The 56,238-nt window shown below is 73.0% G+C and carries 50 protein-coding genes and 1 pseudogene (1 of these 51 only partly in view); 32 read left to right on the top strand and 19 right to left on the bottom strand.

Translation table 11 applies throughout. From position 1 onward, the window contains the following. Window positions 1-570: the 5' portion of a TetR family transcriptional regulator gene (locus tag ACZ5VD_RS15890; RefSeq protein ID WP_468547906.1), read on the bottom strand. It extends 240 nt beyond the left edge of the window; 570 of the gene's 810 nt are visible here — the first part of the coding sequence; the start codon lies at window positions 568-570; its stop codon lies beyond the left edge, outside the window. A gap of 268 nt (window positions 571-838) precedes the next feature. Then, window positions 839-2,644: a 3-hydroxyacyl-CoA dehydrogenase family protein gene (locus ACZ5VD_RS15885; protein ID WP_468682526.1), complete on the bottom strand. Its 1,806-nt coding sequence runs from the start codon at window positions 2,642-2,644 to the stop codon at window positions 839-841. A 397-nt stretch (window positions 2,645-3,041) separates the two neighbouring features. Here ACZ5VD_RS15885 and ACZ5VD_RS15880 point away from each other — a divergent pair, with 397 nt between their 5' ends. Further along, on the top strand, window positions 3,042-3,617 hold the full coding sequence (locus ACZ5VD_RS15880; RefSeq protein WP_468547904.1) for an adenylosuccinate lyase: 576 nt from the start codon (window positions 3,042-3,044) through the stop codon (window positions 3,615-3,617). 4 nt (window positions 3,618-3,621) lie between these two features. Here ACZ5VD_RS15880 and ACZ5VD_RS15875 read toward each other — a convergent pair whose 3' ends face one another. From ACZ5VD_RS15875 to ACZ5VD_RS15860, 4 genes are all read right to left on the bottom strand, one after another. Beyond that, window positions 3,622-4,119: a GNAT family N-acetyltransferase gene (locus ACZ5VD_RS15875; protein WP_468682678.1), complete on the bottom strand. Its 498-nt coding sequence runs from the start codon at window positions 4,117-4,119 to the stop codon at window positions 3,622-3,624. A gap of 53 nt (window positions 4,120-4,172) precedes the next feature. Further along, on the bottom strand, window positions 4,173-4,571 hold the full coding sequence (locus ACZ5VD_RS15870; RefSeq protein WP_468682525.1) for a RidA family protein: 399 nt from the start codon (window positions 4,569-4,571) through the stop codon (window positions 4,173-4,175). Window positions 4,572-4,642: 71 nt separating this feature from the next. Next, the gene (locus ACZ5VD_RS15865; RefSeq protein ID WP_468682524.1) at window positions 4,643-6,220 is read right to left on the bottom strand and encodes an alpha/beta hydrolase; all 1,578 of its coding nucleotides are present in this window, start codon (window positions 6,218-6,220) and stop codon (window positions 4,643-4,645) included. A 135-nt stretch (window positions 6,221-6,355) separates the two neighbouring features. Beyond that, window positions 6,356-7,393, bottom strand: coding sequence for an Rv2578c family radical SAM protein (locus ACZ5VD_RS15860; RefSeq protein ID WP_468547901.1), 1,038 nt, complete (start codon window positions 7,391-7,393; stop codon window positions 6,356-6,358). Window positions 7,394-7,529: 136 nt separating this feature from the next. Between ACZ5VD_RS15860 and ACZ5VD_RS15855 the strand changes: the two genes are divergently transcribed. The 5 genes from ACZ5VD_RS15855 (at window position 7,530) to ACZ5VD_RS15835 (ending at window position 15,275) form a co-directional block, all read left to right on the top strand. Continuing rightward, window positions 7,530-7,973: an SRPBCC family protein gene (locus ACZ5VD_RS15855; RefSeq protein WP_468547900.1), complete on the top strand. Its 444-nt coding sequence runs from the start codon at window positions 7,530-7,532 to the stop codon at window positions 7,971-7,973. Between the two features lie 164 nt (window positions 7,974-8,137). Beyond that, window positions 8,138-10,513 (top strand): MFS transporter, encoded by a 2,376-nt coding sequence (locus tag ACZ5VD_RS15850; protein ID WP_468682523.1) that lies wholly within the window; start codon window positions 8,138-8,140, stop codon window positions 10,511-10,513. A 186-nt stretch (window positions 10,514-10,699) separates the two neighbouring features. Further along, a complete protein-coding gene (locus ACZ5VD_RS15845) occupies window positions 10,700-13,204 on the top strand; it encodes a SpoIIE family protein phosphatase (RefSeq protein WP_468682522.1) in 2,505 nt (834 codons plus the stop codon). A 277-nt stretch (window positions 13,205-13,481) separates the two neighbouring features. Next, entirely contained in the window at window positions 13,482-14,207 is a 726-nt protein-coding gene (locus ACZ5VD_RS15840; RefSeq protein WP_468547897.1) for a methyltransferase domain-containing protein, read from the top strand. 123 nt (window positions 14,208-14,330) lie between these two features. Next, window positions 14,331-15,275, top strand: coding sequence for an SMP-30/gluconolactonase/LRE family protein (locus tag ACZ5VD_RS15835; protein ID WP_468682521.1), 945 nt, complete (start codon window positions 14,331-14,333; stop codon window positions 15,273-15,275). A 73-nt stretch (window positions 15,276-15,348) separates the two neighbouring features. Here the strand turns inward: ACZ5VD_RS15835 and ACZ5VD_RS15830 are convergent, their stop codons facing one another. The 4 genes from ACZ5VD_RS15830 to ACZ5VD_RS15815 form a co-directional block, all read right to left on the bottom strand. After that, on the bottom strand, window positions 15,349-17,970 hold the full coding sequence (locus ACZ5VD_RS15830; RefSeq protein ID WP_468682520.1) for an immunoglobulin I-set domain protein: 2,622 nt from the start codon (window positions 17,968-17,970) through the stop codon (window positions 15,349-15,351). 88 nt (window positions 17,971-18,058) lie between these two features. Beyond that, entirely contained in the window at window positions 18,059-18,598 is a 540-nt protein-coding gene (locus ACZ5VD_RS15825; protein WP_468547894.1) for a hypothetical protein, read from the bottom strand. A gap of 197 nt (window positions 18,599-18,795) precedes the next feature. Then, complete coding sequence (locus tag ACZ5VD_RS15820) at window positions 18,796-19,752, bottom strand: HtaA domain-containing protein (RefSeq protein ID WP_468547893.1); 957 nt, start codon at window positions 19,750-19,752, stop codon at window positions 18,796-18,798. A 39-nt stretch (window positions 19,753-19,791) separates the two neighbouring features. After that, window positions 19,792-20,487, bottom strand: a complete 696-nt coding sequence (locus ACZ5VD_RS15815; protein ID WP_468547892.1) for a hypothetical protein — start codon at window positions 20,485-20,487, stop codon at window positions 19,792-19,794. Window positions 20,488-20,660: 173 nt separating this feature from the next. Between ACZ5VD_RS15815 and ACZ5VD_RS15810 the strand changes: the two genes are divergently transcribed. From ACZ5VD_RS15810 to ACZ5VD_RS15775, 8 genes are all read left to right on the top strand, one after another. Next, window positions 20,661-21,737: a heme/hemin ABC transporter substrate-binding protein gene (locus tag ACZ5VD_RS15810; protein WP_468547891.1), complete on the top strand. Its 1,077-nt coding sequence runs from the start codon at window positions 20,661-20,663 to the stop codon at window positions 21,735-21,737. 74 nt (window positions 21,738-21,811) lie between these two features. After that, the gene (locus tag ACZ5VD_RS15805; protein ID WP_468547890.1) at window positions 21,812-22,645 is read left to right on the top strand and encodes a M55 family metallopeptidase; all 834 of its coding nucleotides are present in this window, start codon (window positions 21,812-21,814) and stop codon (window positions 22,643-22,645) included. Continuing rightward, the gene (locus ACZ5VD_RS15800) at window positions 22,638-23,942 is read left to right on the top strand and encodes a M20/M25/M40 family metallo-hydrolase (protein WP_468547889.1); all 1,305 of its coding nucleotides are present in this window, start codon (window positions 22,638-22,640) and stop codon (window positions 23,940-23,942) included. The genes ACZ5VD_RS15805 and ACZ5VD_RS15800 overlap by 8 nt, the downstream gene beginning before the upstream one ends. Window positions 23,943-23,973: 31 nt before the next feature. Beyond that, the gene (locus tag ACZ5VD_RS15795) at window positions 23,974-25,971 is read left to right on the top strand and encodes a prolyl oligopeptidase family serine peptidase (RefSeq protein ID WP_468547888.1); all 1,998 of its coding nucleotides are present in this window, start codon (window positions 23,974-23,976) and stop codon (window positions 25,969-25,971) included. Beyond that, the gene (locus ACZ5VD_RS15790; protein WP_468547887.1) at window positions 25,968-26,897 is read left to right on the top strand and encodes a S66 peptidase family protein; all 930 of its coding nucleotides are present in this window, start codon (window positions 25,968-25,970) and stop codon (window positions 26,895-26,897) included. Before ACZ5VD_RS15795 ends, ACZ5VD_RS15790 begins: the two co-directional genes overlap by 4 nt. A gap of 85 nt (window positions 26,898-26,982) precedes the next feature. After that, the gene (locus tag ACZ5VD_RS15785) at window positions 26,983-27,225 is read left to right on the top strand and encodes a LapA family protein (RefSeq protein ID WP_468682519.1); all 243 of its coding nucleotides are present in this window, start codon (window positions 26,983-26,985) and stop codon (window positions 27,223-27,225) included. Window positions 27,226-27,244: 19 nt separating this feature from the next. Next, window positions 27,245-27,844: a GNAT family N-acetyltransferase gene (locus tag ACZ5VD_RS15780; protein WP_468682518.1), complete on the top strand. Its 600-nt coding sequence runs from the start codon at window positions 27,245-27,247 to the stop codon at window positions 27,842-27,844. A 5-nt stretch (window positions 27,845-27,849) separates the two neighbouring features. Continuing rightward, entirely contained in the window at window positions 27,850-28,767 is a 918-nt protein-coding gene (locus tag ACZ5VD_RS15775) for an arginase family protein (RefSeq protein WP_468547884.1), read from the top strand. A gap of 24 nt (window positions 28,768-28,791) precedes the next feature. Here ACZ5VD_RS15775 and ACZ5VD_RS15770 read toward each other — a convergent pair whose 3' ends face one another. After that, the gene (locus ACZ5VD_RS15770) at window positions 28,792-29,142 is read right to left on the bottom strand and encodes a VOC family protein (RefSeq protein ID WP_468547883.1); all 351 of its coding nucleotides are present in this window, start codon (window positions 29,140-29,142) and stop codon (window positions 28,792-28,794) included. Between the two features lie 422 nt (window positions 29,143-29,564). Between ACZ5VD_RS15770 and ACZ5VD_RS15765 the strand changes: the two are divergent. The 4 genes and pseudogenes from ACZ5VD_RS15765 to ACZ5VD_RS15750 all read left to right on the top strand — a co-directional run. Continuing rightward, a pseudogene (locus ACZ5VD_RS15765) lies at window positions 29,565-29,832 on the top strand (hypothetical protein); the annotation flags it as partial. A 299-nt stretch (window positions 29,833-30,131) separates the two neighbouring features. Continuing rightward, window positions 30,132-31,982 carry a transketolase gene (locus ACZ5VD_RS15760; protein ID WP_468682517.1) on the top strand — a complete coding sequence of 617 codons (1,851 nt, stop codon included), beginning with the start codon at window positions 30,132-30,134 and terminating at the stop codon, window positions 31,980-31,982. After that, a complete protein-coding gene (gene ligD, locus ACZ5VD_RS15755) occupies window positions 31,979-32,914 on the top strand; it encodes a non-homologous end-joining DNA ligase (protein ID WP_468547881.1) in 936 nt (311 codons plus the stop codon). Before ACZ5VD_RS15760 ends, ligD begins: the two co-directional genes overlap by 4 nt. 162 nt (window positions 32,915-33,076) lie before the next feature. Beyond that, window positions 33,077-33,751 carry a GvpL/GvpF family gas vesicle protein gene (locus ACZ5VD_RS15750; RefSeq protein WP_468547880.1) on the top strand — a complete coding sequence of 225 codons (675 nt, stop codon included), beginning with the start codon at window positions 33,077-33,079 and terminating at the stop codon, window positions 33,749-33,751. 129 nt (window positions 33,752-33,880) lie between these two features. Here the strand turns inward: ACZ5VD_RS15750 and ACZ5VD_RS15745 are convergent, their stop codons facing one another. The 3 genes from ACZ5VD_RS15745 to ACZ5VD_RS15735 form a co-directional block, all read right to left on the bottom strand. After that, window positions 33,881-34,051, bottom strand: a complete 171-nt coding sequence (locus tag ACZ5VD_RS15745; RefSeq protein ID WP_468547879.1) for a hydrophobic protein — start codon at window positions 34,049-34,051, stop codon at window positions 33,881-33,883. A 42-nt stretch (window positions 34,052-34,093) separates the two neighbouring features. Next, window positions 34,094-34,915 carry a class I SAM-dependent methyltransferase gene (locus ACZ5VD_RS15740; protein ID WP_468682516.1) on the bottom strand — a complete coding sequence of 274 codons (822 nt, stop codon included), beginning with the start codon at window positions 34,913-34,915 and terminating at the stop codon, window positions 34,094-34,096. A gap of 127 nt (window positions 34,916-35,042) precedes the next feature. Then, window positions 35,043-36,536 (bottom strand): phosphatase PAP2 family protein, encoded by a 1,494-nt coding sequence (locus ACZ5VD_RS15735; RefSeq protein WP_468547877.1) that lies wholly within the window; start codon window positions 36,534-36,536, stop codon window positions 35,043-35,045. Window positions 36,537-36,630: 94 nt separating this feature from the next. Between ACZ5VD_RS15735 and ACZ5VD_RS15730 the strand changes: the two genes are divergently transcribed. Together ACZ5VD_RS15730 and ACZ5VD_RS15725 are read left to right on the top strand one after the other, a co-directional pair. After that, on the top strand, window positions 36,631-37,284 hold the full coding sequence (locus tag ACZ5VD_RS15730; protein WP_468682515.1) for a histidine phosphatase family protein: 654 nt from the start codon (window positions 36,631-36,633) through the stop codon (window positions 37,282-37,284). 61 nt (window positions 37,285-37,345) lie between these two features. Further along, window positions 37,346-38,965 (top strand): ABC-F family ATP-binding cassette domain-containing protein, encoded by a 1,620-nt coding sequence (locus ACZ5VD_RS15725; RefSeq protein WP_468547875.1) that lies wholly within the window; start codon window positions 37,346-37,348, stop codon window positions 38,963-38,965. Window positions 38,966-39,004: 39 nt separating this feature from the next. Here the strand turns inward: ACZ5VD_RS15725 and ACZ5VD_RS15720 are convergent, their stop codons facing one another. The 3 genes from ACZ5VD_RS15720 to ACZ5VD_RS15710 are packed head-to-tail and all read right to left on the bottom strand — an operon-like array spanning window position 39,005 to window position 40,370. After that, window positions 39,005-39,547 (bottom strand): type 1 glutamine amidotransferase domain-containing protein, encoded by a 543-nt coding sequence (locus ACZ5VD_RS15720; RefSeq protein WP_468682514.1) that lies wholly within the window; start codon window positions 39,545-39,547, stop codon window positions 39,005-39,007. An 8-nt stretch (window positions 39,548-39,555) separates the two neighbouring features. Then, window positions 39,556-39,987 (bottom strand): CBS domain-containing protein, encoded by a 432-nt coding sequence (locus tag ACZ5VD_RS15715; RefSeq protein ID WP_468547874.1) that lies wholly within the window; start codon window positions 39,985-39,987, stop codon window positions 39,556-39,558. Further along, on the bottom strand, window positions 39,987-40,370 hold the full coding sequence (locus ACZ5VD_RS15710) for a DUF2795 domain-containing protein (RefSeq protein ID WP_468682513.1): 384 nt from the start codon (window positions 40,368-40,370) through the stop codon (window positions 39,987-39,989). Before ACZ5VD_RS15710 ends, ACZ5VD_RS15715 begins: the two co-directional genes overlap by 1 nt. Window positions 40,371-40,536: 166 nt before the next feature. Between ACZ5VD_RS15710 and ACZ5VD_RS15705 the strand changes: the two genes are divergently transcribed. From ACZ5VD_RS15705 to ACZ5VD_RS15675, 7 genes are all read left to right on the top strand, one after another. Next, on the top strand, window positions 40,537-40,677 hold the full coding sequence (locus ACZ5VD_RS15705) for a hypothetical protein (RefSeq protein WP_468547872.1): 141 nt from the start codon (window positions 40,537-40,539) through the stop codon (window positions 40,675-40,677). 144 nt (window positions 40,678-40,821) lie between these two features. Then, window positions 40,822-41,232, top strand: a complete 411-nt coding sequence (locus tag ACZ5VD_RS15700; protein WP_468682512.1) for a VOC family protein — start codon at window positions 40,822-40,824, stop codon at window positions 41,230-41,232. A gap of 110 nt (window positions 41,233-41,342) precedes the next feature. Further along, window positions 41,343-43,739, top strand: a complete 2,397-nt coding sequence (locus ACZ5VD_RS15695) for an ATP-binding cassette domain-containing protein (protein ID WP_468682511.1) — start codon at window positions 41,343-41,345, stop codon at window positions 43,737-43,739. 186 nt (window positions 43,740-43,925) lie between these two features. Beyond that, on the top strand, window positions 43,926-44,756 hold the full coding sequence (locus tag ACZ5VD_RS15690) for an RNA polymerase sigma factor SigF (RefSeq protein ID WP_468547869.1): 831 nt from the start codon (window positions 43,926-43,928) through the stop codon (window positions 44,754-44,756). 349 nt (window positions 44,757-45,105) lie between these two features. Next, a complete protein-coding gene (locus ACZ5VD_RS15685) occupies window positions 45,106-45,765 on the top strand; it encodes a hypothetical protein (RefSeq protein ID WP_468682510.1) in 660 nt (219 codons plus the stop codon). A gap of 183 nt (window positions 45,766-45,948) precedes the next feature. Next, entirely contained in the window at window positions 45,949-47,196 is a 1,248-nt protein-coding gene (locus ACZ5VD_RS15680) for an aminotransferase class I/II-fold pyridoxal phosphate-dependent enzyme (RefSeq protein ID WP_468682509.1), read from the top strand. Then, window positions 47,193-48,266 carry an MBL fold metallo-hydrolase gene (locus ACZ5VD_RS15675; protein ID WP_468682508.1) on the top strand — a complete coding sequence of 358 codons (1,074 nt, stop codon included), beginning with the start codon at window positions 47,193-47,195 and terminating at the stop codon, window positions 48,264-48,266. Before ACZ5VD_RS15680 ends, ACZ5VD_RS15675 begins: the two co-directional genes overlap by 4 nt. Window positions 48,267-48,292: 26 nt before the next feature. Here the strand turns inward: ACZ5VD_RS15675 and ACZ5VD_RS15670 are convergent, their stop codons facing one another. Together ACZ5VD_RS15670 and ACZ5VD_RS15665 are read right to left on the bottom strand one after the other, a co-directional pair. Then, window positions 48,293-48,919, bottom strand: coding sequence for a DedA family protein (locus ACZ5VD_RS15670; protein WP_468547865.1), 627 nt, complete (start codon window positions 48,917-48,919; stop codon window positions 48,293-48,295). Beyond that, the gene (locus ACZ5VD_RS15665; RefSeq protein ID WP_468682507.1) at window positions 48,916-49,689 is read right to left on the bottom strand and encodes an MBL fold metallo-hydrolase; all 774 of its coding nucleotides are present in this window, start codon (window positions 49,687-49,689) and stop codon (window positions 48,916-48,918) included. The genes ACZ5VD_RS15670 and ACZ5VD_RS15665 overlap by 4 nt, the downstream gene beginning before the upstream one ends. Before the next feature lie 83 nt (window positions 49,690-49,772). On the opposite strand from ACZ5VD_RS15665, the gene ACZ5VD_RS15660 reads away from it, so the two are divergent. The 5 genes from ACZ5VD_RS15660 to ACZ5VD_RS15640 all read left to right on the top strand — a co-directional run bounded on the left by ACZ5VD_RS15660 (window position 49,773) and on the right by ACZ5VD_RS15640 (window position 56,091). After that, window positions 49,773-50,204: a hypothetical protein gene (locus ACZ5VD_RS15660; RefSeq protein WP_468547863.1), complete on the top strand. Its 432-nt coding sequence runs from the start codon at window positions 49,773-49,775 to the stop codon at window positions 50,202-50,204. 126 nt (window positions 50,205-50,330) lie between these two features. Beyond that, window positions 50,331-52,424 carry a phage holin family protein gene (locus tag ACZ5VD_RS15655; RefSeq protein WP_468682506.1) on the top strand — a complete coding sequence of 698 codons (2,094 nt, stop codon included), beginning with the start codon at window positions 50,331-50,333 and terminating at the stop codon, window positions 52,422-52,424. Window positions 52,425-52,695: 271 nt separating this feature from the next. Beyond that, window positions 52,696-53,757, top strand: a complete 1,062-nt coding sequence (locus tag ACZ5VD_RS15650) for an ATP-binding protein (protein WP_468682505.1) — start codon at window positions 52,696-52,698, stop codon at window positions 53,755-53,757. A gap of 34 nt (window positions 53,758-53,791) precedes the next feature. Then, the gene (locus tag ACZ5VD_RS15645; protein WP_468547860.1) at window positions 53,792-55,591 is read left to right on the top strand and encodes a vWA domain-containing protein; all 1,800 of its coding nucleotides are present in this window, start codon (window positions 53,792-53,794) and stop codon (window positions 55,589-55,591) included. Between the two features lie 74 nt (window positions 55,592-55,665). Then, entirely contained in the window at window positions 55,666-56,091 is a 426-nt protein-coding gene (locus ACZ5VD_RS15640) for an OsmC family protein (RefSeq protein WP_468547859.1), read from the top strand. Window positions 56,092-56,238 lie beyond the last annotated feature (147 nt).

Below are 56,238 nucleotides of genomic sequence, written 5' to 3'. Positions count from 1 at the left end.
GTGGTTGTGGGCGGTGACCACGGCGGACGCGGCGACCTCGGCGAGCAGCGGGTCGTCGTTGGCGTCGTCGTCGTGCGCGTGCTCGTCGAAGTGGCCGAGCAGATAGCGGGTGAAGAGCCGCTCGTAGCGGGCCACCGACGCGATCTCCGCCTCGCGCAGGGTGGGCACCTCGCGCGTGAGCTTGTAGCGGGCGACCGAGATCTCCGGCCGGGCCGCGTACATCCGCATGACTTCCTTGATGCCGCGGCACACCGTGTCGAGCGGGTGCTCGTGCGCGGGGGCGGCGTTCAGGACCGCCTCCGCCCGGATCAGGGTGTCGTCGTGATCGGGGAAGATCGCCTCTTCCTTGGACCGGAAGTGCCGGAAGAAGGTGCGACGCGCGACCCCGGCCGCGGCCGCGATCTCGTCGACGGTGGTCGCCTCGTACCCCTTGGTCGCGAACAGCTCCATCGCCGCTGCCGCCAGTTCCCGGCGCATCTTGAGCCGCTGGGCGGCGGCGCGGCTGCCCGCGGCGCTCTCCGGCGCGTCGGGCGTGGCAGGGGTACGTGAGGACTTGGCGGGCTGGGACATGCCCTGAACGTACTGCATGTGCCCAGCTCGGTGCGCATGTCCCCGGCTTCCCCCGCCCGGTGCGGGCGGGGGTGTACCGGGCGCGGGCGAAGGGTGCCGGACGGCCGTCGGCGCGGGGCTCCGGCCCGGCGGGGGAGAGGGGTGCCGGGAGGACGGCGGCGCGGGGTGCGGGGCGGACAGGGGCGGGAAGCCGCCCGGGTTGAGCAGCCCGCCCCAGTCCGGTTCCCTCGGTTCCCCCGCTTCCCCCGCGAGCCGGTCGCCGGACCGCTCAGCGGCGGGCATATTCGCGGAAGCCGCGGCCCGTCTTGCGGCCGAGGCAGCCGGCGGCCACCAGGTGCTCCAGGAGCGGCGCCGGGGCCAGCCCCGGGTCGCGGAACTCGCGGTGCAGGACCTTCTCGATGGCCAGGGAGACATCGAGTCCGACGACGTCCAGGAGCTCGAAGGGCCCCATGGGGTAGCCGCCGCCCAGCTTCATCGCCGCGTCGATGTCGTCGAGGGTCGCGTAGTGCTCCTGGACCATCTTGATCGCGTTGTTGAGGTACGGGAACAGCAGGGCGTTCACGATGAAGCCCGCCCGGTCGCCGCAGTCCACCGCGTGCTTCCTGATCCTGACCGAGACCTCGCGGACCGTCGCGTGGACGTCCTCGGCCGTCAGCACCGTACGGACGACCTCGACCAGCTTCATCGCCGGCGCCGGGTTGAAGAAGTGCATGCCGATCACGTCCTCGGGACGCGAGGTGGCACGGGCGCAGGCGACGACCGGCAGCGACGAGGTCGTGGTGGCCAGGACCGCGCCCGGCTTGCAGACCTTGTCCAGCGTCGCGAACAACTGCTGCTTGATCTCCAGGTCCTCGGCGACGGCCTCCACGGCCAGGTCGACGTCGGCGAAGGCGTCGTACGAACCTGCCGGGGTGATCCGCCCCAGGGTCTCGGCGGCGGCCTCGGCGGTCATCCGCCCCTTGTCGACGGAGCGGGCGAGCGACTTGCCGATCCTGGCCTTGGCGGTCTGCGCCTTCTCCTCGCTGCGGGCGGCGAGGACGATGTCGTAGCCCGCCTTGGCGAAGACCTCGGCGATGCCGGAGGCCATGGTGCCCGAGCCCGCGACGCCGACGGAACGGACCGGACGGCCGGACACCTCCGAGCCGCCGGGGAGCGGGGTCAGTGCGTCCGGCACGACCGTCGCGCTGCCCGGCGCCTCGTACGTGTAGAAGCCGCGGCCCGTCTTGCGGCCGGTCAGGCCCGCCTCGCTGAGCTGCTTGAGGATCGGGGCGGGGGCGTGCAGCCGGTCGCGGGACTCGGTGTACATGGCCTCCAGGACGGTGCGCGCGGTGTCGACGCCGATCAGGTCGAGCAGGGCGAGGGGGCCCATCGGCAGTCCGCAGCCGAGCCGCATCGCGGCGTCGATGTCCTCGCGGGAGGCGTACTTCGCCTCGTACATCGCGGCGGCCTGGTTGAGGTAGCCGAACAGGAGGCCGTCGGCGACGAATCCGGGCCGGTCGCCGACCGCGACGGGCTCCTTGCCCAGCTCGATCGCCAGGTCCGTGACGGCGGCGACCGCCTGGGGCGCGGTCAGCACCGAGGAGACGACCTCGACCAGCTTCATCGCCGGCGCCGGGTTGAAGAAGTGCAGTCCGAGCACGCGCTCGGGGCGGGCCGAGTCGGCGGCGAGCCGGGTGACGGACAGGGCGTTGGTGCCGGTCGCCAGGATCGTCTCCGGCCGCACCACGCCGTCGAGTTCACGGAAGATCTGCTGCTTGATCTCGTACGACTCCGGGGCCACCTCGATGACCAGGTCGGCGTCGGCCGCGGCCCGCAGGTCGGTGGAGGTGCTGATGCGGGCGAGCAGATCGGTGCGCTCCCGTGCGGTCAGCCGGCCGCGTTCCACGGCGTGGGCGGTGGCGGACTCCAGGGCGGCGACCGCCTGGGTGGTGGCGGCCTCGCTGATGTCGATGCCGACGACCTCGCGGCCGGCCCTGGCGAGCACCTCGGCGATGCCGGTGCCCATGGTGCCGAGGCCGACGACGGCGACGGTCCGGAACGGGGACAGAGGGGTTTGGGACTGGGGTGCGGCCATCGCGGACTCCAGGAATGAGGGTGACGACTGGAAGCGCGCCCGGGTGCGCCGGGGAGGGCTCGAACCGAGCCCGACCACGGGCGCACCGGGTGCGAAGAAGGAGTGCGGGTGTTGCCGGGCTGCGATGCGCACACGCCCGGAGCGCGCCGTCGGATCGGGCGTGCACACGCCCTGGACGGCTGAACCGACCGGCCCTGTCCCGAGGCCGGGTCGTCACTCGGTACACGAGGTACCGAACCGACTGCTCTCGCGGCGGCTGCGTCACCAGGCCACCACGAGCAGATCCACGAGTGGGTAACTCGCTCGTCTGAGCTTAACCCGTGGGTAACGAGCGCGCCAGCCCCCGAGTTTGTGATGTAGGTCCCGGCCCGTGGGTCGCCCGCCTAATCTCTGCGTCATGGACGAAGAGTTGCGAACGGTCACGGAGCGCTTACGGCGGGAGGCGGGTGGGTCGGTCGCGTACGACCGACTCGTCACGACCGAGGACCTCGACGAGCTGGCCGGGGTGCTGATCGAGCCCGCGCAGCCGCTGTGGGCCAGGGAACTCGCCGCGTTCCGGCTCGGCGTCGCGGGCGACCGGCGGGCCTTCGAGGCGCTCGTCCTGCTCCTCAACCACCGTGACCCGCCCCGCTGCGCCGCCGCGGCCCACGCCCTGTCCCGCCTCGGCGATCCCCGAACCGCCCGCGCGGCCGCCGCCCTGGCCACCAACGAACTGCGCGTCGCCTACGCCTTCCACCCGGTCCGGCTCCTGGTGGACCTGCGCGCGCCCGAGGCCGTCCCGGCGCTGATCACCACGCTGCAGCGGCGGTTGCGTCCGCACGATCCGCACCGCCGGGTGGCCCTCGCGTGTGTGGAGGGGCTCGGCGCGCTGGGCGACGCCCGGGCCAGACCCGTCCTGGACGAGGCCCTCGCCCATCCCTCGCTCGCGGAGGCGGCGGTGCACGCGCTGGCGCGGATCCCCCGACAGAGATGACCTGTCAGCCCAGGGCCCGCCTCACGTACCGCACCTCGGGCACGGTGACGCCGTCCACCTCGAAGGGCTCCTCGGCGCCGTCGGGGTGGAAGCCCGCCCGTTCGTAGAAGCGCCGCGCACGGGTGTTCTCCTTCAGCACCCACAGGAACATGCGTGGGTGCGCGGAGCGCTGCCGGACGGACCGCTCCAGCAACTCCCTGCCGACCCCGCTGCCGAGGTGCGCGGTGTCGACGTACAGCGCGTACAACTCGGCGTCCGTGGTGCGGGTTTCGCCGTCGCGGTACGGGCCGTGGGCCGCCCAGCCGACGATCCGGCCGTCCCGCTCGGCGACCAGGTTCACCACCCCGTCCCGCGCGTGCGGTGAGAAGCGGGCGCGTCTGTGCCCGGCGTCCGCCGACACGCTGAGGGTGTCGAGATACGGCTGCGGCACGAGTCCCCGATACGCGCTCTGCCAGCCCCGCACCCGGATCTCGGCGACGCGGTCGCAGTCGGCGATCGTCATGAGCCGGATCCGTACGTCTGAGTCCGTCACGTCCGTCACGTCCGTCAGGTCCCTCACGTGCCGACCACCGCGAACGCCTCGATCTCCATCAGGAACTCGGGCCGGACCAGCGCGGCGACCTGGACCGCCGAGGCGGCCGGCAGGCGGTCGTCGGGGATGTGGGCGGCGCGGGCCGCGCGGATCGCGGGCAGATGGGCCATGTCCGTGACGAAGAAGGTGAGTTTGACGACGTCGTCGAAGCTCGCGCCGGCCGCGGCCAGACAGCGGCGCAGGTTCTCGAAGACCTGGCGGGCCTGGGCGGCGGGGTCGCCCTCGCCGACCAGAGCGCCCCCTTCGTCCAGAGGGAGTTGGCCGGAGACCGCGACGAAACGGCCGGTGCCCGTCACCACGTGGGTGTACGCGGCGGCGGGGGCGACTCCGTCGGGGGCGGGAATCCTCGTCAGCTCACTCATGCGTCCATGGTGGACCATGGGTCTGACAACGCCCCCGACGGAGTCGCCCCCGCCGGATGATCAGGCCGTGCTCAGCCGCGGAAGCCCAGCAGGCCGTGCAGTGTCGAGCCGCGGGACGACGTCGACGCCGCCTTCGAACTCAACGGCTCGGGATCGGGCAGGGTCTGGCACACCGCGTCCGCCGCACCGTGACCGCGCGGCACCGTGCCGTCGGTCAGATACGCCGTCAGGTACTTGTCCAGGCAGGCGTTCCCGCTCAGCGAGATGCCGTGGTTCCCGCCACCCTGCTCGACCACCAGACTGGAGTGGGCCAGCAGCCGGTGGACCGTGACACCGCCCTCGTAGGGCGTGGCCGCGTCGTCCGTGGCCTGGAAGAGCAGCACCGGCGGCAGCTTGCCGTTGGCGACGTTCACCGGCTTGAGGGAGTCCGTCGGCCAGAACGCGCACGGCGCGTTGTACCAGGCGTTGTTCCAGGTCATGAACGGCGCCTTCTCGTACACCGCCCAGTTGTCCTTGCGCCACTGCTTCCAGTCGCGCGGCCAGGACGCGTCACGGCACTGCACCGAGGTGTAGACGCTGTAGCCGTTGTCGCCCGCGGAGTCCACCGCGGCGAAGTTCCCGTACGCCTCGACCAGCGGATCGGCGTTCTTGTCGTTCACGTACGCCGCGAACGCCTCGGCGAGGTAGGGCCAGTAGCCGTTGTAGTAGCCGCCGGGCAGGAAGGTGTCCTCCAGTTCGGAGGCGCCCACCGTGCCGCCGGCCGGCTTCTTGGCCAGCGCCGCCCGCATCGCGTACCACTTGGCCTCGATCCTGCCGGGATCGGTGCCGAGCTTGTACGTGGAGTCGTACTTGGCGACCCAGGCCATGAAGGCGCGGTGGCGGTCGTTGAAGGCGTGGTCCTGGGCGAGGTTGTCGTCGTACCACACACCCGTGGGGTCGACGATGGAGTCCAGGACCAGGCGCCGCACGCGCTCCGGGTAGAGCTTGCCGTAGACCGCGCCGAGGTAGGTGCCGTACGAGTACCCGAAGTAGTTGATCTTCTTGGCGCCCAGGGCCGCGCGGATCGAGTCCATGTCCCGCACGGCGCTGATCGTGTCGATGTACGGCAGCACGCTCGCGTACTTCTTGCCGCAGGCGGCGGCGAAGGACTTGGCGCGGGCGAGGTTGGCCTTCTCGATCTTGGGTGTGCTCGGCACCGAGTTCGGGCGCACCGGGGCGAAGTGGCCCGGCTTGCAGTCCAGCGCGGGCTTGCTCGCGCCGACCCCGCGCGGGTCGAAGCCGATGACGTCGTACTGGGCCGCGACCGCCTTGGGCAGCGAGGAGGCGACGAATCCGGCGAGCGTCAGACCGCTGCCGCCGGGGCCGCCCGGGTTGACCAGCAGCGGGCCCTGGTACTTCTTGGCGGTGTGCGGGACGCGGGACAGCGCGAGCGTGATCTGCTTGCCCTGCGGCCTCGCGTGGTCGAGCGGCACCTTCAGGGACGCGCACTGGAGCGTCGGATAGTCGGTGGTGGCGCACGCCTTCCAGGCGAGCTTCGCGGCGGGAGCGGCTTGCGCGGTCTGCGGAGTGCTCGCGCCGGCGGGGACGGCCGTGAAGCTCCCCGCCACGACGACGGCGGCACCGCACAGCGCGGCTGCGCGTTTTCTCATGAAGTCCTCCCAGGACGGAGGGATGCGGACCGCGAAGGTCACGGTCCACGCGGCATCGTCCCGGAAAGCACGACCGGAAGAACGCGTTCTGCCAATACTTGACCCAATTGGATCGCGGGATGCGCTCGAACGCTCTCAGATCAAGGTGAGTTGGGTCGGCTCGGGCACTTCGGGCCGGTCGGGCTCCGGTTCGGGCCTCCGCCGCGGCATCCCCCCGCGCGCGGGACCGATGCCGTACTCCTGGGCCAGCTCGTGGACCTGACGGGTGATCCGGCGCTGGTACCACTTGGGGGCGTAGGCGCCGTCCGCGTACAGCCGCTCGTAGCGGCCGACCAGATGCGGGTGGTGGTGGGCCAGCCAGGCCATGAACCACTCCCGGGCGCCGGGCCGCAGATGCAGCACCAGCGGGGTGACCGAGGTGGCCCCGGACGCGGCGACGGCCCGCACGGTGTCCCGGAGCCGGGCCGGGTGGTCGCTCAGGAACGGCAGGACCGGCGCCATCAGCACCCCGCACCCGATGCCGCGCTCGCTCAGCGCCCGTACGACCTCCAGGCGCCGCTCCGGCGCGGGTGTGCCCGGCTCGACGGTCCGCCACAGCTCGGAGTCGGTGAAGCCGACCGAGACCGAGATGCCGACGTCCGTCACCTCGGCCGCCTGCGTCAGCAGGTCGAGGTCGCGCAGGATCAGCGTGCCCTTCGTCAGGATCGAGAAGGGGTTCGCGTGATCGCGCAGGGCGGCGATGATGCCGGGCATCAGGCGGTAGCGGCCCTCGGCGCGCTGGTAGCAGTCGACGTTGGTGCCCATCGCGATGTGCTCGCCCGTCCAGCGGCGTGAGCCGAGCTGGCGGCGCAGCAGCTCCGGCGCGTTCGTCTTGACCACGATCTGGGAGTCGAAGTCGAGGCCCGTGTCGAGGTCCAGGTAGCTGTGCGTCTTGCGGGCGAAGCAGTACACGCAGGCGTGCGAGCACCCCCGGTAGGGGTTGACCGTCCACTGGAAGGACATCCGCGAGACCGCGGGGACGCGGTTGATGATCGACCGGGCGCGGACCTCGTGAAAGGTGATCCCGCGGAACTCGGGCGTGTCGAAGGTGCGGGTGGTCACCGCGTCCGCGTCGAACAGGGCGGCGCCGGCCCGGCTGTGTTCGCCGGACTCGGTGAGGTTCTCCCAGCGCATGAGGCCTCCTCGGTAGCACTGACCCCAAGAATAGAACACATGTTCCCTTGATCGTGCGACCCCCGATTTGGGCGCCCGGGACCCGGGGTGGTTGGCTTGCCCTCATCCCCGAGAACCCAGGTGCTGGAGGAAGTCAATGGCGCAGGTCGAGGCCACTACGGAGCGGATCGTCGCGGCGGACGCGGAGACGGTGTTCGACGCCCTCGCCGACTACAGCGGCACGCGCGCGAAGCTGCTGCCCGAGCACTACAGCGAGTACGAGGTGCGCGAGGGCGGCGACGGCGAGGGCACGCTCGTCCACTGGCGGCTGCAGGCCACCAGCAAGCGCGTCCGCGACTGCCTCCTGGAGGTCAGCGAGCCCACCGACGGCGAACTCGTCGAGAAGGACCGCAACTCCTCCATGGTCACCACCTGGCGGGTCACCCCGGCCGGCGAGGGCAAGTCCCGGGTCGTCGTGACCACCACCTGGCAGGGTGCCGGCGGTATCGGCGGCTTCTTCGAGAAGACCTTCGCGCCCAAGGGCCTCGGCCGGATCTACGACGCCGTGCTCGACAAGCTCGCCGCCGAGGTCGAGAAGTAGGGCCCGCGCCGAGCCCAACCGGCCACCCGTGACGGGCCGTTGGCCCTCTCACCGGTTCGAGTGGATCTCCGCACACACCGGCGATACGCCGTAACTCGTCATGCTTGCTCTCAGTTGTCGCTTTACGCGGCAATTGTGTGGCGGTGCGACGAGGGGAGCGGCAGGTGGGCGGGATCACTCTGGTACAGGACGAACCGCCCGCGGCGCCTCCCACCGAGGACCCGCCGCGGGCGACCGCCACCGCTCCTCCACTCGGTCCGCGCCAGGTGCGGTTGGTCTTCACCGGGCTGATGCTCGCGCTGCTGCTGGCCGCGCTGGAGCAGATGATCGTCGCCACCGCGCTGCCGAAGATCGTCGGTGAACTGCACGGCCTGGACAAGATGTCCTGGGCGATCACCGCCTACCTGCTCACGGCCACCATCGGACTGCCGATCTACGGCAAGCTCGGCGACCTCCTCGGCCGCAAGGGCGTCTTCCAGTTCGCGATCGTCGTCTTCGTCATCGGCTCCGCACTCGCCGGCCGCGCGCAGACCATGGACCAGCTGATCGCCTTCCGCGCGGTCCAGGGCGTCGGCGCCGGCGGCCTCCTGATCGGCGTCCAGGCGATCATCGCGGACATCGTGCCCGCCCGGGACCGCGCCCGCTTCATGGGCCTCATCGGCGCCGCCTTCGGCCTCGCCTCCGTCGCCGGCCCCCTGCTGGGCGGTTACTTCACCGACCACCTCTCCTGGCGCTGGTGCTTCTACTTCAACGTCCCCTTCGGCCTGGTCACCCTCGCCGTCATCGCCGTCGTACTGAAACTCCCCAAGCCCACGGCCCGGCCCCGGTTCGACGTCCTGGGCGCCCTGCTGCTCGCCGCCTCCTCCACCTGCCTGGTCCTGCTGACCAGTTGGGGCGGCACCGAGTACGCGTGGGACTCGCGGGTCGTCCTCGGACTCGCCGCCGGCGCGGTGGCCGCGAGCCTCCTCTTCCTCGTCGCCGAGCACTTCGCGGCCGAACCCCTCATCCCGCTGCGCCTGTTCAGGGACCCGGTCTTCAACGTCACCGGACTGATCGGGCTGGTGGTCGGCGTCGCCCTGTTCGGCGCCGCCAGCTATCTGCCGACGTACCTGCAGATGGTCGACGGGGTCTCCGCCACCGAGTCGGGCCTCCTGATGCTGCCGATGATGGCCGGCATCGTCGGCGCCTCGATCATCTCCGGCCAACTCATCAGCCGTACCGGGCACTACAGGATCCACCCGATCGTCGGCGGGGCGCTCTCCGTGGCCGGTATGTGGCTGCTCTCCCGTCTGGAGGCCGACACACCCCGCCTGCACTACAGCATCTGGATGGCCGTCCTCGGCGCCGGTATCGGCATGGTGATGCCGGTCCTGGTCCTCGCCGTGCAGAACTCCGTACGCCCCGCCGACCTCGGCACCGCCACCAGCGCCAGCAACTACTTCCGGCAGATCGGCGGCAGCGTCGGCGCCGCGGTCTTCGGCACCCTGTTCGCCGACCGGCTCGCGGACGCGCTGCGCGAACGCCTGCCCGCGCGCGGGGGTGCCGCCCTGCCCGACCCCGAGTCCCTCACCCCGCAGCTCGTCCGCACGCTGCCCCCGGCGCTGCGCGACGGCTACATCCAGGCGTACGCCGACGCCATGCCGCGGATCTTCCTCTATCTGGTGCCGGTGCTCGTGCTCGGCCTGCTCCTCGCCTTCTTCCTCAAGGAGACCCCCTTGTCGAACAGCGCAGCGTCCCCCCACGCGCCCGCCCCGGTTCCGCAGGCTCGCTCGGCGTACACCGCCGGGATCCCGGTGTGCGGCAGCGTCCGGCACCCCGACGGGACGGTCGTGCCCCGGGCGGCCCTCACCCTGATCGACGTCACAGGACAGCAGGTCGGGCGGGGCGCGAGCGGTGAGGAAGGCCGGTACGCGCTGTCGGCGCCGGGCCCGGGCGCGTACGTCCTGATCGCCGCGGCGGGCGGCCACCGGCCGCAGGCGGTCTCCGTGACGGTCGGCGAGCGCCCCGTCGAACTGGACGTCGTCCTCGGCGGCGCGGGACGCCTCGCCGGGAACGTGGTCACCGCGGACGGCGGCCCCGTACGGGACGCCGTCGTCACCCTCACCGACGTGCACGGCGAGGTCGTCGCCACCACCCGCAGCGGACGCGAGGGCGGCTATGTCGTCACCGAACTGGTCGCCGGCGAGTACACCCTCGCCGCCAGTGCGCCCGCCTTCCGCCCGGCCGCCCTCCCCGTCACCGTCCAGGCCTCCCGGGAGACCCGCCAGGACGTCGAACTCGGCGGCGGGGCCGTGCTGCGCGGCACGGTGCGGGCGGGTGGGGGCCGGCCCGTCGAGGACGCGCGGGTGACGCTGCTGGACGCGGCCGGCAACGTCGTCGACACCCTCACCACCGGCCCGGACGGGACGTTCCGGTTCATCGACCTGTCGTCCGGCGAGTACACCGTCATCGCCACCGGGTATCCGCCGGTCGCCACCGTGCTCCGGGTGGCGGGCGGCGGGCGCACCGAACGGGATCTCCAGCTCGGGCACGAGGACTGAAAACCTGTCAGTAACCTCGCGCCTCCGGACCTGTTGTCCCAGCTCAGCGTGGGGGCGCGGGGGCGTGCGCCGGTGCGATCCCGCGAGACCAATTCCCTGATTGCCGCACATCGTGACCGACCGGCGCCCTACGGTGGTGAAGGCGGCACAGATCTCGCGGAGCCGTGGGGAGAGAGGGCCTGGGCCATGGACCGTGGCACCGACAGGGACGCGTTCCCGAGCCCCGGAGCCGGGAGCGGCGCGGCGGAACACGCCGAGGCCGGACGCATCCCGCTGGCGGTCGTCGCGGTGGACCGCGACGGCCTGGTGTCCCACTGGAGCACGGGCGCACGCCGCCTGTTCGGCGCCACCAAGGACGAGGCGATCGGCCGGACCGCGGTCGACCTGCTCCCCGTCTCCGGCGCGCTGCCCGACGAGGACGAGGTCGCCCCCTACGGGGCGTACGCCACCTACGAGGGACTCGGCCCCGACCTCGAAACCTCCCTCGACGGCAGGCTGTCCTACCCGGCCGCGGGCCGCGCCCGCCTCACCGTCGCCGACCAGGGCCAAGGCCGTGTCGACGTCCTGTGGTGGGCCTACCCGCTGATCGGCCCCGGGCCCGAACGCCTGCTCGTCCTCGCCGCCGACGCGGCCGGACTGCGGCCCGAGGACGCCGAAGAAGGCGCCCAGGACATGGCGTTCGAGCGGATCGCCCCCGGCTTCGCGCTGCACACCGACTTCCCCGGCGCCGAGGAACTGGCCCGCGGGCTCCCCGAGATCATGCCCAGCATGAGCGTCGAGGAGAGCGCCCGCATCGTCGCGCAGATCCTCGAACTGGGCTATCCCGTCCTGGAGTTCAGCCAGAACGACCGGGTGCCCGTCGCCCCCGACTGGGGGGTGCCCCGGCGCGTCGAGCGCAAGGCGCGCCGGGCCCGCGCGGCCCGTGCCCTGGCAGCGGGCCACGCCCTCCCGCAGGACGTCGCCGACGAGGTCGAGGACCTCGAATACGCCGCCGTCCGCGAGCGTCTGGAGTTCCTGAACGAGGTCAGCGGCCGGATCGGCACCTCCCTCGACCTGGCGAAGACCATCGTCGAGGTCAGCAAGGCCATCGTGCCCCGCTTCACCGACGTAGCCGGTACCTATCTGCGCGAACAGGTCGTCGCCGGCGAAGAGTTCTCCGAGGGGGTGCCGGACACCACGACCATGTGGCACCGGGTCGCCCTGGAACACACCGACGAACCCGGCCGCTGGGACGACGTCGTGCCGGTCGGCGAGGCCATGCCGTTCCCGGCGCACACGCCGTTCTTCCAGTGCATGACCAGCGGTCAGCCCGTCCTCGTGCCGCGCATCAGCGAACAGATGGGGCACATGATCGCCTCGCAGTTCGAGAAGCGCGACATCCGGCCGCTGATCACGGGCCGCTCCATGCTGGTCGTCCCGCTGAAGGCCCGCAACGTCGTCCTCGGCTTCATGATCCTGCTGCGCCACCCGGAGCGCGTCGAGTTCAACGACATGGACCGCGTCACCGGCGCCGAACTCGCCGCCCGCGCGGGCCTCGTGCTCGACAACGCGCGCATGTACACCTATCAGGAGAGCGTCGCCGAGACCCTCCAGGACAGCATGCTCCCGCACATCCCGCCGCGCATGGCGGGCTGCGACATCGCCACCCGCTATCTGCCCGGCACGCTGCTGGGCCGGGTCGGCGGCGACTGGTTCGACTCGGTGAAACTGCCGGGCGCCCGCACCGCCCTGGTCGTCGGCGACGTCATGGGCCACGGCCTCAACTCGGCCGCCATGATGGGCCAGTTGCGGACGGCCGTGCAGACCATGGCCGCCCTCGACCTGCCGCCCGCACAGCTCCTGCGCAACCTCGACGACCTCGCCCAACGCCTCGGCGACACCTACCTCGCGACCTGTCTGTACGCCGTCTACGACCCGATCGCGAGCGAACTCCACCTCGCCAACGCCGGTCACATCCCGCCCGTCCTGGTCCGCGCCCGGGACGGCGGCAGTGAACTGCTCGACCTGCCGACGGGCGCACCGATCGGGGTCGGCGGGGTGCCGTTCGAGGCGGTCCGCGTGCGCGTGGAGCCCGGCGACCGGCTGGTGATGTGCACCGACGGCCTGGTGGAGGTGCGCGGCGAGGACATCGGCGTCGGCCTCGCCACCCTGTGCGAGTCCGCGGCGCACCCGGCCGCCTCCATGGACGACGCCTGCGACACGATCATCCGCGCCCTCGCCGCGACGTTCTCGGAAGCGGCCAGTGGGGGCCGCAAGGACGACGTGGCCCTGCTGATGACCCGCCTGAACGGCATCGAACCCGACGACGTCGCCGAATGGCGGCTCCCCCTCGACCCGGCCGAGGTCGGCCGGGCCCGCGCCGTGGTCCGCGAACAGCTCCACGACTGGGGGCTCGCGAAGCTCGCCGACCCCGCCGAGCTCATGGTCAGCGAACTCGTCACCAACGCCGTACGGCACTCCCACCACCGCCCCCTCGACCTGCGCCTGATCCGAGGCGACACCCTGCTGTGCGAGGTGGACGACGACGACCACGAACTGCCGACGCTGCTGAGCGCCGGCCCCGACGACGACTCCGGGCGCGGACTGCGGGTGGTCAGCACCCTCGCGCGCGAGTGGGGGACCAGCCGGACGAAGACCGGCAAGACCGTGTGGTTCGAACTGACGCTGCCGAGGCGCTCCGCCGAGAGGTGACAGCCGGGCGAGGGCGGTGGTCGTCGGCCGCGAACTCGCCGTGGCGGGCCGCGCCGACGCGGCGGAGCAGCATGTCGACACAGCCCCGCGCCTCTTGGGGTGTTGCCCGGCCGCGGGTGAGGTGATCCGGTCGGCTTCGGGGGGCGCGCGACCGCGTGTGCGGGTCGAAGGCGTGGTGAAGGTATGCGCGATGTGCTTGTCGCCGCGACCTGGGCGCGATACACCGTACTGGCCCGTCACTCGGGGCGGGCGGTCGTCGCACCCTGGGGAGTTGGTCATGAGCGTGACGAATCGGTACCGGGACGCCTGGGAGGGTTTCTGGGGCGAGGTTCCCGAGGAACCGGGGGCCGTGTTCTGGGACGCGGAGCCGATCCTGACGGCCGGCGCCCATCTCGCCCTGTTCGAGCCCCACCTGGTCGACCCCGGTCTGCCGCTGGTGGATCTGGGCTGCGGCAACGGCACCCAGACCCGGTTCCTCGCCGACCGGTTCCCGCACGTCCTGGGCGCCGACCTGTCCGCCGCCGCCCTCGACCGGGCCCGGCGCGCCGACCCGGCGGGACAGGCGTCGTACCGGCTGCTGGACGCCTCCGGGAAGGGCGAGGCGGAGACCCTGCACGCCGAACTCGGCGACGCCAACGTCTATCTGCGGGGCGTCCTCCACCAGGCCGACCCCGACGACCGGCAGCCGCTGGTGGACGGGCTCGCCGCGCTCGTCGGAGAGCGCGGCCGGGCGCTCCTGGTCGAGCTGTCCGAGGCCGCCAAGCCCGTCCTGATGGGCCTGGCACAGAGCCCCGACGGCCCGCCGCCCAAGCTGGCGCCCGTCCTGCGGCACGGCATCGCGCCGGGCGAGGTCGCCGACGACGCGATCCCCGTCTATCTGGGCGCGGCCGGACTGACCGTGCTGGCGAGCGGTGAACTGCCGCTCGTCACCACGGAGTACCGGCCCGACGGCACCCGGATCGAACTGCCGTCGCAGTGGCTGGTGGTGGGGCGCACCGTGTGACGCCGGTGGCGGGCCGGGTCGAAGGGAACTCCGAGCCACGCAAAATCGTTGCCAACTCAGTTCATTGTCAACGCAGTTGTTGTCGCTGTTGTCAACGAAACCGACTTCATGGAGGCCTCACCCATGACCTCGACCCACCCCCGCCCGACCCGGCGAGCCGTGCTCGGCGGCGCCGCTCTGACCGCCCTGGCGGTCACGGCCGGCACCGCTCCGGCGAGCGCGACCCGGAACGCCACCTGGCCCACGGAGTTCCCCCTTCCCAACGGCTGGCTCCCCGAGGGCATCGCCATCGGCCGCAAGCCGTACGCGTACCTGGGGTCGCGTGCCAACGGCGCGATCTACCGCACGGACCTGCGCACCGGAGAGGGCGGGATCCTCTTCGCGGGCGGCACCGGCCTGGTCTCCGTCGGCCTGAAGATCGACCACGACGGACTGCTGTACGTCGCCGGGAACACCGGCGTCGCCCGGGTCCACGACTCCCGCACCGGTGAACTCCTCACCACCCACCGGCTGTCCGAGGCCACCGGCCACTTCATCAACGACGTCACGCTCCTCGGCGACCGCGCGTGGTTCACCGACTCGCGCGCCGCGTTCCTCTACGGCGTCCCGCGCGGCGGCAAGGGCGGCGCGATCCGCACCCTGCCGCTGACCGGCGACTGGGTGCAGCTGCCCGACGTCAACAACGCCAACGGCATCGTCGACACCCCCGACGGCCGCGGTCTGATCGTCGTCAAGAGCACACCGGGCGAGCTGTACCAGGTGCACGTCAGGACCGGGGTCGCCACGAGGATCACGCTGGTCGGGCAGGCCGACGTCGTCAACGGCGACGGCCTGTGGCGCATCGGCCGCACACTGTACGTCGTCCAGAACCGCCTGAACCTGGTCAGCGTCTGGGACCTCGACGCCAAGGCCACCACGGCCACCCTGCGCGGGACGATCACCGACCCGCGCTTCGACGTGCCGACCACGGCCGCCCGCTTCGGGAACCGCCTCTACCTGGTCAACGCCCGGTTCAGTACGCCGCCGACACCCGAGACCACGTACAACGCGGTCGCGGTCCCGCTCTGACCCGTCGGGGCGACGAGACGCCCTCCGGACCCGGATCGATCGGGTGCGGAGGGCGTCTCGTCGCGGCGGAGCGTCAGTCGGTGGTCGCGTCGGCCGTGGTGCGGGCCCGGCGGTAGGCCACCCAGCCCGCGGCCACCAGGGCGGCGGCGAGCGCGGCGGCGGAGACCACGGTGACACCCGTGGAGGCGAGGCTGCCGCCCGCGGTGGACGTGCCCGTGCCGCCGGTGGCGGAGCCGGTCGTCGAGCCGGAGGCGCTGCCGCCCGTGGTGCCGGAACCGCCCGTCGTGCCCGAGCCGCCCGTGTTCCCCGTGCCGCCGGTGTCACCGGTGCCGGGGTCGGTGTCCACCGGGTCCTGGCCGGCGAACGCGACCGGGACCTTCACGTCCTGGGAGCGGTCGCCGGAGAGGGTGTGGTCGGCACGGGTGGCCAGCACGCACTTCGCCTCGAAGCAATCGGTGAACTCGTCCTCGGCGTCCACGGTGAGCTCGACCTCGAAGGCGCCCCCGTTCTGGTAAGGGATCGCCAACTCCTCGCCGTAGTCCGGCGGGTTGGAGGAGATCCACGCCGAGGAGTGGGACTCGCCGGACATGTCGACGCCGCCGATGCACGGTGTGGGCAGCTCGCCCGCGCCGTTGTCGACGCACAGGGCGACGTAGACGCCCTTGTCGACGTCGTAGCCGGAGCCGGTGACCTTCACCTGCTGGCCCTCGGTCGCCAGGTTGTTGACCGGGGTGACGGTGAGCTTCTGACCCTCGGGGCCGGTGACCGTCTTCGAGCCGGACGGGTCGGTGTCCTCGCCGCCGCCACCGGTGGTGCCGCCGTCGCCGCCCGACGCGGTGACGGTCAGGGTGATCGGTGAAGTGCGGGTCGTGCCCACGGAGTTGGTGAACTCGGCCCGGTACGCGTAGCCGTTCTGCGCCGCCTTCGCGGTGAAGGAGTACGCGTTCTTCGTCGCGCCCTCGACGGCGGACCAGGTCTGGCCGCCGTCCGGGCTGACCTGCCAGCGCACGGTCGGCGCCGGGGTGCCGTCGGCGGCGGCCACGAAGGTCACCTCGTCGCCGGGGGCGACGGACTGGTCGGTGGGGGACTGGGTGACCTTGGGGGACATCCGGACGTCGAGCTTGACGACCTTGCTCTCCGCCTGCCTGGTGAGGTAGACGGAGGTGGCGCCGGGGGTCACGGCGAGGCCCGCGAAGGCGCCCGCGAGGCTGCCCGGCAGGGCGACCGGTTCCGCGGCAGGTGTGAAGGTCGCGCTGTCGAGGATCTGCAGGGAGCCGGTCTGGTCCGAGGCGCTGTCGGCGAGATCCTCACGCAGCACGAAGGCCCGGCCGGTGGTCTTGTCGAAGGCCGCCGCGGTGGGCCGGTCCGTACCCGTCAGGGTGGTGAGGATCTTGCCGTCCTTGTCGAAGACGAGCACCGAAGTCCCGCTCGCCACCCAGACGTTGCCGGTGACCGGGTCCGGCTCGACGAAGAAGACGGAGTCGGCGGGGAGTTCGGCCGTGGCGGTCACCTCGAAGGTGCCGGTGTCGACGCGGCGCAGCACCGGTCCGCCCTCGGCGGTGCCGACGGACCAGGCGGCGCGGCGGGTGGCGTCCACGCCGAGCTGGCTGCCGCCCTCCAGCGTCATGGTGTCCTTGACGGCGCCGGTGGCGGTCTCGACCCGGCGGAGTTCGGGGCCCGCCGCGACGAGGACGGTGGAGGTGTCGGCATCCTGACCGATGCCGGTGAACGTCGCTCCCGTGAACCAGACTCCCCGCGCGACGCCGTCACCGTCCTTGGCGGTGCCGATGCCGCGCAGCGGGTAGTGGAAGACCACACCGTCGCCGGGCAGCGGGGCGGCGATCCGGCGGACCACCCGGGCGGCCATGGCGCCGTTCAGGCCGGGGGCCTGCGCGATGTGGCTGAGGACCTTGCCGTCCCGCGGGTCCAGCACGTACAGGCCCTGCTCGGCCACGTCGGAGGTGTCGGGGATGCTGTCCGAACCGACGTACAGCTTCCCGGAGTCGGGGTGCAGCAGGAGGTCCAGCGGACGGCCGGCGGTGGTGAACTCCGCGGACCGGACATAGCCGACCGTGCCCGGCGGGACGTCCACCCCGTCGCCGCCGTCGCCCGGGTCCTGGCCCGTGAAGGTGATCGGGATGCGGACGTCCTGGGAGCGGTCGCCGGAGGCGTTGTGGTCGACGCGGGTGACGACCGAGCAGGCGACCTCCAGGCAGTCGAGCCCGCCGTCCTTGGCCTTGACGCCGAGTTCGAGGTCGAAGGTGCCGCCCTCGCCCCATCGTTCGGCGACCGTGCCGGCGCCCTCGTCGGAGGCGTCCCTCGGGATGATCCACACCGAGGCACCGCTGCTGCCGCTCTGGTCGGCGCCGCCCAGGCACGGGGTGGGGATGCGGTTGTCGCCGTTGTCCTTGCACACGGCGAGGTAGACACCCTTGGTGTCGTCGTAGCCCTCGCCGGTGACGTGGAGGGTCTCGCCGGCCGGGTCGATGCCGGCTGAGGCGGAGATCGTGAGCTTCTGGCCGTCCTTGCCCAGCGCCGTCTTCGGGGTGTCGGAGGCCTGTGCGGGGGAACCGACGGTCACGGCCGTGACCCCGGCGGCTACCAGGGCGACGGCGCCCAGGAGTGCCGCGGGGCGTCTGAGCCGGGCTCTGGCCGGGCCCCGAGGCTGCTGCCGCTCGGTTGTCTCGTCTGTCATGGCGGTTCCTACGGGAAGGTGATCGTGGATACGGCGTGACGGGCCGGCCGGTCGGGCCGGCCCGTGGACCAGGAGGAGCTGCCAGGGCTTACTGGAAGGTGATCGGGACGTGGACGTCGTAGTTGCGGTCGTTGGTGTCGAAGTGGTCGGCGCGGGTGACGACGGCGCAGTCGACGTCCTGGCCGCAGACGCTGCCGTCGTCGAGGGTGGCCTTGACGTAGATGTTCACGTTGAACGTGCCGCCCGTGCCGAACTTGGAGCTGTTGGCGAACATGCCGCCGAAGACGTTGTTGACCCAGTGCGAGGCACCGGTGGAGCCGGACTCGTCCTGGCCGCCGAGGCACGGGGTGGGCTTGTTCGCGCCCTGGGCGCCGTCGACCACACACACGCCGACGTAGATGCCCTGACCGGTGTTGAAGCCGGAGCCGGTGACGTTGATGACCTGGCCCGTCGCGGTGGCCGTGTTCGGGGCGGTCACCGACAGGTTGTAGGCGGTGCCGGCGTCGACGACCGTGCGGGTCGCGGTGGCGGCGGAGGCCGAGGTCGCCAGGCCCAGGGTGAGGGCGGCGGAGGCGACGACGGCGAGGCCCGTGCGGGCGGCGGTGCGGGCGGGGAGGACGGCTCTCATGGTGAGTTCTTCACCTTTCTGGGTGCGACAACTCCGGGGGAGTTAGGTAAGGCAAACCTAAATACCAATCCGGGCGGCTTGTCAACGGAAGGCAAAAAGTTTCCAACTTCGGTAAATGGCAAGGGAATTGGGCATGCCGAGGAGCGGACCGTGCGGTCCGCTCCTCGAAGGGAATTCACTGTCGTCAGCACGCCGGATCAGTCCGAGGCGGCGTGGACCTCGAACCGCGTGACGGCCCGGCGCTCGCCGGAGACCGTGGAGAGTTCGACGCCGTGTGCGCCCTCGGTGGCCGTCGCGTACACCGGGAACACCCGGGCGACACGGCCCTGTTCGTCCGCCACCGCCTGGTACCGGGTGTCCTCGTCGATCGCGACGAGCACCACCTCGCCGGGCTCGAAGCCCGCGCCGGTGACTTCCTGTTCGCCGCCCGCGGCCAGCGCGGTGTGGGTGAGCGCCGCCGAGGGTTCCCCCTCCGGTCGCGGCGCCGGCGGCTGTTTCTCCGGCGCGGTGGCGCTCGGGGACGGCTGTGGTGTGCCGTCGGGCCGCTGCTCGGGCACCTCGGGGGCCGCGCCGGTACCGGTGCCCACGGTCACGTCGAGGAGGCCGAGGCCGTCGCCCCGCGCGAACCGCCCTCCGCTCCACTCCGAGAGCAGCCGCGCGCCCTCGTCCGTGAGGGACGCCCGCAGTCCGGTCCAGGTCACACCGCCCGCACGGACGGTCGGCGCGGTGTCGCCGGGTTCCACCGCGGCCAGGGCCACGTCACGGGCCGTGCCGTCCAGGGCCGTCCGCGCGTGCAGCGCGCCCGTGCCGTCCCGCAGCTCCAGTCGCAGACCGCCGAGGGCCAGGGGCCGGTCGGCGCCGGTCAGCCGTGCCGTCCCGGCCAGCTCCACCTCCGCGTCGCCGGTCCCGGGGTTCGCGCCGCCGCCGGTGGCCGGGAACCACACGCGGCCCGCGGACCCCTGTACGGCGGGTTCGGTGACGTCCAACGACACGCCCTGGTCGGCGAGTTCGGCATCCGCCGTGGACCAGCTCGCGTACCCGCCGGACACCTCGCGGGGGAACGTCTCCCCGTCCTGCGCGGCCGCCGGGTCCGAGCAGAGCAGTGCGAACAGGGCGCCGCCCGCCAGAGCGGCGGCGCCGGGTCTCTTCACCATCGTCAATTCTCCCTCGTGGTGTGCGGTGGGGAGTCGCCGTCAGCCGGCGTCGGCCGGGCCGGTGCGGCGACGGCGGGCCCAGAACCAGGTGCCGGTGCCGGCCGCGACCAGCGCGGCCGCGGTGAGCCCGACCGTCAGGGCGGTGGAACCGGTGGTGGCCAGCGGGCCGGACGACGTCGTGTCGTCGTCGGTCCCGGCCGCCCCGGCGGTCGTCGTGCCGCCGGTGGTGCTCGCGCCGGCCGTCGCGGTCGGGGTCGCCGAGGCGTCCCCGCTCGACCCGCCGCCGCTGAAGGTGACCGGGACGCGGACCGTCTGGGTCTGGTCGCCGCCGCGCGTGTGGTCGTTGCGGGTGATCACCGCGCAGGTCACGCCGGACTTGGTGCAGTCGGTGTTCGCGTCCTTCGCGCGCACCTTGAGTTTCACGCTGAACGTGCCCTTGTGCCCGCTGCCGCCGTACGGCTTGGCCAGACCCTCGCCGTAGGAGGGCGGGTTGGAGGAGACCCAGACGGACGCCCCCGACTCGCCGGACATGTCGACGCCGCCGACGCAGGGCGTGGGTGTCTTGCCGGCCCCGTTGTCCACGCAGAAGGCGACGTAGATGCCCTTCTCGGTGTTGTAGCCGGTGCCGGAGACCGTCACGGTCTCGCCCGCCGCGTCGAGGCCGGAGGCCCGGGAGACGGTGAGTTTCTGTCCCTCGGGTCCCGTCGCCGACGTGCCCGCGGCAACCGCGGGCACGGTCGTCGAAAGCGTCAGAGCGATCGCCGCCAGCACGGCCGACCCCGCAACGCGCCTGCCATACAGGCCACTTGCCCCATTCACGGCAACACCCCCGCCAAGAGTTATTAAGGTAAACCTAACCTAAGCTACTGATCAACTGAATGTGTCCGCGAGAATCGAGAGGCCGAGCGATGCGTATGTCCGGTAGATCCCAACCGTCCCCGCGACGCCGGGGCTTCGCCCCGCTCGCCGCCCTCGCTCTGGCGCTCACCCTGCTGACGGCGGCCTGCGGCGGCGGCACCTCCGGCACGTCCGCGGGGGGATCGGAGGCGTCGGAGGCCTCCCCGGCGTCCGCGAGTCTTCGGGCCGCCGCGGCCGAGAAGCAGCTCGCGAAGAACACCCTCGTGCCGCTGGCGGGCAAGGCGCCCACGCCCGAACTCCCGGTCACCGTCGACTCCTCCGACGACCGCGAGGTGACCGTGAAGGACGCCTCGCGCATCCTGCCGCTCAACGGAGGCGTGGCGGAGATCGTCTTCACGCTGGGGCTCGGCGACCGCGTCGTCGGCCGTGACATCACCGCCACCTTCGCCGAGGCCAAGAAGCTCCCGCAGGTCACCAAGGCACACGACGTCAGCGCGGAGAGCGTGCTCTCGCTCCGGCCGACCGTCGTGCTGGCCGACACCGACACCGGGCCGCAGGAGGCCATCGAGCAGATCCGCGACGCCGGCATCCCCGTCGTCGTCCTCGACCCCGCGACCAAGTTGGCCGACGTCGCCACCCGCACCACGCGCATCGCCGAGGCCCTCGGCGTGCCGGCCGCCGGCCAGGCCCTCAACGCCCGTATCGCCGAGGACCTCGCCGCTGCCAGGGCGGCCGTGCCCGACGGCAGCAGGCCCAAGGTGGCCTTCCTCTACATGCGCGGCAGCGCGGCCGTCTACCTCATGGGCGGCAGGGGATCGGGCGCCGACTCGCTGATCGACGCGGCCGGAGCGGTCGACGCGGGCGTCGAGACCGGCCTGGACCGGCCCTTCACCCCCCTCACCAGCGAGGCCCTGGTCGCGGCCCAGCCCGACGTCATCCTCATGATGGACAAGGGCCTCGCCTCGGTCGGCGGTGTGGACGGACTGGTCGACATCCCGGGCATCCGCGAGACCCCGGCCGGAGCGGACCGGCGGGTCGTGACCCTGGAGGACGGGGTGCTGCTGAGCTTCGGACCTCGCACACCACTGGTCATCGACATCCTCGTGGACCGCATCCATCAGGACTGAGCGCCCGGGCCCCTCCCGCGGACGCGCCGACGCTTCCTGGCCGGTCGGCCGCCGCGCGCGTAACGTGACGGAGCATGAAGATCCTGATCAGCGCCGACATGGAGGGCGCCACCGGGGTGACCTGGCCGGCCGACGTACTGCCGGGGACCCCGCAGTGGGAGCGGTGCCGCTCGATGTTCACCTCGGACGTCAACGCCGCCGTGCTCGGGTTCTTCGACGGCGGCGCGGACGAGGTGCTCGTCAACGAGGCCCACTGGACGATGCGCAACCTCCTCCTCGAACAGCTCGACGAGCGGACCGAGATGCTCACCGGGCGGCACAAGTCGCTGTCCATGGTGGAGGGCGTCCAGCACGGCGACGTCGACGGCATCGCCTTCGTCGGCTACCACGCGGGCGCCGGCATGGAGGGTGTCCTCGCCCACACCTACCTCGCCAACTCCATCACCGGGGTCTGGCTGAACGACGTACGGGCCAGCGAGGGCCTCCTCAACGCGCACGTCGTCGCCGAGTACGGCGTGCCCGTCGTCCTCGTCACCGGCGACGACGTGGCCTGCGAGGACGCGCTCGGCTACGCCCCCGAGGCGCTGAAGGTCGCCGTCAAGGACCACGTCTCGCGGTACGCCGCGGTGTGCCGCACCCCGGCCAGGACCGCCGTCGACATCCGCGCCGCCGCGAAAGAGGCCGCCGCGCTGGCGGGGCGACGGGATCCGGCCGCCGGTGGACCATATACCGTGGCCCTCGAATTCGACGCCGAGCACCTCGCGATGGCAGCCACCGTCGTACCGGGTGTCTCGCGTGTCGGGGAGCGGAAGGTGGCGTACACCAGCGGCACCATGTACGACGGGATCCGTGCCTTCAAGGCGGTCACCACGATCGTCTCGGCCGCGGTGGAGGAACAGTATGGCTGACCAGCAGGCACTGGACGAGGTGGTCGGGTTCACCTCCGACCTCATCCGGATCGACACGACCAACCGGGGCGGCGGCGACTGCCGGGAGCGGCCCGCCGCCGAGTACGCGGCCGCGCGGCTCGCCGAGGCGGGGCTGGAGCCCACGCTGCTGGAGCGCACGAAGGGCCGGACGAACGTGGTGGCCCGGATCGAGGGCACCGACCCGTCCGCCGACGCGCTGCTCGTCCACGGTCACCTGGACGTGGTGCCCGCCGAGGCCGCGGACTGGAGCGTGCACCCCTTCTCCGGGGAGATCCGCGACGGGGTCGTCTGGGGGCGCGGCGCGGTCGACATGAAGAACATGGACGCGATGATCCTCGCCGTCGTCCGGGACTGGGCCCGGCACGGGGTACGGCCCCGGCGGGACATCGTCGTCGCGTTCACCGCCGACGAGGAGGCCAGCGCCCGGGACGGCTCCGGATTCCTCGCCGCCGAGCACCGCGGGCTGTTCGAGGGCTGCACGGAGGCCGTCGGCGAGTCGGGGGCGTTCACCTTCCACGACGGCGGCGGCCGGGAGCTCTACCCGATCGCCGCGGGCGAGCGCGGCACCGCCTGGCTGAAGCTCACCGCACGCGGACGCGCCGGACACGGCTCCAAGGTGAACCGGGAGAACGCCGTCACCCGCCTCGCCGCCGCGATCACCCGGATCGGCGAGCACGAGTGGCCGACCCGCCTGACCCCGACCGTACGCGCCGCGCTCACCGAACTCGCCGTGCTGTACGGCATCGACACCGACCCCACCGAGGTGGACGTCCTCCTGGACAAGCTCGGCCCGGCCGCCGCGCTGGTCGAGGCCACCGTCCGCAACAGCGCCAACCCGACCATGCTGGACGCCGGTTACAAGGTCAACGTCATTCCGGGAGAGGCCGTCGCCCACGTCGACGGACGGTTCCTCTTCGGCGCCGAGGACGAGTTCCGCACCACCCTGGACCTGCTCACCGGGCCGGACGTGGACTGGGAGTTCGAGCATCGCGAGGTGGCCCTCCAGGCGCCGGTGGACTCGGTGACGTACGCGAAGATGCGGGCCGCCGTCGAGGAGTTCGCACCCGAGGGGCATGTGGTGCCCTACTGCATGTCCGGCGGCACGGACGCCAAGCAGTTCTCGCGCCTGGGGATCACCGGCTACGGCTTCGCCCCGCTCAAGCTCCCGGAGGGCCTCGACTACCAGGCGCTCTTCCACGGGGTCGACGAGCGGGTCCCCGTCGAGGCACTCCACTTCGGCGTCCGGGTACTCGACCGCTTCCTGCGCACGGCCTAGCCAGGACAGGTCCTATCGACTGGGGGACGAAGTGCGGACGTTGGCGTACGGATCGTGGCCCTCGTCCATCGATGCGGCGCTCGCCGCCGCGCACGACGGGCATCCCGAATACGTCGGCCTCGTCGGCGACGAGACCTGGTGGACCGCACCACGGCCCACCGAGGGCGGCCGGCGCACCCTGGTGCGGCGCGCCCCCGACGGCACGGAGGAGCCGGTGCTGCCCGCGCCGTGGAACGTGCGCAGCCGGGTCATCGAGTACGGCGGACAGCCCTGGGCCGGGGCGAGCGTCGACGGCGAACCCCTCGTCGTGTTCGTGCACTTCGCCGACCAGCGGATGTACCGGTTCCGGCCGGGCACCGCACCACAGCCGCTGACGCCCCTGTCCCCGGTCGGCGCCGGGCTGCGCTGGGCCGACCCGCTGCTGCTGCCCGACCGCGGCGAAGTCTGGTGCGTGCTGGAGGAGTTCACCGGCGAGGGGCCCACCGACGTGCGCCGGGTGCTCGCCGCCGTGCCGTTGGACGGCTCCGCGGCCCAGGACCGGGACGGCGTCCGCGAACTCACCGACGACCGGCACCGGTTCGTCACCGGGCCCCGCCTCTCGCCCGACGGACGGCGCGCGGCCTGGCTCGCCTGGGACCATCCGCGGATGCCGTGGGACGGGACGGAACTCGTCACCGCCGAGGTCCACGAGGACGGCACCTTCCGCGGGGCCCGGACGGTGGCCGGCGGGCCGGAGGAGTCCGTCGCCCAGGTCGAGTGGTCGGCGGACGGCCGTCTGCTGTACGCGGCCGACGGCACGGGCTGGTGGAACCTGTACGCGGAGCACGGACCGCCGAACGCCGTCGTCGGTGTCCCGCGAACGGACGGCGGTGTCCCGCTCTGCCCGCGCGAGGAGGAGTTCGGCGGGCCCCTCTGGAAGCTGGGCCACCGCTGGTTCGCCCCGCTGGAGTGCGGTCTGATCGCCGTCGTACACGGCCGCGGTGCCACCACCCTCGGGATCCTCGACCCGGAGACCGGGGAGGTCGTCGACGCGGCGGGCCCCTGGACCGAGTTCGCGCCCACCCTCGCGGTGCACGGCGACCGGATCATCGCCGTCGGAGCCAGCCCGCGCAGCGCCTACGAGGTCGTCGAACTGGACGCCCGCACCGGCCGCGCCCGGGTGATCGGCGCCGCCCACGACGACGCCGTGGACCCCGCCCACTACCCCGAGCCGCAGATCCGCACCTTCACCGGACCCGCCGGGCGCGACATCCACGCCCACATCTACCCGCCCCACAACCCCGGCTGCGTGGCCCCCGGCGGCGAACTGCCGCCGTACGTCGTGTGGGCGCACGGCGGGCCCACCGGCCGGGCGCCGCTCGTACTGGACCTGGAGATCGCCTACTTCACCTCGCGGGGCATCGGTGTCGCCGAGGTCAACTACGGCGGCTCGGCCGGGTACGGCCGCGCCTACCGCGAACGGCTGCGCGAGCAATGGGGGGTGGTCGACGTCGAGGACTGCGCGGCCGTCGCGCTCGCCCTCGCCGACGAGGGCACCGCCGACCGCGCCCGGCTCGCCGTACGCGGCGGCAGCGCCGGCGGCTGGACCGCGGCGGCCTCCCTCGCCGCCACCGACGTCTACGCCTGCGGCACGATCATCTACCCCATCCTCGACCTGGCGGGCTGGGCGACGGGGGAGACCCACGACTTCGAGTCGCGGTACCTGGAGAGCCTGGTCGGACCGTACGCCGAGGTTCCCGGCCGGTACGCGGAGCGCTCGCCCACCGAACAGGCCGACCGGATCACCGCGCCCTTCCTGCTCCTCCAGGGGCTCGACGACGTGATCTGCCCGCCCGCGCAGTGCGAACGCCTCCTGGACCGCATGGCGGGCCGCCGGGTGCCGCACGCCTACATCGCCTTCGAGGGGGAGGGGCACGGCTTCCGCCGCGCGGAGACCATGGTCCGCGTCCTGGAGTCCGAACTCTCGCTGTACGCCCAGGTCCTCGGGCTGAACCCGCCCGCCGTCCCCACCTTGGAGCTCACCGAGTGACCGAACTCGTCCGGCCGTCCAGACTCGCCCCCGGCGCGCGGGTGGCCGTGGTCGCACCCAGCGGGCCCGTCGCGGAGGAGCGGCTGCAGGCCGGGCTCGACGTGCTGCGCGGCTGGGACCTCGACCCCGTGGTCGCCCCTCATGTGCTGGACGTGCACGGCGAGTTGGGCTACCTCGCGGGCTCCGACGCCGACCGCGCCGCCGATCTGCAGCAGGCCTGGTGCGACCCGTCCGTGGACGCGGTGCTGTGCGCGCGGGGCGGGTACGGGGCGCAGCGCATGGTCGACCTGCTCGACTGGACGGCGATGCGGGCGGCCGGGCCGAAGGTGTTCGTCGGCTTCAGCGACGTCACGGTGCTGCACGAGGCGTTCGCCACCCGGCTCGGCCTGGTCACCCTGTACGGACCGGCCGCCGCGGGCGTCGACTTCGTCAAGAACGCCCGGGCGCAGGACCATCTGAAGGCCACGCTGTTCGCACCGGAGACGGTCCGCACCCTCACCAGCCGCGCCTCCGGGGGTGCCCTCGCCCCCGGACGGGCCCGGGGTGTCACGCTCGGCGGCTGCCTGAGCATGCTCACCTCCGACCTCGGCACCCCGCACGCCCGCACCACGGCACGCGGCGGCCTGCTGCTGATCGAGGACGTGGGCGAACCGGCGTACCGCGTCGACCGGATGCTGACCCAACTCCTGCGCGGCGGCCGGCTCGACGGCGTCGCCGGCATCGCGCTCGGTTCCTGGAACCGGTGCGGTCCGTACGACGCCCTGCGCGCGGTCCTCGCCGACCGGCTCGGCGGCCTCAGGGTGCCGGTGGTCGAGGAGCTCGGATTCGGGCACTGCGAGGGGGCGTTGACCGTGCCCTTCGGTGTGACCGCCGAACTCGACGCCGACGCGGGCACGTTGACACTCGACGCACCGGCTCTTCGCTGACCGGGGCCACCCGCACGGCCCGCCCGTCACCCTGTGTCACGCTGTTCGGCGCGCGGACCGGGTGCCGGCGGACCATGCTGGTCCTATGAACGCGAAGACCTCCGAGGGTGGCGCGGGGCCCGGCGGGAAGAGGCGGGTGATGACACCGGCCCGGATCATCGTGCTGCTGCTCGCCCTCCTCACCCTGATCTTCATCTTCGAGAACACCCGCGCCACCAGGATCCGGCTGCTGATCCCGGAGGTGACGATGCCTCTGTGGACGGCGCTCCTGGCGACGGCGGCCATCGGCGCCCTGTGCGGGGTGTATGCCATGAAACGCCGCAGCTAGCGGGCCTTAGGCTGACGGGATGCCACACACCACCATGTCCCCCTACCTCGCCGAGGGCCCCCGCGTGGGGATACGCCACTTCACCTACGAGGACGGCGCCGAGTTCACCGCCCGGGTCCGGGAGAGCGCGGAGCTGCACCGGCCGTGGCTCGCCCCGCCGGACAGCGCCAGTGCCTACACCGCGTACGCCGGGCGGCTGATCGAGGATCCGGCCAAGGCCGGGTTCCTGGTCTGCGAGAAGGAGCGGGAGGGGGCCGTCGCGGGATTCATCAACATCAACAACATCGTCGAGGGCGGCTTCCGGTGCGGGGCCCTCGGATACGGCGCCTTCGCGCACGCCGTCGGGCGCGGGCTGATGGGGGAGGGGCTGGACCTCGTGGTGGGGCACGCCTTCGGGGCGATGCGGCTGCACCGGCTGGAGATCAACGTGCAGCCCGGCAACGCGGCGTCCATCGCGCTGGCCCGCCGGTGCGGATTCCGGCTGGAGGGCTTCTCGCCGGACATGATCTTCATCGACGGGGCCTGGCGGGATCATGAGCGGTGGGCGATCACCGCCGAGATGCGGGCGGGCGCCGCCGGGCCGCGGGGTTCCGGCAATTCCTCCCGTCGGCGAGGATGACCCGCATGCGGACCATCGTGGTGCTCGACGCCCCTTCCAACCTCGGCCTGCGCCCGCCCGCGCCCGGCACCGTCCCCGGCTGCCACAAGCTCGCCGGCGCCCTGCGCGAGCAGCGGATCGTGCAGCGGCTGCGCGCCCTGGAGGGCGGTGTGGTCGTGCCGCCGCGCTACGACCTCGGGGACTGGCAGGAGGGCGACGGCGTCTTCAACGCGGTCGCCCTCGCCGCGTACACCCGCAGGCTCGCCGACCGCATCGAGCGGCATGTGCGCGCCGGTGAGTTTCCCCTCGTCCTCGGGGGCGACTGCTCCATCCAGCTCGGCGCCTCCCTCGCGCTGCGCCGCGTCGGCCGCTACGGGCTGGCCGCCGTGGACGCCTCCCCGGACTTCCGTCACCCCGGGAACTCCGACCGGATCGGGGCGGCGGGCGGCGAGGAGGTCGCCCTGGCCACCGGGCGCGGGCAGGACGACCTGACGAACCTGGAGGGACTCCGGCCGTATCTGCGGGACGAGGACGTCCGGCTGTTCGGCATCCGCGACTGCTTCGACGAGGACCGGGCCGAACTCGCCGACCTGAAGATCCCCGTCGTCACCGTCGGTGACCTCCGGGAGTGGGGCGCGGACACCCTCGCCCGCGCCACCGCGCAGGCCTTCGAGGTGCCCGAACTCGACGGCTTCTGGGTGCACCTGGACGCCGACGTGCTCGACCCGAGCGTCATGCCGGCCGTCGACAGCCCCGACCCCGACGGCCTGATGCCCGACGAACTCGTCGCCCTGCTGCGGCCGTTGCTCGCGTCCCCGCACTGCGTCGGCCTCAACGTCACGATCTACGACCCCGACCTGGACCCGGAGGGCACGGCGGGCGCCCTGCTCACCGACGTCGTCGTGTCCGCGGTCGCCGGGGCGACCGGAGCCGAGCGGGGCTGACGGGTACCGGCCCGCGCCGAGAGGTCACGCGCCGCCGCGGTCGACGTACTCGTAGACCATCCCGTCGGGATGCATCGCGATCAGGTTGCGGCCCGCCGGTGTCGACAGCGGGCCCGCGACGACGTGGGCACCCAGCTCCGTCAGCACCCGGTGGGCCTCGTCGACGTCCTTGACGGCGATCGTCGCGGCGACCTTGCGCAGCACCTCCAGCTCGGCCTGCGGCCCGCTCATCAGCAGGAAGCAGCCGACCGCGGCGACCTGCACACCGCCGCGCTCGAAACGCAGGGCGGTGCCGCCCGCCAGTCGCTCGTAGAAGGGGACCGCGGTCTCCAGGTCGTCGACGCATACGCGCAGCGTGGCTCCCAGAATGTCCATGCGGACGAGCCTAGTTGGGGCGGCCGGGAATGCGAGATCGTTTCACACGATCCGCCCGCGCCGACCAGAACATCGGCCGTCGCCGTGCGGGCCGACGCGTAGGTGGCCGCCCGGCCGGGCCGCCGCGGCGACCCCGCGCGTCCTGGCGGGTGTGCCGCCAGGCCCCACGCGTTGCGGCCCGCGCGGCGCGAAACCGCCGGCCTCTCCACGGACGGGCCCGGCCCTGTCACCGGCGGGCAGCGTCACCGGAGCCTCGCCGAGCGGCCCCGGCACGCTGGTCCCGCCGACGCGGCCCACCGCGCCGGTCCGCGCCGATATATCCGGAGGAATCCGGCCACCGGGAGGCCCCGCGGACGTTTGGGGGTCCTGGCCAGGGGGACGCGGAAGGCTCCCGAGGTACGCGACAGCCCCGGAGGCGCACTGTGAGCCGACCCCGCATCGTGATCGTCGGTGCCGGATTCGCCGGGTACCGGACGGCCCGAGAGCCGGCCCGGACGGCCCGCGGCAAGGCCGGCATCACCCTGCGTAACCCGACCGACCGCTTCCTGTACCTGCCCCTGCTGCCCCAGGTCGCCGCCGGGATCCTGGAGCCGCGCCGGGCCACCGTCTCCCTGGCGGCCACCCTGCCCCGGGTACGGCTGGTCCTCGGCGAGGCCGACGGTGCCGACCTCGACGGGCGGACCGGAACGACGGCAGGCCGGGCGGGACGCGCGGGACACACAGAGCGCGCAGGCGACACCAGGCGCGCAGGCCCGGTCCGGGCCCGACGCCGCCACGGCCGTGGACACGGCGTCCGACAGCGGCGAGCGGCCCGCACCCGAGCCGGCGAAGAACCAGCCGGGCGGCGAACCGGCGAGGAACCGGCCTGTCGCCGCCGCGCCCGCCGGGAACCGTCCGGGCCCCGGGTCGGCGAAGAACCGACCCGCCCCCGCCGGCGAGCCCGCCGAGCCCTCGGCACCCCCGATGGATCCCACCACTGAAGGAGACTCATGAACACCCGTGAACTCGTCGAACTGGCCCAGCAGTTGCGCGTCGACAGCGTACGTGCCTCGGCCGCCGCGGGCTCCGGGCACCCGACCTCGTCGATGTCCGCCGCGGACCTGATGGCCGTTCTCTTCGCCCACCACCTCCGCTACGACTTCGACCGCCCCACCCACCCGGGCAACGACCGCTTCGTGCTGTCCAAGGGGCACGCCTCGCCCCTCCTGTACTCGGCGTACAAGGCGGCCGGTGCCGTCGACGACGAGGAGCTGCTGACCTTCCGCAAGCTGGGCAGCCGGCTCGAAGGGCATCCGACGCCCCGACGGCTGCCGTGGGTGGAGACCGCCACCGGCTCGCTCGGTCAGGGACTGCCCGTCGGTGTCGGAATCGCCCTGTCCGGCAAGCGACTTGAGCGCACCGGCTACCGGGTGTGGGTGCTGTGCGGCGACAGCGAGATGGCCGAGGGCTCGGTGTGGGAGGCGGCCGAGCACGCCGGGCACGAGCACCTCGACAACCTCACCGCGATCGTCGACGTCAACCGGCTCGGCCAGCGCGGCCCGACCCGGCACGGCCACGACCTCGACGCCTACGCCCGCCGCTTCCAGGCCTTCGGCTGGCACACCGTCGAGGTGGACGGCCACGACGTGGACGCCGTGGACCGGGCGTACGGCGAGGCCGAGTCCACCAAGGGGCAGCCGACCGTGATCCTCGCCCGCACCCTGAAGGGCAAGGGCGTCGCCTCCGTCGAGGACCGTGAGGGCCTGCACGGCAAGCCGCTGCCGGACGCCGACGAGGCGATCGCCGAACTCGGCGGGGTCCGGGACCTCCGCGTCGAGGTGCAGGAGCCGCCGGCCGCCCGCCTGCTGCACTCCGTGCGCGCCGGACAGCTGGAACTGCCGCGCTGGGACAAGGGCGGCGAGGACGTGGCCACCCGGGACGCCTTCGGACAGGCCCTCGCCGCGCTCGGCACCGCGCGCGGGGACGTCGTCGCCCTGGACGGCGAGGTCGGCGACTCCACCCGCGCCGAGGCCTTCGCCAAGGAGCACCCCGACCGCTACGTCGAGTGCTACATCGCCGAGCAGCAGCTGGTCGCGGCGGCGGTCGGGCTCGCGGCCCGCGGCTGGGTGCCGTACGTCTCCACCTTCGCGGCGTTCCTCACACGCGCCTACGACTTCATCCGGATGGCGTCGATCAGTGGTTCCGGCGTCAACCTCGTCGGCTCGCACGCGGGCGCCGCGATCGGCCAGGACGGGCCCAGCCAGATGGGGCTGGAGGACCTGGCGATGATGCGGGCGGTGCACGGCTCGACCGTGCTGTACCCGTGCGACGCCAACCAGACCGCGCGGCTCGTCGCCGAGATGGCCGGCCTGGAGGGCGTGCGCTATCTGCGGACCTCGCGCGGCGACAGCCCGGTGATCTACGGGGCCGACGAGGAGTTCCCGGTCGGCGGCAGCAAGGTGCTGCGCGCCTCCGGGCACGACCGGCTGACGATCGTCGCGGCCGGGGTGACCGTGCACGAGGCGCTCGCCGCCGCCGACGCGCTGGACCGGGACGGCATCCCGGTCCGGGTGATCGACCTGTACTCGGTCAAGCCCGTCGACCGGCCCACCCTGCGCCGGGCCGCCGAGGAGACCGGCTGTCTGCTCACCGTGGAGGACCACCACGAGGAGGGCGGCATCGGCGACGCCGTCCTCGACGCCTTCACCGACGGGCGGCCGGTACCGCGTCTGGTGCGCCTGGCCGTCCGTACGATGCCCGGCTCGGGGTCGCCCGACGAGCAGCTGCACGCCGCGGGCATCGACGCCGAGTCGATCGCGGCGGCCGGGAAACTGCTGGTGGAGGAGGCGGTCGTGCGGTGAGCGGCGGCGACGGCCGGACCGTCCGGGCGGGGCGGCACACCGTGCGGGTGCACCGCCCGGACAAGGTGCTCTTCCCCGGGGACGGCGGCGCGAAGGAGTACACCAAGGGCGACCTGGTCGACTACTACCGGTCCGTCGCCCCGTTCATGCTGCCGCACCTGCGGGGCCGCCCCCTGATGCTGGAGCGGCACCCGGACGGCATCACCGGCCCCCGGTTCATGCAGAAGAACACCCCGGAGCACTACCCGGAGTGGATCACCCGGGTCGAGCTGGCCAAGGAGGGCGGTACCGTCCGGCACACCGTGTGCGACGACACCGCCACCCTGCTCCACCTCGCCGACCAGGCGGCCCTCACCCTGCACCGCTGGCTGTCCCGCGCGCGTCGCGCCGAGTGGCCCGACCGGATGGTCTTCGACCTGGATCCCCCCGGGGACTCCCGCGCGGACTTCGAGGCGGTGCGGGAGGCGGCCCGGCTGCTGGGGGAACTGCTCGACGAGCTGAAACTGCCCTCGGCCCTGATGACCACCGGCTCACGCGGACTGCACGTGGTCGTGCCGCTCGACGGGCGCCACGATTTCGACGAGGTCCGCGCCTTCGCCCGGGACACCGCCGACACCCTCGTCGCCGGCCATCCCGACCGGCTGACCACCGCCGCCCGCAAGAAGGAGCGCGGCGACCGGCTCTACCTCGACGTGCAGCGCAACGCCTACGCGCAGACCGTCGTCGCGCCCTACACCGTCCGGGCCAGGCCCGGCGCGCCCGTGGCGACCCCCATCGCGTGGAGCCAGCTCGACGAGCCGGGGCTCGACGCCCGCCGGTGGACCGTCGCCGACGCCGTCGAACAGGCCCGTTCCGACCCGTGGGCCGGGCTGCTGACGCGGGGACGTGCCCTCGGCCCCGCCCGGCGTCGCCTCAACGCACTGCGTGGCTGACACACGCACTGCCTCTGAGCAGGCACAACGTACCTCCTCCCGGACGCGTGCCCGCGTGCGGGTTTGGCCGGCGGCCGAGCGGCCACCCGGGCTGGCATATGCGACGGGCCGCAGGACGACCCTGACGGAACCGGATCCCGTCGGTGGTCAGGAGGAGGCACCATGACCGGACTGCGGTACGTCTACGCCGTCTGTCACCCCTTCGGCACCCCGCTGCAGGCCCAGCTGACGGGCGTGGCCGGGGATCCGCCCCGGCTGCTCCAGCACCGCGGTCTGGTCGCCGTGGTCAGCCATGTCCCGGAGCGGGAGTTCGGTGAGGAACCGCTCCGCGGCCGGCTGGAGGACCCGGAGTGGCTCACCGCCACCGCCCGAGCCCACGAGGGCGTGATCGACGCGCTCACCGTCGTCACCACGCCCTTGCCGTTGTCGCCGGGCACCGTGTTCCGGGACGACAGTGCCGTGCGCGTGATGATCGAGAAGGGGGAGGACGACTTCCGCCGCACCCTCGACCGTCTGCACGGGCGGGTGGAATGGAGCGTCAAAGCCTACGCGCGGACGGAAGCGGAAACGGAAGGGAAAACAGAACCGGTGGAAGGTGCGAAGGGGCTGCACGAAACACTGTCCGCGCATGCCGAGGATTTCCGGCTGCACGCCTCACGGGACGCCGTCCGTTCCGGCGCGTACGGGCAGAACGTGTTCGACGCCGCCTATCTCGTGCCGCGTGCCGAATGCGAGGAATTCGTCGAACTCGTCGAACGAACGAAGGGCGAGGTGCCGGGAATACGGGTGGAACTCACCGGGCCCTGGGCCGCCTATTCCTTCGCGGTCGACCGCTAGCGGACGCCCGCCGGAGGCGGCGGGTCTTCGGGACCAGCGGCGAGCGGCCCGAAATCGGGTTTCCCGATTTCGGGCCGCTCGGACCGCCGGATCCCGGATTCACTCCGGGATCACTTCACCGCTGGTGCGTCACCACCTGTACCAGCGGCCCCTGCCTCCGCCCGCGGTCGTACCCCGCATCAGGAAGCCCAGAAGCCATAGCACCAGAACGACCAGTGCGATCCACCAGAGCAGTTTCACCGCAAAACCGGCACCGAAAAGAATCAGTACCAGAAGCAGCACGAGCAGAATCGGAACCATAGTGTGAACCTCCTGTGTTCCGGGTTTCCCGGAAACGGAGATTCAGACATCTTTTCGGCACAGAATCTCCCCGTGCAGGACGCTGAACCAGCCGTCCTCCCGCCGGCCCCACTCCCTCCAGGCCGCCGACACGTCCCGCAGCTGCGCGTCGGTCGCGTGGCCGCCCTCCGTGGCCCGCTCGGCGTAGGCCGACGCCACCGTGCGGTCCGCCCACAGCCCGCTCCACCACGCCCGCTCCTCGGCGGTGGCGAAGGTCCAGGTGCCGGAGGTCGCCGTGATGTCCGTCAGGCCCGCCCGCAGCGCCCAGGACCTCAGTCGGCGCCCGGCGTCCGGCTCGCCCCCGTTGGCCCGGGCCACCCGCCGGTACAGGTCCAGCCACGCGTCCATGCCCGGCAGTTGGGGATACCAGGTCATGGCCGCGTAGTCCGAGTCCCGTACGGCGACGAACCCGCCCGGGGCGGTGACCCGGAGCATCTCGCGCAGTGCCTGCACCGGATCCCCGACGTGTTGCAGCACCTGGTGGGCGTGGACCACGCAGAACGTGTCGTCCGGGAAGTCCAGCGCGTGCACGTCCGCGACCGCGAAGTCGACGTTGCCCAGGCCGCGTTCGGCGGCGGTGGCCCGCGCCCGGTCCAGGATGCCCGGCGCGTGGTCGACGCCCGTGACGTGACCGTCCGGGACCAGGGTGGCCAGGTCGGCGGTGATCGTGCCGGGGCCGCAGCCGATGTCCAGGACCTTCATGTGGGGTTTGAGCGAACCGAGCAGATAGGCCGCCGAGTTGGCGGCCGTGCGCCAGGTGTGCGAACGCAGCACCGACTCGTGGTGTCCGTGCGTGTAGACGGCGGTCTCCTGCGACTTCGACATGGGTGAGCTCCCCTGCTCGGCGTCTCCACGGGTGCACCTCACGGTACGCGCGTATGTCGCATGATGAGATACGCGTTTCGCCATGTGGACGAACGGGCGGTCGGGGCACCGCCGGGCCGCCGAGTGATCAGTTCTCGGTCAGCGGCCGGTACACCGCGAGCGCCTCGGGCAGCTTCTCCAGCGTCACCTCGCCCGCCACCTCGGTGACCTCCCCGTCGTAGGCGAGCAGCGTGCCCGGCGCCACACCGGTCAGGCGCAGCCGGGGCACCCGGACCGCCGCGTGGGCGGGGGAGCGGGTCAGCGGTCCGGCGACGGCCGCCGCGAGGAGCCTGAGCCCGGGCCGACGCCCGCCGTGCACCACCCGCACATCGAGCCGCCCGTCCGCGAGGTCGTGACGCCGACCGGACGCGAGACCCATCCGGTGGTAGGTGCCGTTGCCCGCGAACAGCAGCCACAGCGGCCGGGTCTCGCCGCGGAACTCGGCCTCCAGCGGATGCCGGTCGGTCCGCGAGACCCGCAGCGCCGCGAGCATCCCGGCCGGCCAGCCCCCGATCCGCGGCGACCAGCGTTCCCGCTCGCGCACCAGCTCCGGGTACACCCCCAGGCTGCAGGTGTTGAGGAAGAGGTCCTGCCGCTCGCCGCAGGTGAACCGGCCCACGTCCACCCGTGCGCCCTCGCCCTGGCGGACGGCCCGTCCCAGATCGCGGACACCCTCCACACCCAGGTCGTACGCGAAGTGGTTCAGCGTGCCGCCGGGCAGCACCGCCAGCGGCAGGCCGTACCGCAGGGCGACCCCGGCGGCCGTGTTGACCGTGCCGTCGCCGCCGCACACCCCGAGCGCCCGGGCGCGGGCCGCCGCCTTCTCCAGCTCGGCCGGGACGTCGGCCGGCCCGCACTCGACGACCTCGGCCCCGGGCAGAGCGTCCTGGAGGGCACGCACCCGGTCGGCGGTGCCCGAGGCGGTGTTGGCGACGACGATCAGACCCTCCCCGTCGGGCAGCGCGGGCACGTCCGCGCGCGGCCGGGCCGACGGCACCACCTGGGCGCGGGTCGGCACCAGGGCCCGTACGGCGAACGCGGCGCCCACCCCCAGCGCCGCACCCGCCAGCACATCGCTCGGGAAATGGACGCCGGTGTAGACCCGGGACATCACCACCGAGAAGGCGACCGGTGCCACGGCCGCGCCCCAGCCCGGCGACTCCAAAGCCACCCCGGCCGCGAACGCCGCCGCCGACGCGGAGTGACCGGACGGGAACGACGTGGTGATCGGCTGCTCCTTCAGCCGCCGCACCAGCGGAACCGGGTCCAGGGCCGGCCGGCGCCGACGCACCGAACGCTTGCCGAGGGTGTTGATGGTCAGGGAGGCCAGGCTCAGCGAGGCGATACCCCGCGCGGCGGCCCGGCGGGCCCGCGGAGTACGGCTCGCCGCCATCGCGGCCGCCGCGGCGAACCACAGCACCCCGTGGTTCGCGCTCCGGCTCAGCCGGGGCAGGACCGGTTCGGCGGCGGGCCAGTCACGCTCCGCGGCGAACTCGAAGAGGCGGTGGTCCCAAGCCATCAGGCGGTCACGCAGCGCGTGCCGGCCGGGCTTGAGGACGGTCAGGTCGACGTCTGGGCTCATGCCGTCCCGGGTACCCTGAAGTGGCCGTTTACTGTCCGGTGGACAGTGTGTTCGGTGGACAGCGTGTTCGGTGGTGCGTCCGGAGGAAGACCTCATGCGTCTGCTGCTCATCCGTCATGGCCAGACCCCCAACAACGTGCGGTTCCTGCTCGACACCGCCGTCCCGGGCCCCGGTCTCACCGAGCTCGGCGAGCGCCAGGCCGCCGCCCTGCCCGAGGCCCTCGCCGACGAGGACATCGAGGCGCTGTACGCCTCCACCCTGGTCCGCACCCAGCTCACCGCCGCCCCGCTGGCCGCCGCCCGCGGCCTCGACGTGCACATCCGCGACGGCATCCGGGAACTGGCCGCGGGCGACCTGGAACTGCTGCCCGGCGACTCGGAGCACGGCCGCACCTACCTGGAGACGGTGTTCGCCTGGTCGGCCGGCGACACGGAGCGGCGCATGCCGGGCGGCGAGAGCGGGACCGAGGCCCTGGCCCGCCTCGACGCCGTGATCGCCGAGGCCGCGCGGAGCGGCGCCGCGGCCGTCGCCATGGTCGGCCACGGAGCGGCGATCCGGATGTGGGCCGCCGCCCGCGCCGACAACGTCGACGTGTCCTTCGCCGCCGCCCGCCCGCTGCAGAACACCGGCGTGGTGATCCTGGAGGGCTCGCCCGCGGACGGCTGGAAAGCCCTGTCCTGGGCGGGCGCCCTGGTCGCCCCCGCGCGCGGCAGCGGTCCCGCGGGCCGGCCCGTCGACCCGGCCTGAGCGGCCGACGGCACGTTATCGGTTTGCCCGGCCCGACCCGCGGCCCGCACAATGCGGCCTCATGGGACATCTGGAAGCGGCACATCTCGAGTACGACCTCCCCGACGGGAGGGCGCTGCTCGGCGACGTCTCCTTCCGGGTGGGCGAAGGGGCCGTCGTGGCCCTCGTCGGACCCAACGGCGCCGGCAAGACGACCCTGCTGCGGCTGATCTCCGGCGAACTCAAACCGCACGGCGGGACCGTCACCGTGAGCGGCGGACTCGGCGTGATGCGCCAGTTCGTGGGATCCGTCCGGGACGAGACGACCGTCCGGGACCTCCTCGTCTCGGTCGCGCCGCCCCGTATCCAGGAGGCCGCGCGGGCCGTCGACAAGGCCGAGCACGCGATCATGACCGTCGACGACGAGGCCGCCCAACTGCAGTACGCGCAGGCCCTCTCCGACTGGGCCGAGGCGCGCGGCTACGAGTCCGAGACGCTGTGGGACATGTGCACCATGGCCGCGCTGGGCGTGCCCTACGACACGGCACAGTTCCGGGAGGTGCGCACCCTGTCCGGCGGCGAGCAGAAGCGGCTGGTCCTGGAGGCGCTGCTGCGCGGCACCGACGAGGTGCTGCTGCTCGACGAGCCCGACAACTACCTCGACGTGCCCGGCAAGCGCTGGCTGGAGGAGCGGCTGAAGGAGACCCGCAAGACGGTGCTGTTCGTCTCCCACGACCGCGAACTCCTCGCCCGCGCCGCCGAGAAGATCGTCTCCGTCGAACCCTCGCCCGCGGGCGCCGACGCCTGGGTGCACGGCGCCGGCTTCGGCACCTACCACCAGGCGAGGCGCGAACGCTTCGCCCGCTTCGAGGAGTTGCGCCGCCGCTGGGACGAGAAGCACGCCCAGCTGAAGAAGCTCGTCCTGAACCTCCGTCAGGCGGCCTCCATCAGCCACGAGTTGGCGTCCCGCTACCAGGCCGCGCAGACCCGGCTGCGCAAGTTCGAGGAGGCCGGACCGCCGCCGGAGCCGCCCCGCGAGCAGGACATCAAGATGCGGCTCAAGGGCGGCCGGACCGGGGTACGGGCCGTCACCTGCAAGGCACTTGAACTCACCGGCCTGATGAAGCCCTTCGATCTGGAGGTCTTCTACGGCGAACGGGTCGCCGTCCTCGGTTCCAACGGCTCCGGCAAGTCGCACTTCCTGCGGCTGCTGGCCGGCGACGAGGTCACGCACACCGGTGAGTGGAAGCTCGGGGCGCGCGTGGTGCCCGGGCACTTCGCCCAGACGCACGCCCACCCCGAACTGCGGGGCCGTACGCTCCTGGACATCCTGTGGAAGGAGCACGCGCAGAACCAGGGGGCCGCCATGTCCCGGCTGCGCCGCTACGAGCTGACCGGCCAGGCCGAGCAGAGCTTCGACCGGCTCTCCGGCGGCCAGCAGGCCCGCTTCCAGATCCTGCTGCTGGAACTCCAGGGCGTCACCGCGCTGCTCCTGGACGAGCCCACCGACAACCTCGACCTGGAATCCGCCGAAGCCCTCCAGGAAGGCCTGGAGGCCTTCGACGGGACGGTCCTCTCCGTCACCCACGACCGCTGGTTCGCCCGCTCCTTCGACCGCTACCTGGTCTTCGGCAGCGACGGCCGGGTACGGGAGACGACCGAACCGGTGTGGGACGAACGACGGGTGGAACGGGCGCGCTGAGGCGGGCTCGCGCGCCCGGAGTGCCGGTGCTCGCCCCGGTCAGGCGGCCTGCTGGGCGAACACGTCGAGGAACGCCTCGCAGAACACCTTCAGGTCGTCCGGCCTGCGGCTGGTGACCAGCTTGTTGGGACCGTGGTCACAGATCCTGACCTGCTCGTCCACCCAGGTGCCGCCCGCGTTGCGGATGTCGGTCCGCAGGCTCGGCCAGGAGGTCAGGACCCGGCCCCGTACGACGTCCGCCTCCACGAGCGTCCACGGGGCGTGGCAGATCGCGGCCACCGGGCGGCCCCGGGTGAAGAAGTCCCGTACGAACGCCACGGCCTTCTCGTCCGCCCGCAGGAGGTCGGGGTTGGCCACCCCGCCCGGCAGGACCAGCCCGCCGAACGCGTCGGCCGACGCCTCCCCGACGACCTCGTCCACGGGGAACGTGTCCGCCTTGTCGAGGTGGTCGAACGCCTGGATCTCCCCGGCCGCGGTCGACACCAGCACGGGTTCGTGGCCCGCGGCCTTCGCCGCCTGCCACGGCTCGGTCAGCTCGATCTGCTCCACGCCTTCGGGTGCGGTCAGAAATGCGATGCGCATGATGTTCGTCAGCCTTTCTCGAAGAACCGGTGCGCCGGCGGGCCCGGTTCGTCGCTCTTGGCGACCTCGATGAGGTCGGTGAGATCGGTGAGGGTCACCATCCCCACCGGCAGCCCGTTCTCGACGACCGGCAGCCGCCGTACGCCGTGCGTACGCATCAGCGCTGCCGCCGTCTGCACCGGATCGTCCGGGGCGACCACCACCGGATCCGGTGTGCACACGGACCCGGCGCTCGTCGTCAGCGGATCGGCGTCCCGCGCCACCGCCCGGACCGTGATGTCCCGGTCGGTGAGTATGCCGACGACGTGCCGGCCGTCGGCGACCAGGACGTCGCCGATGTCCTGGTCGCGCATCAGCCGCGCGGCTTCGGCGATCGAGGCACCGGGGCGCACGGCGACCACGCCGGGCGTCATGACGCCCTTGACGAGGCCGGCCGCCATCAGGGGCCCTCCCGCCGGGTCAGTGACTCGGCCAGTTCCCGAGCGGTCGCGTAGGTCTCCTCGTGGGGCAGTCGCTCCACCGCGGTGACGAGGGGGTCGGGGGCGTGCTGGTCGCGCAAGGTGCGCGCCAGGTCCACGGAGGTCGCCGGGAACGAGCTGCGGCCCAGTATCCGGGCCAGTTCCAGCCGGAGCGTCTCCAGCGGAGTGCCGGTCCGGCCCGGTGCCACCGGCCCGCCCCAGATCTCCGGATCGTCGTCGGCGGTCGGCTCCGGGTCGTTCCACTCCTCGCTCCGCGTGGGGTGGCCGGACCTCAGCAGGCCCTGCAGTTCGTGCTTCATCTCTTCGTCGCGGTGCACGCTCAACCGGTCGCTGCCTCGCTGCATGTCTCCCTCCAGATCCTTCGGATGGGCACCCGCGTACCCGAGGACCGGACACCGACACGGGGTTTGCGCCGTGGATACCGGGAGACCCGGCCCTGCACTCCGCGCACCTTCCCGAAACCCGCGCACACTTCCGGATCGCGCGCACCTTCCTGAAAAAGGACAGGCCATGGCGGTACTCGCTGTGCTCATCCCGTTCCTCATGCTCGGCGTGGTGCTGGCCCTTGGCCGGTACGAGGAGCTGCTGCTGCCCGAGGAGGACGCCGGCCGGTACGAGCCGGCCGTCGTCCCGCCCACCCCGACGGTCTGACCGAGGCCCGGACCCGGGACACCGAACCGCCCGGCGCCCGCACGGCACGATCGCGGGGACGACCGGCACACCCGCCGGACCCGGTGGCCGGACCGGTCAGGAATCGAGAAGCGCGCTCAGGGGGCCGCGGCTAGCGTGACGGCCATGGACATCAGCACGCACGCGAGCCTCCTGCCGCACGACGACCCGGACGCCACCCCGTCCTTCTCCCGGGACAGCCTCGGCTTCGGGGTGAAGGACGACGTCGGCCGCGCGGGGCTGCGCCGGATCACGGTCGGCCCCGCCGACCGGCCCGGCACGTCCGTCGTGCCGCGTCCGGCGGTCGCCGACCCGGACGTCACCGACGAGGAGCGCCGCACCGCCGCCGGGACGATCGCCAAGGGCACCTACGCCGGCATCCGCCTGGCCACCCCCGACGCCGACGCCACCTTCGACCGGGTCCGGGGCGGCGGCGCCGAGGTCGTCCGCAAGCCGACCGGCCGGCCGTACGGTGTCCGCGACCGCGCCTTCCGCGACCGGGCGGGCGACCTGGTCCGCATCCAACAGGTCCGCTGACCCGTTCCGCGCGAAAAAAGCCGGACGTACCGCTGCGGCGCTGGTTGGATCGAGCCAGGTGACGCCGACGGAGACCGCGCAGCAGGTCCCGTCCGACGGAGGGAGACACCATGAGCAGGGCCACGAGGACGGGCGCGCAGCCGCCCGCGCCGCACGATGCCGACAGCCACGACATGATCCGCGTGCACGGCGCGCGCGAGAACAACCTGAAGGACGTCAGCATCGAGATCCCGAAACGGCGGCTCACGGTGTTCACGGGCGTCTCCGGCTCGGGCAAGAGCTCCCTGGTGTTCGACACCATCGCCGCGGAGTCGAAGCGGCTGATCAACGAGACGTACAGCGCCTTCCTGCAGGGCTTCATGCCGACGACGGCGCGGCCGGAGGTCGACGTACTCGACGGGCTGACGACCGCGATCACCGTCGACCAGCAGCGGATGGGCGGCGACCCCCGCTCCACGGTCGGCACCGCCACCGACGCCAACGCGATGCTGCGCATCCTCTTCAGCCGGCTCGGCAAGCCCCACATCGGCCCGCCCAGCGCGTACTCCTTCAACACCGCCTCGGTCCGGGCGAGCGGCGGCATCACCGTCGAGCGCGGGGCCGACAAGACCAAGACCGTGAAGGCGACCTTCAACCGCACCGGCGGCATGTGCACCCGCTGCGAGGGCCGGGGCAAGGTCTCCGACATCGACCTCACCCAGCTCTACGACGACTCCAAGTCGCTCGCCGAGGGCGCGTTCACCATCCCCGGCTGGAAGTCGGACAGCCAGTGGACCGTGGGTCTCTACGCCCAGTCGGGCTTCCTCGACCCCAACAAGCCGATCCGCACGTTCACCAAGAAGGAGATGCAGGCCTTCCTCTACGGCGAGCCGACCAAGGTGAAGGTCAACGGCGTCAACCTCACCTACGAAGGGCTGATCCCCAAGATCCAGAAGTCGTTCCTGTCCAAGGACAAGGAGGCGATGCAGCCGCACATCCGGGCGTTCGTGGAGCGGGCGGTCACCTTCGCCACCTGCCCCGAGTGCGACGGCACCCGGCTGACCGAGGGCGCAAGGTCCTCGAAGATCAACCGGAAGAGCATCGCCGACGCCTGCGCGATGGAGATCAGGGATCTGGCCGAGTGGGTCCGCGGCGTCGAGGAACCGTCGGTGGCGCCCCTGCTCACCGCGCTGCGGCAGACCCTCGACTCCTTCGTGGAGATCGGTCTCGGCTATCTCTCGCTCGACCGGGCCTCGGGCACGCTCTCCGGCGGCGAGGCACAGCGCGTCAAGATGATCCGCCACCTCGGCTCCTCGCTCACCGACGTCACCTACGTCTTCGACGAGCCCACCGTGGGACTGCACCCGCACGACATCCAGCGGATGAACCAGCTGCTGCTGCAACTGCGGGACAAGGGCAACACCGTTCTCGTCGTGGAGCACAAGCCGGAGGTGATCGCGATCGCCGACCACGTCGTCGACCTCGGACCCGGCGCCGGTACGGCGGGCGGCACCGTCTGCTTCGAGGGCACCGTCGAAGGACTGAAGGCCGGCGACACCATCACCGGCCGCCACCTCGGCGACCGGGCCTCCCTCAAGGACGAGGTGCGCAAGTCGACCGGCGCGCTGGAGATCCGCGGCGCGAAGGCGAACAACCTGCGGGATGTCGACGTCGACATCCCGCTCGGGGTGCTCACCGTCATCACCGGCGTCGCCGGCTCCGGCAAGAGCTCACTGGTGCACGGGTCCATCCCCACCGATCAGGGCGTGGTGTCGATCGACCAGAGCCCGATCCGCGGCTCACGACGCAGCAACCCGGCGACGTACACCGGACTGCTCGAACCGATCCGCAAGGCGTTCGCCAAGGCCAACGACGTGAAGCCGGCGCTGTTCAGCGCCAACTCCGAGGGCGCCTGCCCGAGCTGCAACGGCGCCGGTGTCATCTACAGCGACCTGGGAATCATGGCCGGCACCGCCACCACCTGCGAGGACTGCGGAGGCAAGCGGTTCGACGCGTCGGTGCTGGAGTACCGCCTCGGCGGCCGGGACATCAGCGAGGTGCTCGCGATGCCGGTGACCGAGGCCGAGGAGTTCTTCGGCGCCGGGGAGGCGCACACCCCGGCCGCGCACCGGATCCTCCAGCGGCTCGCCGACGTCGGACTCGGCTACCTCACCATCGGCCAGCCCCTCACCACGCTCTCCGGCGGCGAGCGGCAGCGGCTCAAGCTGGCCACGCACATGGGCGACAAGGGCGGTGTGTACGTCCTGGACGAGCCGACCACCGGCCTGCACCTCGCCGACGTCGAGCAACTGCTCGGTCTGCTCGACCGGTTGGTCGACTCCGGCAAGTCGGTCGTCGTCATCGAGCACCACCAGGCGGTGATGGCCCACGCGGACTGGATCATCGACCTCGGCCCCGGCGCCGGCCACGACGGCGGCAGGATCGTCTACGAGGGCGCCCCCGCCGACCTCGTGGCCGCCCGCTCCACCCTCACCGGTGAGCATCTCGCGGCCTACGTCGGCATCTGATCCGACCGCCGCTCAAGTGTTTGCCCCCGGGGGCCGGGGGCAGGCGCACTGACAGTGCTTCGGACCGGAGGCACGTCCGTGGGAGCGGCGAGACGCCGCCACGGCCGCGTCTGTCCGGACCACAGACGCTCCTCCCCACGGTGACCGTCCATCCCAGAGCGCCCCTCCAGGGAGATGCGACGCACCATGGCGAACACCGCGACCACCCCGAACACCGCGACCGCTGCGAACACCCCGAAGAAGCGCCACCCGCACGACGACGCACCCGACACGGCGGAGGCGTTCCGCGAACTCGCCGGACTTCCCGCCGGCCCTCGGCGGGAGGCCCTGCGCGGACAGCTCGTCGAGGCGTGGCTGCCCATGGCCGACCGCCTCGCGGGCCGCTTCCGCAACCGTGGCGAGAGCCTCGACGACCTGCGCCAGGTCGCCGCCCTCGGCCTGGTCAAGGCCGTCGACCGCTACGACCCCGCACTCGGCAACGCCTTCGAGAGCTACGCCGTCCCCACCATCACCGGTGAGATCAAACGGCACTTCCGCGACCACATGTGGACCCTGCACGTGCCGCGCCGTGTCCAGGACCTGCGCAACCGGGTCCGTCGCGCCACCCAGGACCTGTCGCAGACCATCCCGGGCCGCGCGCCCACGGACGCGGAGATCGCCGCGCACGCGCAGATCAGCGAGGACGACGTGCGGGTGGGCCTGGCGGCCCTGGAGAGCTTCACCGCGCTGTCCCTGGACGCGGAGCTGCCCGGCAGCGCGGACGGCTACTCGCTCAGCGACACCCTCGGCTCGCCCGACTCCGCCCTCGACACGGTGGTGGACCGCGAGGCTGTCAGGCCCCGCCTGGCCGCCCTGCCCGAACGCGAGCGGGCGATCCTCTACATGCGGTTCTTCGGCGACATGACGCAGAGCCGGATCGCCGAGCAGCTGGGCATCTCGCAGATGCACGTGTCCCGGCTGATCAACCGGTGCTGCGGGCGGGTGCGCGAACAGGTGATGCGGGACGCGGCTGCCTGAGCGCGTGTCGGCCGCCCGGCCCTTGAGGGCCGGCGGCCTGCGTGCGTACCGGGCCTGCGTGCGTACCGGGCCTGCGTGCGTACCGGGCCTGCGTGCGTCCCGGGCCTGCGTGCGTACCGGGCCTGCGTGCGTCCCGGGCCTGCGTGCGTACCGGGCCTGCGTGCGTCCCGGGCCTGCGTGCGTCCCGGGCCTGCGTGCGTCCCGGGCCTGCGTGCGATGTCACCCGCTCGGCGGTTCCCGTCCCGCGAATGGTGTCCGGCCGCGCGCGCCCGGGCGGTGGGCGGGCTGTGATGGACGCGGGGGCACGGCGGTCGTGCCCCCGCAGCCGTCGGCCGAAGGAGCCCTCCCCATGCGCCGCAGCGCCCGTGCCCTGTCCGTCGCCGCCCTGGCCACTGCCGTCCTGGGCATCGCCGCACCGGCGGCCCTCGCGGAGCCGGCCGCCGAGGTCAGCCCGAGCAGCGTCTCCCCGGGCGACAGCGTGACCGTCTCCGTCTCCTGCGATCCGACCGGAGGCTCCCCGCCCGACAGCGTCGACGCCACCTCCCAGGCCTTCGAGGCGGGCACCGTCCGGCTGCGGCTGGTCCTCGGCAACGACAACGACATCTCCGGCCCCGCCTACAGCGGCACCGCGAAGATCGCCCCCGCGCGGAACGTCGAGGACGGCGTGGACACGGTCGGCAAGGACTCCGCCTGGACCGTCGACGGCACCTGCCCGGGAGCGCGCGGCGGGCAGGGCAAGCAGTGGAGCGCCACCTTCACGGTCACCCGGGGCGGCGGCAGGCCGTGCACCGAGTCGCACGGCACCTCCTGCGCCACCGGTCGCCCCTGCACCGAACCGCACGCCGACTCCTGCGCCGGCGCGGTCATCCAGCGCGGGGTGCGCGCGGGCGAGGGCGGCACCTTCACCGACTCCGTCCCCGCCCTGGTCGCCGGTGGTCTGCTGATCGCGGGCGCGGCCGGCGGCGCCGTGTACCGGCTGCGCCGCAAGGGCCGTGCCACCGCCGTGTGACCGGAACAACCCCCATCGACGCTCATGCCACCGCGTCCCCCGGATACGGACAGCCCGAGGGCACCACCCGTACCGCACGACCCGCGGGGGTCACCGCACACACCGGGCGAGCGCCCAGGACACCGGCACCGACAGCGACAGATCACCAACGGCACCCGAACAACCCCCACCCCGGAGGTACGCATGCCGCGGACGGCCCCGGAGGGTCACGGCCCCGTCCGCTTCGGGCCACCGCTTCCCGAGGACGGGCTGCCCGTGCTGCCCGAGCTGTCCGCCGCGCTCGCCTCGGCGGCCGGCCGCCCCGGCAGCGAACCGGTCGGCGGCGGCACCGCCCTCCTGGAGGCCGCGTGCGGCTACTGGGACCGCCGGGGCCTGCCCACCGGACCCGGCCGTGCGGTCGCCGCCCCCGGCTCGCCCTCGCTGCTGCTCGCGCTGACCGCCGCCCTCGGCGGGGACGTCCTGGTGCCGCGGCCCTGCGCCCCCTGGTGGGCGCCGTACGCACGCCTGTTGGGAAGACCCGCCTTCCACGTGGCGACCCCGCCGGAGTGCGGCGGGGTCCCCGATTCGTACGCCCTCCTGGAGACCGTCCGCCGGGTCCGGGCGGAGGGCGGCGATCCGCGTCTGCTGGTGCTGTCCGTCGCCGACGACCCGACCGGCACCGTGGCCCCGCCCGAACTGCTGCACGAGACGCTGGAGGCCGCCGCGGGGGAGGGCCTGCACCTGGTCGGCGACGAGACCTGGCGCGACACCCTGCACGCCCCGCGGGACACCGTGCTGCTCAGCCCCGCCGAGATGCTCCCCGGGAAGGTCACCGTCGTCACCGACCTGGCCGGCGCCCTGCTGCCGACCGGCTGGCCGGCCGCCGTCGCCCGCTTCCCCGAGGGCGCGGCCGGCGAGGCCCTCCACGCGCGGGTGCTCGACATCCTCACCGCGCTCGGCGCCCGCGTCGCCGCCCCGGTCGCCGTCGCCGCCGCGTACGCCCTGACGGAACCCGAGCCGGTGACCGCCCGCGTCGAGGCCGCCGTACGCCTGCACGCGCGTGTGGCCGCCGCCGCCCACACCGCCGTCGTCCGGGCCGGCGCCATGGCCCGGCCCCCGCGGGCCGGCCGGCACCTCTACGTCGACCTCGACCCGCTGCGGCCCGCGCTCACCGGACACGGGGTCGGCGACGCCCAGGAACTGGAGGACTTCCTCACCGCCCGGCTCGGCATGCCCGCGCCCGGCGGCCACCGCTTCGGCGACGACCTCGGAGCCCTGCGCGTGCGGCTGTCCACCGGCCCGCTGCTGGGCGACACGGACGAGGAACGCGCGGAATGCCTCGCCTCCCCCTCGCCGTTGGAACTGCCACACGTGCAACGCGCGTTGATCCATCTGGAATCGGTCTTCGACGATCTCCGCGACGACGCCCAGCGACGGGAGCCTCCTCGATGACGCAGCAGTCCGAGTCGACCACGAGCACGCCCGCCCAGGACCCCGCGGACCCCGCCGCCCCCGCGGACCCCGCCTCCTCCGCCACTTCCCCTTCGTCCTTCGTCCCCCTGGCGGCCCCCAGACCGCTCGGCGAGCGCCGGGTGTGGCCGCGGTCCTTCCACGACCGGCTGACCGCCCCGCTGCCCGACCTGAAGTCCATGGCCCGCTTCGCCCGCGAAGGCTCCGTCCGCCCCGGCCGGGAAGGTCTCGCGGACATCCCCCGGCTCCCCTTCGCCCCGGCCCCGCTGCCCGCCGTGGACGCGCGCACGATCGCCGTCTCCTGGGCGGGGCACGCCAGTTGGGTGGTGCGGATCGGCGGCCTGACCGTCCTCACCGACCCGGTCTGGTCCCGCCGCATCCTCGGCACCCCCGCCCGCATCACCCCCGTCGGCATCCCCTGGAGCGCCCTGCCGGCCGTCGACGCCGTCGTCATCAGCCACAACCACTACGACCACCTGGACGCCCCCACCCTGCGCCGACTCCCGCGCGACACCCCGGTGTTCGTGCCGGCCGGCCTCGCCCGCTGGTTCCGCCGCCGCCGGTTCACCCACGTCACCGAGCTGGACTGGTGGGAGGCGGCCGAACTGAACGGCGTCCGCCTCGACTTCGTGCCCGCCCACCACTGGTCCAAGCGCTCCCTCACCGACACCTGCCGCAGCCTCTGGGGCGGCTGGGTCCTCACCGCCCCCGACGGACAGCGCCTCTACTTCGCGGGCGACACCGGCTACGGCCACTGGTTCGCCCGCATCGGACAGCGCTACCCCGGCATCGACCTCGCCCTGCTCCCCATCGGCGCCTACGATCCCCGCTGGTGGCTCAGCGACGTCCACTGCGACCCGGAGGAGGCGGTCCGCGCGGCGCGGGATCTCGGGGCACGGCGGATGGCACCCATGCACTGGGCGACGTTCGTGCTGTCCGCGGAGCCGGTGCTCGAACCACTCACCCGGGTCCGCGCGGCCTGGGAGCAGGCCGGCCTGGGCCGGGAGGACCTGTGGGACCTGCCGGTGGGAGGCTCACGCGTGCTCGGCTAGGCGCCGGAAGGTGCACGTGCGCCAGGTCAGGCGGTCGAGGACCGCCGGATCCGCTTCCACAGACTCGGCGTCGCGCTGATCACCACGGTCAGCGCGACCGCCGCGACCACACCCTCCCAGGGCTCGCTGAACAGCGAACCCCCGAGGATCCCGATCAGCTGGTACGTCACCGCCCAGGCCAGACAGGCCGGCAGGTTGCCGCGGGCGAAACGGCGCATCGGCCACTTCGCCAGCAGACAGGCCAGCATCACCGGGATCCGCCCGGCCGGCATCAGCCGGGACAGCACCAGGACCGCCACCCCGTGGTCGGCCAGCTTCTCCTGCGCCTGCGTGAGCCGGTCCTCGGGAGCCCGCGAGCGGATCGCCTCCAGCCAGCGCGAGCCGTTCTTCGACTTCATGCCGCGCCGCCCCAGCCAGTACAGGGCCATGTCACCGAGGAACGCGGCGGCCGAGGCGGTCACGAACACCAGGGCCAGCGAGAGCGGCGCCGTCTGGTGAACGGCCACCACGGCCGCCGAACTCACCAGCGCCCCCGTCGGCACCACCGGGACCAGCGCGCCCAGCAGCACCAGCACGAACAGCGTCGGATACCCGATCGCCTGCTGGGTGGACGCCGGTGTCACGCCCGTCGAGGCGGCGGCGAGCCAGCTCACCGGGCGACCTCCAGCCGCACGCTCTCCCCGTGCCCCAGCCGGTGCACCGCGACCCGCGGCGCCCGCTCGGCCGCCAGGCGCACGAACTCCTCGCCCGGCGCGTGGAACTCGTGCGGGCGCACGGCGTCCATCCCGATCGGCCAGTAGGTGCCGTAGTGCATCGGCACCGCACTGCGCGGCGCCAGCCGGGCCAGCGCCTCGGCGGCCCGCCCCGCGTCCAGATGCCCCTCACCGAGATACGGACCCCAGCCGCCCACCGGCAGCAGCGCGACGTCGACCGGCCCGACCTCCTCGGCCATCTCGTCGAAGAGGCCGGTGTCCCCGGCGAAGTAGGTGCGGCCCTCGCCCTCCACGACGAAGCCGAGCGCGGGGGAGTGGTGCGGACCCAGTGGCAGCCGCCGGCCGTCGTGCCGGGCCGGCACGGCCCGTACCACCAGGTCATCGATCCGCGTCTCGTCGCCGGGCGCCACCTCGCTCACCCGGAGATCGGTGAGCCGGCGCAGCCCCGGCACCGCCCGGTGTGCGCCCCGGGGCACGAGCAGGCGCGTGCCCGGGGCGAGGCCGGCCAGCGAGGGAACGTGCAGGTGGTCGGCGTGCAGGTGGGACACCAGCGCCACGTCCGCACGGCGGGCGTCGGGCGGCGGGACCGCCCCGCGGCGCCGGCGCAGATGGGCGAGGCGGCGGGCGAACAGAGGGTCGGTGAGCACACGTACGTCCGAATCCGTGACCGTGCAGGTGGCGTGGCCCCACCAGGTGATCTCCACCGGCACCTCTTTGCCTCCTTCGCGCGACTCCCCGAAGCCTACGGGCAGGAGTAGGGTCGGCGGCGAAACGCGGAGGTGAGGGGGACTCCATGGGAGAGGTTCTCGGTGCGCCGGGCACGCGGGCGCCGTTGCGGGTCACGGCGATCGCCAGCCTGACGCCGCTGGAGGAGCTCGACGACGATCCCTTCCTGGTGGACTCCCGCAGCCAGCACGCGATGTGCGCCCGCTGGGCCGCCGAGCGGGGCTACGTCGTCACCCGGGAACTCCTCGTCCGCGGACTCCGCCCCGACCACTGCGTCCTGTGGGACGGCATCCGCTCCGGCCGGGACGTCTTCGTCGCGCCCAGCCTGCGCGTCCTGCGGAGCGCCCTGGCGTCCGTCGACGAGTTCACCGCCGAGTGCCTGCGGCGCGGGGTGCGGGTCGAGACCGTGGGCCGCGCCGAGCCCTCGTACGACGCCCAGATGAAGGCCAGCGTGCACCGGCGGCTGTCGATGCCGACGGCCGGCTACGACGGCCGCTAGCGACACCTTGGGCACCTGTTCGAAAGGTCGTCGGCGACACCTCGCGCAGTCGCCCGACCAGGACCGTATGGCAGGCTGACCCCGCGCCCGCACCGATGACGGGCCGGGACGTGAGGTGTACGGGGCGTGCGTGCGGGGCGTTGGCGGCGGGTCGCCAGTCAGATCGGGCGGAGCGTCGCCGTGTGGGTCGTCTCCACGCTCACCATGCTCGTCCTGGCGGGCATCCTGCCGGACTTCCGGATCCAGTCCGCCGGCGGCGACAGCGCCACCCGGATCGCCGTCACCGCCGCGTTCGGCGCCGGCGCCTTCGGTCTGCTGTCCGCGCTCGTCTGGCCGCTTCTCGTCCGGCTGCTGCTGCTCGTGCCCGCGCTGGTCCTCGGCCTGCTGGTGTTCTTCCTCAACGGCGGGCTCCTGCTGATCGCGCTGCGCCTGAACCCGGCCGAGCGGGGCGACGCCGCCCCCGAGACCGCGGTCGTGGTCGCCGCCGTGATGTCCGCGGTCGCCTCCGCCACCGGTGCCGCGCTGGCCGTGCGCGACGACGACGCCTACCGGCGCCGCCTGTACCGGCTCGCCGACCGCCGCCGCAGAGGCCGCGGCCCGGCCTGCCCGTCCAGCCCGGGCACGGTCTTCATGCAGCTCGACGGCGTCGGCCACGACGTCCTGCTCGACGCCGTCGGGCGCGGACTGATGCCCACCGTCGCCCGCTGGCTCGGCCACGGTGAGGAGACCGTCGGCGTCCGCGGCAGAGTCACCCACCGGCTCACCCCCTGGCGCACCGACTGGTCCAGCCAGACCGGCGCCAGCCAGCTCGGCATCCTGCACGGCAGCAACCACGACGTGCCCGCCTTCCGCTGGTACGAGAAGGACCGCCGCGAGGTCATGGTCTGCAACCGGCCGACCAGCGCCGCCGAACTCCAGCGCCGGGCCGTCGAGGCCACCGGCGACGGCGGACTGCTCGGCGCCGACGGTGCCAGCCGCGGCAACCTCTTCTCCGGTGGCGCCGACGAACAGGCCCTCGTGCTGTCCATCGCCACCCGCCGTCGCAGCAGGGAGACCCGCTCCCGGGCCGGCTACTTCGCCTACTTCTCCGACCCGGCCAACGTCGTGCGCACCGCGATGTCCTTCATCGCCGAGGTCGGCCGCGAGATCGGCCAGTCCGGCCGCTCCCGCGCCCGCAAGGTCCGCCCACGGGTCGGCCGCGGCGGCCTCTACCCCTTGATCCGCGCCTTCGCGACCGTCGTCGAACGCGATGTCGTCGTCGCCGCGGTGACCGGCGACATGCTCGCCGGCCGCACCGCCGTCTACGCCGACCTCGTCGCCTACGACGAAGTGGCCCACCACTCCGGGCCGACCAGCCGCGACGCCGCCAAGGTCCTCGAACGCCTCGACCGCTCCCTCGCCCTGATCGAGAACGTCGCCGAACACGCCCCGCGTCCCTACCGCGTCGTCGTCCTCTCCGACCACGGCCAGAGCCCCGGCGAGACCTTCCGCAACCGCTACGGCCTCACCCTCGGCGACCTGGTCCGGGCCGGCTGCGGACTGCCCGTGCCGCGCCGGGCGCGCCGTACCCACAGCGGCGCCGAGGCCCGCTCCGCCGTCCGCGCCGCCCTGCGCAGACCCGTCGAGGAGGGCGCCGAACAGTACCGCCCCTCCCGCCGCGCGGAGCCGATCGTGCTGGCCTCCGGCAACCTGGGCCTGGTCTCCTTCCCCGACGTGCCGCACCGCATGAGCAAGGAGGAGATCGACGCCCGCCACCCCGCCCTGCTGACCACCCTCGCCAACCATCCCGGCATCGGCTTCCTGCTGGTGCGCAGCGAACGGCACGGCGGGCTCGTCCTCGGCCCGTTCGGCGTCGAGATCCCCCTCGACGCACTCGACGACAACCCCGGCCCGCTCGCCGACTTCGGGCCCGGCGCCGCCGACGTCGTCCGCCGCACGCACTCCTTCCCGCACACCGCCGACATCATGGTCAACTCCTGGTACGACCCCGCCGAGGGCGAGGTCCTCGCCTTCGAGGAGCAGATCGGCTCGCACGGCGGCCTCGGCGGCGCCCAGGCCAAGCCCTTCCTGCTGTCGCCGCTCGCCCTGTCCGCACCCGTCGAGGACGGCACGGACATCGTCGGCGCCGAGCACATCCACCGGGTGCTGCGCCGCTGGCTGCGCGAGACGGACGGCCCCCAGGTACCACTGGCGGCGCGCCGGGACCGACGCGCCGCCTGAACCCACACCTCCGCCGCTTCTCCCGTACCCCCAGGAACGAAGGAAGCGGTGCCCACGGAGGTTGACGCTCACGGTGCCACCGGCGCGCGGGTTTGCCCAGGGCACATTCAGGTCACCCCGCCCGCCCCCTCCTTGGGCGCCGCCGGTGGTACGGCACCGGCGGCGGCCCCGCGGAAAATGGGCTGCGCCCGCGGGCCCCCGCGCCCACACTGGCGGTACCGGACGTCGCACACCTGCGCGTCCTTCCCGAACACGCCCCAGGAGCCGTCACTTGCAGGCAGCCGTCACCGTCACGCCCTCCCGTATCCCGGAGTTGCTGCTCGGCCTCGCCACCGTGCGGCCGGTCTTCGTCTGGGGCGCCCCCGGCATCGGAAAGTCCTCCCTGGTAAGGGAGTTCGCCGACTCGCTGGGCCTGGAGTGCGTGAGCCTGCTCGGTACCCAGCTCGCCCCCGAGGACCTCGTCGGCGTCCCCCAGATCCGCGACGGACGCTCCGTTTTCTGCCCGCCGGAGAGCATCGCCCGCGACGAGCCGTACTGCCTCTTCCTGGACGAACTGAACGCGGCCACACCGGATGTGCAGAAGGCGTTCTACTCCCTCATCCTGGACCGCCGGATCGGCTCCTACGAACTCCCGGCGGGTTCCATCGTCATCGGCGCCGGCAACCGCGCCACCGACAACGCCCTGGCCCGGCCGCTCGCCTCCGCGCTCGTCAACCGCCTCACGCACGTGCACCTGGAGGCCTCCGCGAAGGACTGGCTCGCCTGGGCCGCGGGCAACGGCATCCACCCGTGGATCCTGGACCACCTCACCGACCGGCCCGACCACCTGTGGTCCAAACCCCCCAAGACCGAGGAGCCCTTCTCCACCCCCCGCTCCTGGCACATGCTCTCCGACGCCCTGCACTCCTTCGGCCCGGACCTCGACGAGGACACCCTGAAGATCCTCGCGCACGGCACGCTGACACCCGCGCACGCCACCGCGTTCTGCGGCTACGCCAAGATCGTGCGCAGCCGCTTCGGCATCGAGGCCATCCTCAAGGGCGACGCCCGCTGGCCCGGCCGCCCCGAGGACCGTGACCTGCTCTACTACCTCGCCGAGTCGTTCCGCGGCCGTCTCGTCAAGGAACTGCCCGTCAGCAAGGACCACATGTCGGCGAACGGCCGCCAGACCGCCTACCGCGCCAAGTCGCTGCTCGTCCAACTCGCCGAGATCTCCGTCGAGATCGCGCAGAACGTCATCGCCTCCGACCCCGACGGCCACCCCGTCCTGCCCGCCTGGTTCCTCATCGAGGCGGCCCGGGACATGCCCAGGCTGGTGGAGGCACGGCGATGAGGCCGGGCGGCGGCGAGCGGGCGGAGGCCGGTGGATGAGCCGCGGCCGCAAGCAGACCGCGACCAGGAAGGACCCCGCCGCCGAGGCCTGCGCCGACGGACTGCGGCTGGTGTGGGCCAACCCCGCACTCGCCGCGATCGAGGCCAGGTTCTGCCGGGACGAGAAGTGCCCGAACGCCCTGGGGAACGGCCTCGCCCGCGTCGACTCCAACGGCAGTGTGCACCTGCACCCCACCCGCCGTGCCGAACCCGCCGAATGGGCCTGGGCCGTCGCGCACGCCCTCATCCACCTGGGCTTCGGACACGTCCCCGCCGCCGAGGGCGGGCGCGACCAGCCCGACCGCCCCGACCTCGCCGCCCGCTGCGCGGTCGTCAACCGCTTCCTGCTGACCTCGCCCGTCGGGCGTGCCCCCGACGGCCTGCCCACGTCGTACCCGGACGGCGACGAGGAGCAACTCGCCGCGCGCTGGCGCCGCGACGGCGTCCCGGGCGCCTACGAACACTGCGGTACGGCGGCCGGCGAGCCCGACCAGCTCCTCCTGCCGTGGACCCGCTGGAGGGGCCGGCCCCCGGACTGGCAGCTCGCCTTCGCGCACGCCCTGACCCGCACCATGTCCACCGCCCTGGACCTGGCCGGCGGTCGCCGCGACGCCATGACCGGCGGCCCGACCCGGCTGCACCCCTGGGAACGGGCCCTGAGCTGGTTCGTCTCCTCCTACCCGCTGCTCGGCGGCATCGCGGCCGGCATCACCCTCGTCGCCGACGCCGAACTCGCCCGCGCCCACGGCATCTCCGTCGCCGCGGTCGACGCCGAGGCGGGCGAGATCTACGTCAATCCGCTGTGCCGGCTCGACGACGAGGAATGGCGTTTCGTCCTCGCCCACGAGATGCTGCACGCCGCCCTGCGCCACGGCGACCGCCGCGGCACCCGCGACCCCTTCCTCTTCAACGTGGCCTGCGACTACGTCATCAACGGCTGGCTGGGCGAGATGCAGGTCGGCACCATGCCCGAGGGCCTGCTCCACGACCCGGAACTGACCGGTCTGTCCGCGGAGGAGGTCTACGACCGCGTCACCCGGGACCTGCGCCGCACCCGCCGCCTGGCCACCCTGCGCGGCAAGGGCGTCGGCGACATCCTCGGCGGCCCGCTCGGCACCCCCGGCGACTGCGCGGACCTCGACGGGCTCTACCGGCGCGGCCTGGCCCGCGGCCTCGACCTGCACCAGCAGCAGGAACGCGGCTTCCTGCCCGGCGGCCTGATCGAGGAGATCCGCGCCCTCAGCCATCCGCCGCTGCCCTGGGACGCCCGACTCGCCCGCTGGTTCGACGAGTTCGTCCCCGGCCCGCAGCCGGTACGGTCCTACGCCCGCCCCTCCCGCCGGCAGGCGGCCACCCCCGACATCCCGCGCGCCGGACGGTACTTCCCGCCCGAGGAGATCGCCCGCTGCACCTTCGGCGTCGTCCTCGACACCTCCGGCTCCATGGACCGGGTCCTGCTCGGCAAGGCGCTGGGCGCCATCGCCTCGTACGCCCAGGCCCGCGACGTACCGGCCGCCCGGGTCGTGTTCTGCGACTCCGCCCCGCACGACGCCGGCTACCTCCCGGTCACCGACATCGCCGGCCGGGTCCGGGTGCACGGCCGCGGCGGCACCGTTCTGCAGCCGGGCATCGACCTACTGCACCGCGCCGACGACTTCCCGCCCACCGCACCGCTCCTGGTGATCACGGACGGCTGGTGCGACGCCCTGCGGGTGCGGCGCGAGCACGCCTACCTGATCCCGCAGGGCGCCCGCCTGCCCTTCGGCGCCCAAGGACCGGTCTTCCGGGTGAGCTGAGGCGGAGTGTGATCGGATGGAGTCCGCACCCCGGAACCCGGGACCGGTTCCGGGACCACACGAAAGGACTGACCGTGGCTACCACGCGCTCCGCACACACCGTCTGGGAAGGCAACCTGCTAGAGGGCAACGGAGTCGTCACCTTCGACTCCTCCGGCATCGGCCCGCAGCCGGTGTCGTGGCCGTCGCGAGCCGAGCAGGCGAACGGCAAGACCAGCCCCGAGGAGCTGATCGCCGCCGCCCACTCCAGCTGCTTCTCCATGGCCCTCTCGCACGGCCTGGCCGGCGCCGGCACCCCGCCCACCAAGCTCCTCACCTCCGCGGACGTCACGTTCCAGCCGGGTGAGGGCATCACGGGCATCCACCTCACCGTCGAGGGCACGGTGCCCGGGCTGGACGAGGACGGCTTCGTCGCCGCGGCCGAGGACGCCAAGGCCAACTGCCCCGTCAGCCAGGCCCTGAAGGCCGTACCGATCACCCTGTCCGCGAAGCTCGCCTGACCGGACCGGCACACCACGACCGTCGCGGGGGGGGGCCCCCCCCCCCCGGGGGGCGCGAGGGAGCCAGGGTGTGGAGCAGGGGGAGGGGGTCACAATAGAAGGATCGGAAGGGGGGGGGGGGGGGAGGGGGACACAAAGAGGGGGGAA

The sequence above is a fragment of the Streptomyces sp. NPDC032822 genome, from assembly GCF_055578825.1.
The sequence above is the reverse complement of the archived record's forward strand: the minus strand, read 5'-3'. Positions and strand labels throughout refer to the sequence as shown.

Coding starts and splice junctions, on each gene's coding strand:
- ACZ5VD_RS15885 (WP_468682526.1), bottom strand. CDS start 2,644: ATGGCCGCACCCCAGTCCCAAACCCCTCTGTCCCCGTTCCGGACCGTC.
- ACZ5VD_RS15880 (WP_468547904.1), top strand. CDS start 3,042: ATGGACGAAGAGTTGCGAACGGTCACGGAGCGCTTACGGCGGGAGGCG.
- ACZ5VD_RS15875 (WP_468682678.1), bottom strand. CDS start 4,119: ATGACGATCGCCGACTGCGACCGCGTCGCCGAGATCCGGGTGCGGGGC.
- ACZ5VD_RS15870 (WP_468682525.1), bottom strand. CDS start 4,571: ATGAGTGAGCTGACGAGGATTCCCGCCCCCGACGGAGTCGCCCCCGCC.
- ACZ5VD_RS15865 (WP_468682524.1), bottom strand. CDS start 6,220: ATGAGAAAACGCGCAGCCGCGCTGTGCGGTGCCGCCGTCGTCGTGGCG.
- ACZ5VD_RS15860 (WP_468547901.1), bottom strand. CDS start 7,393: ATGCGCTGGGAGAACCTCACCGAGTCCGGCGAACACAGCCGGGCCGGC.
- ACZ5VD_RS15855 (WP_468547900.1), top strand. CDS start 7,530: ATGGCGCAGGTCGAGGCCACTACGGAGCGGATCGTCGCGGCGGACGCG.
- ACZ5VD_RS15845 (WP_468682522.1), top strand. CDS start 10,700: ATGGACCGTGGCACCGACAGGGACGCGTTCCCGAGCCCCGGAGCCGGG.
- ACZ5VD_RS15840 (WP_468547897.1), top strand. CDS start 13,482: ATGAGCGTGACGAATCGGTACCGGGACGCCTGGGAGGGTTTCTGGGGC.
- ACZ5VD_RS15835 (WP_468682521.1), top strand. CDS start 14,331: ATGACCTCGACCCACCCCCGCCCGACCCGGCGAGCCGTGCTCGGCGGC.
- ACZ5VD_RS15830 (WP_468682520.1), bottom strand. CDS start 17,970: ATGACAGACGAGACAACCGAGCGGCAGCAGCCTCGGGGCCCGGCCAGA.
- ACZ5VD_RS15825 (WP_468547894.1), bottom strand. CDS start 18,598: ATGAGAGCCGTCCTCCCCGCCCGCACCGCCGCCCGCACGGGCCTCGCC.
- ACZ5VD_RS15820 (WP_468547893.1), bottom strand. CDS start 19,752: ATGGTGAAGAGACCCGGCGCCGCCGCTCTGGCGGGCGGCGCCCTGTTC.
- ACZ5VD_RS15810 (WP_468547891.1), top strand. CDS start 20,661: ATGCGTATGTCCGGTAGATCCCAACCGTCCCCGCGACGCCGGGGCTTC.
- ACZ5VD_RS15805 (WP_468547890.1), top strand. CDS start 21,812: ATGAAGATCCTGATCAGCGCCGACATGGAGGGCGCCACCGGGGTGACC.
- ACZ5VD_RS15800 (WP_468547889.1), top strand. CDS start 22,638: ATGGCTGACCAGCAGGCACTGGACGAGGTGGTCGGGTTCACCTCCGAC.
- ACZ5VD_RS15785 (WP_468682519.1), top strand. CDS start 26,983: ATGAACGCGAAGACCTCCGAGGGTGGCGCGGGGCCCGGCGGGAAGAGG.
- ACZ5VD_RS15780 (WP_468682518.1), top strand. CDS start 27,245: ATGCCACACACCACCATGTCCCCCTACCTCGCCGAGGGCCCCCGCGTG.
- ACZ5VD_RS15775 (WP_468547884.1), top strand. CDS start 27,850: ATGCGGACCATCGTGGTGCTCGACGCCCCTTCCAACCTCGGCCTGCGC.
- ACZ5VD_RS15770 (WP_468547883.1), bottom strand. CDS start 29,142: ATGGACATTCTGGGAGCCACGCTGCGCGTATGCGTCGACGACCTGGAG.
- ACZ5VD_RS15760 (WP_468682517.1), top strand. CDS start 30,132: ATGAACACCCGTGAACTCGTCGAACTGGCCCAGCAGTTGCGCGTCGAC.
- ACZ5VD_RS15750 (WP_468547880.1), top strand. CDS start 33,077: ATGACCGGACTGCGGTACGTCTACGCCGTCTGTCACCCCTTCGGCACC.
- ACZ5VD_RS15745 (WP_468547879.1), bottom strand. CDS start 34,051: ATGGTTCCGATTCTGCTCGTGCTGCTTCTGGTACTGATTCTTTTCGGT.
- ACZ5VD_RS15740 (WP_468682516.1), bottom strand. CDS start 34,915: ATGTCGAAGTCGCAGGAGACCGCCGTCTACACGCACGGACACCACGAG.
- ACZ5VD_RS15735 (WP_468547877.1), bottom strand. CDS start 36,536: ATGAGCCCAGACGTCGACCTGACCGTCCTCAAGCCCGGCCGGCACGCG.
- ACZ5VD_RS15730 (WP_468682515.1), top strand. CDS start 36,631: ATGCGTCTGCTGCTCATCCGTCATGGCCAGACCCCCAACAACGTGCGG.
- ACZ5VD_RS15725 (WP_468547875.1), top strand. CDS start 37,346: ATGGGACATCTGGAAGCGGCACATCTCGAGTACGACCTCCCCGACGGG.
- ACZ5VD_RS15720 (WP_468682514.1), bottom strand. CDS start 39,547: ATGCGCATCGCATTTCTGACCGCACCCGAAGGCGTGGAGCAGATCGAG.
- ACZ5VD_RS15715 (WP_468547874.1), bottom strand. CDS start 39,987: ATGGCGGCCGGCCTCGTCAAGGGCGTCATGACGCCCGGCGTGGTCGCC.
- ACZ5VD_RS15710 (WP_468682513.1), bottom strand. CDS start 40,370: ATGCAGCGAGGCAGCGACCGGTTGAGCGTGCACCGCGACGAAGAGATG.
- ACZ5VD_RS15705 (WP_468547872.1), top strand. CDS start 40,537: ATGGCGGTACTCGCTGTGCTCATCCCGTTCCTCATGCTCGGCGTGGTG.
- ACZ5VD_RS15700 (WP_468682512.1), top strand. CDS start 40,822: ATGGACATCAGCACGCACGCGAGCCTCCTGCCGCACGACGACCCGGAC.
- ACZ5VD_RS15695 (WP_468682511.1), top strand. CDS start 41,343: ATGAGCAGGGCCACGAGGACGGGCGCGCAGCCGCCCGCGCCGCACGAT.
- ACZ5VD_RS15690 (WP_468547869.1), top strand. CDS start 43,926: ATGGCGAACACCGCGACCACCCCGAACACCGCGACCGCTGCGAACACC.
- ACZ5VD_RS15685 (WP_468682510.1), top strand. CDS start 45,106: ATGCGCCGCAGCGCCCGTGCCCTGTCCGTCGCCGCCCTGGCCACTGCC.
- ACZ5VD_RS15680 (WP_468682509.1), top strand. CDS start 45,949: ATGCCGCGGACGGCCCCGGAGGGTCACGGCCCCGTCCGCTTCGGGCCA.
- ACZ5VD_RS15675 (WP_468682508.1), top strand. CDS start 47,193: ATGACGCAGCAGTCCGAGTCGACCACGAGCACGCCCGCCCAGGACCCC.
- ACZ5VD_RS15660 (WP_468547863.1), top strand. CDS start 49,773: ATGGGAGAGGTTCTCGGTGCGCCGGGCACGCGGGCGCCGTTGCGGGTC.
- ACZ5VD_RS15645 (WP_468547860.1), top strand. CDS start 53,792: ATGAGCCGCGGCCGCAAGCAGACCGCGACCAGGAAGGACCCCGCCGCC.